At 72.2% G+C, this 57671-nt stretch carries 57 protein-coding genes (1 of these 57 running past the window's edge); 54 read left to right on the top strand and 3 right to left on the bottom strand.

All coding sequences use genetic code 11. The features are described 5' to 3' along the window. From EDF20_RS02070 to EDF20_RS01990, 17 genes are all read left to right on the top strand, one after another. Positions 1-165 carry the 3' end of a SufS family cysteine desulfurase gene (locus EDF20_RS02070; RefSeq protein ID WP_243833336.1) on the top strand. 1176 nt of this gene lie to the left of the window's left edge, so 165 of the gene's 1341 nt are visible here — the last part of the coding sequence; the start codon falls outside the window, past its left edge; the stop codon is at positions 163-165. Continuing rightward, entirely contained in the window at positions 162-611 is a 450-nt protein-coding gene (gene sufU, locus EDF20_RS02065; RefSeq protein ID WP_133737559.1) for a Fe-S cluster assembly sulfur transfer protein SufU, read from the top strand. The genes EDF20_RS02070 and sufU overlap by 4 nt, the downstream gene beginning before the upstream one ends. Positions 612-696: 85 nt before the next feature. Then, on the top strand, positions 697-1749 hold the full coding sequence (locus tag EDF20_RS02060) for a hypothetical protein (RefSeq protein WP_133737558.1): 1053 nt from the start codon (positions 697-699) through the stop codon (positions 1747-1749). Further along, a complete protein-coding gene (locus tag EDF20_RS02055; RefSeq protein WP_133737557.1) occupies positions 1746-3320 on the top strand; it encodes a CoF synthetase in 1575 nt (524 codons plus the stop codon). The genes EDF20_RS02060 and EDF20_RS02055 overlap by 4 nt, the downstream gene beginning before the upstream one ends. Before the next feature lie 179 nt (positions 3321-3499). Next, the gene (gene thrS / locus EDF20_RS02050) at positions 3500-5410 is read left to right on the top strand and encodes a threonine--tRNA ligase (RefSeq protein ID WP_243833399.1); all 1911 of its coding nucleotides are present in this window, start codon (positions 3500-3502) and stop codon (positions 5408-5410) included. A 2-nt stretch (positions 5411-5412) separates the two neighbouring features. Beyond that, complete coding sequence (locus tag EDF20_RS02045; RefSeq protein ID WP_233568943.1) at positions 5413-6021, top strand: HIT domain-containing protein; 609 nt, start codon at positions 5413-5415, stop codon at positions 6019-6021. 54 nt (positions 6022-6075) lie between these two features. Then, entirely contained in the window at positions 6076-6996 is a 921-nt protein-coding gene (gene pdxS, locus EDF20_RS02040) for a pyridoxal 5'-phosphate synthase lyase subunit PdxS (protein WP_123545943.1), read from the top strand. Further along, complete coding sequence (pdxT, locus tag EDF20_RS02035; RefSeq protein ID WP_123545941.1) at positions 6986-7624, top strand: pyridoxal 5'-phosphate synthase glutaminase subunit PdxT; 639 nt, start codon at positions 6986-6988, stop codon at positions 7622-7624. The genes pdxS and pdxT overlap by 11 nt, the downstream gene beginning before the upstream one ends. A 108-nt stretch (positions 7625-7732) precedes the next feature. Further along, a complete protein-coding gene (locus tag EDF20_RS02030) occupies positions 7733-8497 on the top strand; it encodes a YebC/PmpR family DNA-binding transcriptional regulator (protein ID WP_123545939.1) in 765 nt (254 codons plus the stop codon). 9 nt (positions 8498-8506) lie between these two features. After that, entirely contained in the window at positions 8507-9082 is a 576-nt protein-coding gene (gene ruvC, locus EDF20_RS02025; protein ID WP_123545937.1) for a crossover junction endodeoxyribonuclease RuvC, read from the top strand. Continuing rightward, a complete protein-coding gene (gene ruvA / locus EDF20_RS02020; RefSeq protein WP_123545935.1) occupies positions 9079-9693 on the top strand; it encodes a Holliday junction branch migration protein RuvA in 615 nt (204 codons plus the stop codon). Before ruvC ends, ruvA begins: the two co-directional genes overlap by 4 nt. Further along, positions 9690-10715, top strand: coding sequence for a Holliday junction branch migration DNA helicase RuvB (gene ruvB, locus EDF20_RS02015; RefSeq protein WP_133737555.1), 1026 nt, complete (start codon positions 9690-9692; stop codon positions 10713-10715). Before ruvA ends, ruvB begins: the two co-directional genes overlap by 4 nt. Before the next feature lie 82 nt (positions 10716-10797). Beyond that, a complete protein-coding gene (locus tag EDF20_RS02010) occupies positions 10798-11232 on the top strand; it encodes a preprotein translocase subunit YajC (protein ID WP_133737554.1) in 435 nt (144 codons plus the stop codon). A 93-nt stretch (positions 11233-11325) separates the two neighbouring features. After that, complete coding sequence (secD, locus tag EDF20_RS02005; RefSeq protein ID WP_123545930.1) at positions 11326-13086, top strand: protein translocase subunit SecD; 1761 nt, start codon at positions 11326-11328, stop codon at positions 13084-13086. Next, positions 13086-14099 carry a protein translocase subunit SecF gene (secF, locus tag EDF20_RS02000; protein ID WP_133737553.1) on the top strand — a complete coding sequence of 338 codons (1014 nt, stop codon included), beginning with the start codon at positions 13086-13088 and terminating at the stop codon, positions 14097-14099. The genes secD and secF overlap by 1 nt, the downstream gene beginning before the upstream one ends. Further along, positions 14096-14461, top strand: coding sequence for a rhodanese-like domain-containing protein (locus EDF20_RS01995; protein ID WP_243833335.1), 366 nt, complete (start codon positions 14096-14098; stop codon positions 14459-14461). The genes secF and EDF20_RS01995 overlap by 4 nt, the downstream gene beginning before the upstream one ends. A 96-nt stretch (positions 14462-14557) precedes the next feature. Next, complete coding sequence (locus EDF20_RS01990) at positions 14558-16840, top strand: bifunctional (p)ppGpp synthetase/guanosine-3',5'-bis(diphosphate) 3'-pyrophosphohydrolase (RefSeq protein ID WP_223269375.1); 2283 nt, start codon at positions 14558-14560, stop codon at positions 16838-16840. A 27-nt stretch (positions 16841-16867) separates the two neighbouring features. Here EDF20_RS01990 and EDF20_RS01985 read toward each other — a convergent pair whose 3' ends face one another. The 3 genes from EDF20_RS01985 to EDF20_RS01975 form a co-directional block, all read right to left on the bottom strand. After that, on the bottom strand, positions 16868-17422 hold the full coding sequence (locus EDF20_RS01985) for a type IV toxin-antitoxin system AbiEi family antitoxin (RefSeq protein WP_166644742.1): 555 nt from the start codon (positions 17420-17422) through the stop codon (positions 16868-16870). A 93-nt stretch (positions 17423-17515) separates the two neighbouring features. Then, positions 17516-18754: a DUF349 domain-containing protein gene (locus tag EDF20_RS01980; protein WP_133737551.1), complete on the bottom strand. Its 1239-nt coding sequence runs from the start codon at positions 18752-18754 to the stop codon at positions 17516-17518. Between the two features lie 117 nt (positions 18755-18871). Then, positions 18872-19657 (bottom strand): peptidylprolyl isomerase, encoded by a 786-nt coding sequence (locus EDF20_RS01975; RefSeq protein WP_133737550.1) that lies wholly within the window; start codon positions 19655-19657, stop codon positions 18872-18874. A gap of 83 nt (positions 19658-19740) precedes the next feature. On the opposite strand from EDF20_RS01975, the gene EDF20_RS01970 reads away from it, so the two are divergent. The 37 genes from EDF20_RS01970 to lgt all read left to right on the top strand — a co-directional run bounded on the left by EDF20_RS01970 (position 19741) and on the right by lgt (position 57573). Then, positions 19741-21150, top strand: coding sequence for a replication-associated recombination protein A (locus EDF20_RS01970; RefSeq protein ID WP_133737549.1), 1410 nt, complete (start codon positions 19741-19743; stop codon positions 21148-21150). Positions 21151-21405: 255 nt separating this feature from the next. Further along, positions 21406-22035, top strand: coding sequence for a 30S ribosomal protein S4 (gene rpsD / locus EDF20_RS01965; RefSeq protein WP_123545916.1), 630 nt, complete (start codon positions 21406-21408; stop codon positions 22033-22035). 193 nt (positions 22036-22228) lie between these two features. Then, complete coding sequence (locus EDF20_RS01960; protein WP_123545914.1) at positions 22229-22465, top strand: hypothetical protein; 237 nt, start codon at positions 22229-22231, stop codon at positions 22463-22465. Between the two features lie 67 nt (positions 22466-22532). Continuing rightward, the gene (gene alaS / locus EDF20_RS01955) at positions 22533-25205 is read left to right on the top strand and encodes an alanine--tRNA ligase (protein ID WP_133737548.1); all 2673 of its coding nucleotides are present in this window, start codon (positions 22533-22535) and stop codon (positions 25203-25205) included. A 7-nt stretch (positions 25206-25212) separates the two neighbouring features. Continuing rightward, positions 25213-25722 carry a Holliday junction resolvase RuvX gene (gene ruvX, locus EDF20_RS01950; RefSeq protein WP_199732303.1) on the top strand — a complete coding sequence of 170 codons (510 nt, stop codon included), beginning with the start codon at positions 25213-25215 and terminating at the stop codon, positions 25720-25722. Between the two features lie 3 nt (positions 25723-25725). Continuing rightward, the gene (mltG, locus tag EDF20_RS01945; protein WP_133737547.1) at positions 25726-26973 is read left to right on the top strand and encodes an endolytic transglycosylase MltG; all 1248 of its coding nucleotides are present in this window, start codon (positions 25726-25728) and stop codon (positions 26971-26973) included. Continuing rightward, a complete protein-coding gene (locus tag EDF20_RS01940; protein WP_347876483.1) occupies positions 26970-27557 on the top strand; it encodes a shikimate kinase in 588 nt (195 codons plus the stop codon). The genes mltG and EDF20_RS01940 overlap by 4 nt, the downstream gene beginning before the upstream one ends. After that, a complete protein-coding gene (aroB, locus tag EDF20_RS01935) occupies positions 27554-28645 on the top strand; it encodes a 3-dehydroquinate synthase (protein WP_133737546.1) in 1092 nt (363 codons plus the stop codon). The genes EDF20_RS01940 and aroB overlap by 4 nt, the downstream gene beginning before the upstream one ends. A gap of 27 nt (positions 28646-28672) precedes the next feature. Further along, entirely contained in the window at positions 28673-29935 is a 1263-nt protein-coding gene (locus EDF20_RS01930) for an ATP-binding protein (RefSeq protein WP_133737545.1), read from the top strand. Next, on the top strand, positions 29932-31071 hold the full coding sequence (locus EDF20_RS01925; RefSeq protein WP_166644741.1) for a tetratricopeptide repeat protein: 1140 nt from the start codon (positions 29932-29934) through the stop codon (positions 31069-31071). Before EDF20_RS01930 ends, EDF20_RS01925 begins: the two co-directional genes overlap by 4 nt. A gap of 110 nt (positions 31072-31181) precedes the next feature. Beyond that, positions 31182-31745: an elongation factor P gene (efp, locus tag EDF20_RS01920; protein WP_123545904.1), complete on the top strand. Its 564-nt coding sequence runs from the start codon at positions 31182-31184 to the stop codon at positions 31743-31745. Between the two features lie 18 nt (positions 31746-31763). Further along, positions 31764-32174: a transcription antitermination factor NusB gene (nusB, locus tag EDF20_RS01915; protein ID WP_123545902.1), complete on the top strand. Its 411-nt coding sequence runs from the start codon at positions 31764-31766 to the stop codon at positions 32172-32174. Positions 32175-32275: 101 nt separating this feature from the next. Continuing rightward, a complete protein-coding gene (gene pyrR, locus EDF20_RS01910; RefSeq protein WP_133737543.1) occupies positions 32276-32818 on the top strand; it encodes a bifunctional pyr operon transcriptional regulator/uracil phosphoribosyltransferase PyrR in 543 nt (180 codons plus the stop codon). Then, on the top strand, positions 32815-33771 hold the full coding sequence (locus EDF20_RS01905) for an aspartate carbamoyltransferase catalytic subunit (RefSeq protein ID WP_133737542.1): 957 nt from the start codon (positions 32815-32817) through the stop codon (positions 33769-33771). The genes pyrR and EDF20_RS01905 overlap by 4 nt, the downstream gene beginning before the upstream one ends. Next, positions 33768-35138 carry a dihydroorotase gene (locus EDF20_RS01900; protein ID WP_133737541.1) on the top strand — a complete coding sequence of 457 codons (1371 nt, stop codon included), beginning with the start codon at positions 33768-33770 and terminating at the stop codon, positions 35136-35138. The genes EDF20_RS01905 and EDF20_RS01900 overlap by 4 nt, the downstream gene beginning before the upstream one ends. Next, on the top strand, positions 35135-35659 hold the full coding sequence (locus tag EDF20_RS01895) for a hypothetical protein (protein ID WP_133737540.1): 525 nt from the start codon (positions 35135-35137) through the stop codon (positions 35657-35659). The genes EDF20_RS01900 and EDF20_RS01895 overlap by 4 nt, the downstream gene beginning before the upstream one ends. After that, positions 35652-36836, top strand: a complete 1185-nt coding sequence (gene carA, locus EDF20_RS01890; protein WP_133737539.1) for a glutamine-hydrolyzing carbamoyl-phosphate synthase small subunit — start codon at positions 35652-35654, stop codon at positions 36834-36836. The genes EDF20_RS01895 and carA overlap by 8 nt, the downstream gene beginning before the upstream one ends. After that, positions 36836-40111, top strand: coding sequence for a carbamoyl-phosphate synthase large subunit (gene carB / locus EDF20_RS01885; RefSeq protein ID WP_133737538.1), 3276 nt, complete (start codon positions 36836-36838; stop codon positions 40109-40111). Before carA ends, carB begins: the two co-directional genes overlap by 1 nt. After that, a complete protein-coding gene (gene pyrF / locus EDF20_RS01880) occupies positions 40108-41004 on the top strand; it encodes an orotidine-5'-phosphate decarboxylase (protein ID WP_133737537.1) in 897 nt (298 codons plus the stop codon). Before carB ends, pyrF begins: the two co-directional genes overlap by 4 nt. After that, positions 41001-41906, top strand: a complete 906-nt coding sequence (gmk, locus tag EDF20_RS01875) for a guanylate kinase (RefSeq protein ID WP_133738076.1) — start codon at positions 41001-41003, stop codon at positions 41904-41906. Before pyrF ends, gmk begins: the two co-directional genes overlap by 4 nt. A 60-nt stretch (positions 41907-41966) precedes the next feature. After that, positions 41967-42233: a DNA-directed RNA polymerase subunit omega gene (rpoZ, locus tag EDF20_RS01870; protein ID WP_123545886.1), complete on the top strand. Its 267-nt coding sequence runs from the start codon at positions 41967-41969 to the stop codon at positions 42231-42233. A gap of 177 nt (positions 42234-42410) precedes the next feature. Beyond that, the gene (gene metK, locus EDF20_RS01865; RefSeq protein ID WP_133738075.1) at positions 42411-43631 is read left to right on the top strand and encodes a methionine adenosyltransferase; all 1221 of its coding nucleotides are present in this window, start codon (positions 42411-42413) and stop codon (positions 43629-43631) included. Between the two features lie 10 nt (positions 43632-43641). Further along, positions 43642-45657, top strand: a complete 2016-nt coding sequence (locus tag EDF20_RS01860; protein WP_243833334.1) for a primosomal protein N' — start codon at positions 43642-43644, stop codon at positions 45655-45657. A gap of 14 nt (positions 45658-45671) precedes the next feature. Further along, positions 45672-46676 carry a methionyl-tRNA formyltransferase gene (locus EDF20_RS01855; RefSeq protein WP_133737536.1) on the top strand — a complete coding sequence of 335 codons (1005 nt, stop codon included), beginning with the start codon at positions 45672-45674 and terminating at the stop codon, positions 46674-46676. Then, the gene (locus EDF20_RS01850; protein WP_133737535.1) at positions 46673-48034 is read left to right on the top strand and encodes a transcription antitermination factor NusB; all 1362 of its coding nucleotides are present in this window, start codon (positions 46673-46675) and stop codon (positions 48032-48034) included. The genes EDF20_RS01855 and EDF20_RS01850 overlap by 4 nt, the downstream gene beginning before the upstream one ends. An 85-nt stretch (positions 48035-48119) precedes the next feature. Beyond that, positions 48120-48785, top strand: a complete 666-nt coding sequence (gene rpe, locus EDF20_RS01845; protein WP_133737534.1) for a ribulose-phosphate 3-epimerase — start codon at positions 48120-48122, stop codon at positions 48783-48785. Beyond that, positions 48782-49045 (top strand): phosphoribosyl-ATP diphosphatase, encoded by a 264-nt coding sequence (locus tag EDF20_RS01840; RefSeq protein ID WP_123354635.1) that lies wholly within the window; start codon positions 48782-48784, stop codon positions 49043-49045. Before rpe ends, EDF20_RS01840 begins: the two co-directional genes overlap by 4 nt. Before the next feature lie 67 nt (positions 49046-49112). Beyond that, the gene (hisG, locus tag EDF20_RS01835; RefSeq protein WP_133737533.1) at positions 49113-49952 is read left to right on the top strand and encodes an ATP phosphoribosyltransferase; all 840 of its coding nucleotides are present in this window, start codon (positions 49113-49115) and stop codon (positions 49950-49952) included. Positions 49953-49954: 2 nt separating this feature from the next. Beyond that, positions 49955-50731, top strand: a complete 777-nt coding sequence (hisF, locus tag EDF20_RS01830) for an imidazole glycerol phosphate synthase subunit HisF (RefSeq protein ID WP_133737532.1) — start codon at positions 49955-49957, stop codon at positions 50729-50731. Between the two features lie 14 nt (positions 50732-50745). Next, positions 50746-51192 carry a phosphoribosyl-AMP cyclohydrolase gene (gene hisI, locus EDF20_RS01825; RefSeq protein WP_133737531.1) on the top strand — a complete coding sequence of 149 codons (447 nt, stop codon included), beginning with the start codon at positions 50746-50748 and terminating at the stop codon, positions 51190-51192. Then, positions 51185-52708, top strand: coding sequence for an anthranilate synthase component I (locus EDF20_RS01820; protein ID WP_123545873.1), 1524 nt, complete (start codon positions 51185-51187; stop codon positions 52706-52708). The genes hisI and EDF20_RS01820 overlap by 8 nt, the downstream gene beginning before the upstream one ends. After that, positions 52708-53391, top strand: a complete 684-nt coding sequence (locus tag EDF20_RS01815; protein ID WP_133737530.1) for a Trp biosynthesis-associated membrane protein — start codon at positions 52708-52710, stop codon at positions 53389-53391. The genes EDF20_RS01820 and EDF20_RS01815 overlap by 1 nt, the downstream gene beginning before the upstream one ends. 46 nt (positions 53392-53437) lie before the next feature. Beyond that, positions 53438-53686 carry a DUF6704 family protein gene (locus EDF20_RS01810; protein ID WP_123547220.1) on the top strand — a complete coding sequence of 83 codons (249 nt, stop codon included), beginning with the start codon at positions 53438-53440 and terminating at the stop codon, positions 53684-53686. Further along, complete coding sequence (trpC, locus tag EDF20_RS01805; protein ID WP_133737529.1) at positions 53687-54460, top strand: indole-3-glycerol phosphate synthase TrpC; 774 nt, start codon at positions 53687-53689, stop codon at positions 54458-54460. A 2-nt stretch (positions 54461-54462) separates the two neighbouring features. Continuing rightward, on the top strand, positions 54463-55671 hold the full coding sequence (gene trpB, locus EDF20_RS01800) for a tryptophan synthase subunit beta (protein WP_133737528.1): 1209 nt from the start codon (positions 54463-54465) through the stop codon (positions 55669-55671). Between the two features lie 47 nt (positions 55672-55718). Next, entirely contained in the window at positions 55719-56486 is a 768-nt protein-coding gene (gene trpA, locus EDF20_RS01795; protein WP_243833398.1) for a tryptophan synthase subunit alpha, read from the top strand. 88 nt (positions 56487-56574) lie between these two features. Then, complete coding sequence (gene lgt, locus EDF20_RS01790) at positions 56575-57573, top strand: prolipoprotein diacylglyceryl transferase (protein WP_243833333.1); 999 nt, start codon at positions 56575-56577, stop codon at positions 57571-57573. Positions 57574-57671: the final 98 nt, after the last annotated feature.

The following is a 57671-nucleotide window of genomic DNA, read 5'->3' as shown; positions in this document are numbered from 1 at the left end:
GTGCGCGTCGGCCACCACTGCGCGCAGCCGCTGCACCGGCGGCTGGGCGTGACCGCGACCACGCGGGCGAGCACCTACCTGTACACGACCGTCGCCGAGGTCGACCGTCTGGTCGCCGGCGTCGCCGGGGTCCGCAGCTACTTCGGGGCGGGGGACGCCCGATGAGCGCCACCCTCGACTCGCTCTACCAGCTTGTGATCCTCGACCACGCGAAGGCGCGGCACGGCGACGGCGAGCTCCCCGGCGCCGACGCCGAGCACTTCGAGCGGAACCCGACCTGCGGCGACGAGATCACGGTGCGGGTCCGGCTCGAGCCGGGCACCGACCGCGTGGCCGACCTGCGCTGGCAGGGCGCGGGCTGCAGCATCTCGATGGCGTCGGCGTCGGTCCTCTCCGGCCTCGCACCGGGCCGGTCGCTGTCCGAGCTGGTGGCGCTCGTCGGAGAGTTCCGCACGATGATGCGGTCGCGGGGTGCGGGGGAGCCCGACGACGAGGTCCTCGGCGACGCCGTCGCGCTCCACGGCGTCTCGAAGTTCGTCATGCGGGTGAAGTGCGGCATGCTCGCCTGGGTCGCCGCCGAGGCCTGCGGCGCGGAGCTCTCGGCTCGTTGACCCTCGAGGGCACCCCGGCGCGGCGGTCCAGGGTTCATCCCTGAGGTGCAGGTGCCCGGGCGAGTCGCCGCACTAGTGTCGGCCCATGGAACCTCGGGGGAGCGACCGGCCGACGACGCCCTGGCCGGCACTGATCGACCAGGCGCGGCACTACCCGTCGCCGCACAACTCGCAGCCGATCGTCGTGCAGCCGACCTCCGCGACGACCGCGACCGTCTGGTACGACCTCGACCGGGGCCTCCCGGCCGAGTCGTTCGGCATCCCGTTCGCCCACGTCTGCGCAGGGGTGTTCCTCGCCGGCCTCGCGATCGTCGCCCACGCCCAGGGCTTCGTCGTCCGCGAGACGCTCGACCTCTCACCGATGGACTTCGGCGGGGACGCCCGGCTGCACCGCCTGGCCGAGGTCGTGATCGAGCCGCATGAGGCGACCGACGCCGACCGCGCCGCCCGTGACGCCTTCCTCGCCCGGCAGACGTCGCGCCGCCCCTACGACGCGACGACCGTGGACGAGGAGGTGTTGGCCGGCGCCCGCGCCATCGCCGCCTCCCACGGGCACCTGCTCCGCAGCACGACCGACGCCGCGACGGTCGACGACGTGGTCCGCATCAACCAGGAGACGCTCTTCGACGACCTGCAGGACGACGACGTGCACGCCGAGATCATGACCTGGCTGCGCTTCTCGGCGAAGCAGGCCGCGGAGACCGGCGACGGCCTGAGCGCCGAGACCATGTTGATGCCGGGGCCGGTGCTCCGGTTCGCCATGGGCCACCGGGGCCTCTGGACGGCGCCCGTCGTCGGCGACGCCGTCAGGCGGGTCTACCTCGGCACCATGAAGGGCGTGCGCCAGCTCGCCTGGCTGGAGGGCCCGTTCGCGGGCCCCGCCGACCACGTCGAGGCGGGCCGGGCGTTCCTCGAGGTGTGGCTCGAGCTGTCGCGGCACGGCGTCGCCCTGCACCCGTTCGGCACCGTCGTCACCAACCCGCGGTCGCACGCCGCGTTCGTCCGCGCCGTCGACGTCGACGAGCAGGACGGGCGGATGGCCTGGATGCTGTTCCGGCTGGGGCGGAGCGCTCCGCCGCCCGTGGCCCACCGACGCCCGGCCGCCGCGATGACGATCGGGGCGGGGGAGGGACGATGAAGCGGCTCGTGGTCTTCACGCTCCTCCGGGTCGTCGACGGCCTCGTGAAGCTCGCGATGCCCCGGGTCGAGACGCACCGCCTCCTGCTCGTCCCCGGCATCGAGCCGCTGCGCTGGCGGCTCGGGCGCTGGCGTGCCTGGCGCACCATGGAGCGAGCGGCGCGGTCGGTCCCCGCCTACCGGGCGTTCCTCCGCGAGCACGGGCAGGGCCGTCGACTCGACACGCGGAACGGCGTCGAGGCGGCTTTCGCCCGACTGCCCGAGATGGACAAGGAGTCGTACGTCAAGCGCTGGAGCATCGCCGAGCGCTGCCTCGGCGGCCGCCTCCCGCGCCGAGGCGTGGTCGTCGACGAGTCGTCGGGCAGCTCGGGCGTACCGACGAGCTGGGTGCGCGGCCCCGACGAGCGCCAGGCCACGAGACAGCTGCTGCAGCTCGGGTTCGCCCGCACGTCGGCCGAGCTGCCGCACCCGCCGTTCGTGCTCAACGCGTTCTCGCTCGGGGCCTGGGCCACCGGCATGAACGTCACCGCGTCGCTCACCGAGTCGACGATGATCAAGTCGATCGGGCCGGACCCGGACAAGATCATCCAGACGATGCGCGAGTTCGGCACCGGGTTCACCTACGTCATCCTCAGCTACCCGCCGTTCCTCAAGGGCCTCTTCGAGGACGACCGGCTCGACTGGTCGCAGTACACGATCGTCGCCGCGTTCGGGGGCGAGGGCATCAGCGAGAACATGCGCGGGCACATCCTCGAGTACGCCCGCGCGGTCCTCGGCTCGTACGGCGCGAGCGACCTCGAGATCAACCTCGGCATCGAGACCGAGTTCACAGTGGCCCTCCGCCGCGCGATCGCGGACGACCCCGACCTCGCGGCCCGGCTCACCCGGCAGCAGGAGTACGGCGTGCTGCCGATGATCTTCCAGTTCAACCCGTTCGGGTACCTGATCGAGACGAACGAGGCCGGCGAGCTCGTCGTCACGATCGCCCGCGCCGAGAACATCAGCCCCCGCATCCGCTACAACATCCATGACCGGGGCCACGTCACCCGGATGCGCGACGTCCTGCCGGTGCTGCGCGAGAAGGGGCTGTCGGCGGTCGTCGCCGAGAAGTTCCTCGACCTGCCGCTGCTCTTCCACTACGGCCGGAGCGACCTCTCGGTCGACTACAACGGCGCCGTCGTCGCGCCCGACGCCCTCCGCGACGTGCTCCAGGGCGACCCTGCCCTGCTGCAGGCCGTCGAGAACCACCGGCTCATCGCCTTCGAGGACGCGGCGAGCGACCGTCAGCTGCACATCGCGCTGCAGCTCTCGGCCCACGCCGGAGACGTGGACACCGGCCCGTGGCGCGACGTCGTCGTGAGCGGCCTGAGGCGCCTGAACCTCGACTTCTCGAACGCGATCCGCACCGCGGCGCCCGCGACCCTCCCCACCGTCGCCTTCTACGCGCACCGGACAGGCCCCTTCGCCCGCGACGGCGCGAAGCTGAAGAACGAGTACGTCTGGCAGCTCGGTCCCGGCGAGGTCGACCAGCACGACCTCGACCTGGGCTGGACGGCGCCGAGGGAGGCCTGACCGGCGGAGGCTGCCCCTGCGGGCGGCACTAAACTGGCGCGCGTCCCCTCGATCGTCAGGAGCCCTCCACCGTGTCAGACCAGCCTGCCCCCGCCGCCCTCTCCGCCGCGCCTGAGACCGTCGAGGCGACCGAGACCACGACGGGGCTCGAGCTGTTCACGGACAAGGGCGTCGTCGCCATGCGCGTCGCCGGCGAGCTGCGCGACCTCGCGTCCGAGCTGCACGCGGGCGACGTCGCCGAGGCCGTCACCATCGGCTCGCCCGACGGCCTGGCCGTGCTCCGCCACTCGGCCGCGCACGTCATGGCGCAGGCCGTGCAGGGCATCAACCCGGAGGCGAAGCTCGGCATCGGCCCGCCCGTCACCGACGGCTTCTACTACGACTTCGACGTCGCCGAGCCCTTCACCCCCGACGACCTCAAGGCGATCGAGAAGGGCATGGAGCGGATCATCCGCCAGGGCCAGCGCTTCCGCCGCCGCGTCGTCACCGAGGCCGAGGCCCGTGCCGAGCTCGCCGGCGAGCCCTACAAGCTCGAGCTGATCGGCCTCAAGGGCGGCTCGGCCGACGAGATCGGCGACGACGGCGAGTCCGTCGAGGTCGGCGGCGCCGAGCTGACCATCTACGACAACGTCGACCCGAAGTCCGGCGACGTGCTCTGGTCCGACCTCTGCCGCGGCCCGCACGTGCCGAGCACCCGCGTCCTCGGCAACGCCACGAAGCTGATGCGCGTCGCCGCCGCCTACTGGCGCGGCTCGGAGAAGAACCCGCAGCTGCAGCGCATCTACGGCACCGCCTGGCCCACGAAGGACGAACTGCGCGAGTACCAGGCCCGCCTCGAGGAGGCGGCGAAGCGCGACCACCGCAAGCTCGGCGTCGAGCTCGACCTCTTCTCGTTCCCGGACGAGATCGGCTCGGGCCTCGCGATCTTCCACCCGAAGGGCGGCATCATCCGTCGCGAGATGGAGGACTACTCCCGTCGTCGCCACGAAGCCGCCGGCTACGACTTCGTGTACACGCCGCACATCACCAAGGCGAGCCTGTTCGAGACCTCGGGCCACCTCGGCTGGTACAAGGACGGCATGTTCCCGGCCATGAAGCTCGACGAGGCCCGGAACGACGAGGGCGAGGTCACCCGCCAGGGCGCCGACTACTACCTCAAGCCGATGAACTGCCCGATGCACATCCTCGCGTACCGCTCGCAGCCGCGGTCGTACCGCGACCTGCCGATGCGCCTCTTCGAGTTCGGCACCGTCTACCGCAACGAGAAGTCGGGCGTCATCCACGGGCTCACCCGGGTGCGGGGCATGACCCAGGACGACGCGCACATCTTCACCACGCGCGAGAAGATGAAGGAGGAGCTGACCGGCACCCTGAACTTCGTCCTGTCCCTGCTCCGTGACTACGGCCTGACCGACTTCTACCTCGAGCTCTCGACGAAGGACCCGGTCAAGTACGTCGGCGACGACGACATCTGGGACACCGCGACGCAGACCCTCCGCGAGGTCGCGGAGGAGTCCGGCCTCGAGCTCGTCCCCGACCCGGGCGGAGCCGCGTTCTACGGCCCCAAGATCTCGGTGCAGGCCCGCGACGCCATCGGCCGCACCTGGCAGATGTCGACCGTCCAGCTCGACTTCAACCTGCCCGAGCGCTTCGAGCTCGAGTACGCGGCCGCGGACGGCACCCGGCAGCGTCCGGTGATGATCCACCGCGCGCTGTTCGGCACCATCGAGCGCTTCTTCGGCGTCCTCACCGAGCACTACGCCGGGGCCTTCCCCGTGTGGCTGTCCCCGGTCCAGGTCGTGGCGATCCCCGTGGCCGACGAGTACGGCGACTACCTCGACGACGTCGTCCGCCAGCTGCGGGAGAAGGGTGTCCGCGCTCAGGTCGACCACGGCGACGACCGGTTCCCCAAGAAGATCCGCACGCACACGAAGTCGAAGGTGCCCTTCCAGCTCATCGCGGGCGAAGAAGATCGCGCCGCCGGCGCCGTGAGCTTCCGCTACCGCGACGGCTCCCAGGAGAACGGCGTGCCCGTCGCCGACGCCGTGGCGAAGATCCTCGAGGCGATCGAGACGAAGGCCCAGGTCTGACCGTGGGGGCAGGCGCCGACGAGCTGCCGGCCGACGTCGACCCGGCCGACCACGGGTCGGCCCGCGTCGAGTCGTCGGACGACTTCGCGTCGGCGCCCGACGCGTTCCAGCGCCTCTGGACGCCGCACCGTGCCGTGTACGTCAGCCGCGGCCAGGGCGCCCACGACGACGCGTGCCCGTTCTGCGCCGCTCCCTCTCGGAGCGACGACGACGCGCTGATCGTCGCCCGGGGACAGCACGCGTTCGTGCTGCTGAACCTGTACCCGTACAACCCCGGCCATCTGCTGGTCTGCCCCTACCGGCACATCTCGACCTACGACCTGGCCACGCCCGACGAGGTCGCCGAGATCGGTGCCCTGACCCAGACCGCCATGCGCGTCGTCCGCGAGGTCTCGCACGCCCAAGGGTTCAACATGGGCATGAACCAGGGGTCGGTCGGCGGTGCCGGCATCGCCGAGCACCTGCACCAGCACGTCGTGCCGCGCTACGGCGGCGACTCGAACTTCTTCCCGATCATCGCCCAGACCAAGGCCGTCACCCAGCTGCTCGGCGACGTCCGCGAGGCGCTGGCGGCCGCGTGGCCCGCCGGGGGAGACCAGGCCACTCGGTGACGAGCGGCACATCGGCGACGCACGCCCCCGGGCAGCGCCTAAACTGAGGCCATCATGAGCGACAGCACCCCCACCTCCGTCCCGTCCGCCGGCAGCACGACCGGATCGGACCGCGTCAAGCGCGGTCTCGCCGAGATGCTGAAGGGCGGCGTCATCATGGACGTCGTCAACGTCGAGCAGGCGAAGATCGCCGAAGAGGCGGGCGCCGTCGCCGTCATGGCCCTCGAGCGCGTGCCCGCCGACATCCGCTCGCAGGGCGGCGTCGCCCGCATGAGCGACCCCGACATGATCGACGAGATCATCGCAGCCGTCTCGATCCCCGTCATGGCGAAGGCGCGCATCGGCCACTTCGTCGAGGCACAGATCCTCCAGACGCTCGGCGTCGACTACATCGACGAGTCCGAGGTGCTGAGCCCCGCCGACTACGTCAACCACATCGACAAGTGGAACTTCACGGTCCCCTTCGTCTGCGGTGCGACGAACCTCGGCGAGGCGCTCCGTCGCGTCACCGAGGGTGCCGCGATGATCCGGTCCAAGGGCGAGGCCGGCACCGGCGACGTGTCCGAGGCGACCAAGCACATCCGCACCATCTCGAGAGAGATCGCGCAGCTGCAGGGGCTCAAGACCGACGAGCTGTACGTGGCCGCGAAAGAACTGCAGGCGCCGTACGAGCTCGTCAGGGAGGTGGCGGAGACCGGCAAGCTGCCCGTCGTCCTCTTCACCGCCGGCGGCGTCGCGACGCCCGCCGACGCGGCGCTGATGATGCAGCTGGGCGCCGACGGCGTCTTCGTGGGTTCCGGCATCTTCAAGTCGGGCAACCCCGCCGAGCGAGCCGCCGCGATCGTCAAGGCCACGACGTTCTTCGACGACCCCCAGGTCGTCGCCGACGCGTCGCGCGGCCTCGGCGAGGCCATGGTCGGCATCAACGTGCCCGACTTGCCCGCGCCGCACCGCCTCGCCGAGCGTGGCTGGTAGCCGACACGAGGAGGCGGCGGCCCCGCGGGTCGGGGTCCTCGCCCTCCAGGGCGACTTCCGTGAGCACCTCGCGGTCCTGACCTCGCTCGGGGCGGTCGCCGTCCCGGTACGCAGGCCCGACGAGCTCGCGTCGGTGTCGGGTCTCGTGATCCCCGGCGGCGAGTCCACGGTGATGGACAAGCTCAGCCGCACCTTCGGCATGGCCGAGCCGCTGCGCGCGGCCGTCGACGCGGGCCTGCCCCTCTACGGCACCTGCGCCGGGCTGATCATGCTGGCCGACCGCGTCGTGGACGGGCCGGCGAGCCGACACCTGACGGGGCAGCGCACGATCGGCGGGCTCGACGTCGCCGTGCGCCGCAACGCCTTCGGCGGCCAGAACGAGTCCTTCGAGACCGATCTCCTCGTGCCCGTCGTGGGCGACGACCCCGTGCACGCCGTCTTCATCCGGGCGCCCGTGGTCGCCGAGGTCGGCCCGCTCGCCACCGCGATCGGCGTGCTCGACGACGGCCGCGTCGTCGCCGTCGAGCAGGACAACCTGCTCGGCACGTCGTTCCACCCCGAGGTGACCGGTGAGCTCCGGTTCCACGCGCGGTTCCTCGACAAGGCTCGCGCCTGGTCCTCGCGCTGACGCGCCTCCTCATCCTGCGCCCTGCCCGGTCCTGACCCGTCGCTGCCGCCCCGGCGGCGGGCCTGCCGGTAGGATGGTCCGGATCGTCAACCGGAAGTGAGGAGCACCGTGTCCGGGCATTCCAAGTGGGCCACGACCAAGCACAAGAAGGCCGTCATCGACAGCCGTCGCGCCAAGTCGTTCGCCAAGCTCATCAAGAACATCGAGGTCGCGGCCAAGCAGGGCGGGGCCGACATGTCCGGCAACCCGACGCTCGTCGACGCCGTCCAGAAGGCCAAGAAGACCTCGGTCCCCAACGACAACATCGACCGCGCCGTCAAGCGCGGCGCGGGCCTCAGCGGCGAGTCCGTCGACTACCAGACCATCGTCTACGAGGGCTACGGCCCCAACGGTGTCGCCCTGCTGATCGAGTGCCTGACCGACAACAAGAACCGCGCGGCGGCGAACGTCCGCACGGTCATGTCGCGCAACGGCGGCACCATGGCCGACCCGGGCAGCGTCGCCTACAACTTCAGCCGCAAGGGCGTCATCGCCGTCATGAAGACCGGCGAGCTCAGCGAGGACGACGTGCTGGCCGCCGTGCTCGACGCCGGCGCCGAAGAGGTCACCGACCGCGGCGAGGGCTTCGAGATCGTGACCGAGCCGTCCGACCTGGTGCCCGCGCGCACGGCGCTCCAGGAGGCGGGCATCGACTACGACTCCGCCGACGTCGAGTTCGTCCCCGGCCTCAAGATCGAGGTCGACCTCGAGACCGCCCGCAAGGTGTTCCGCCTCGTCGACGCGCTCGACGACGACGACGACGTGCAGAACGTCTACGCCAACTACGACGTCCCCGCCGACGTGCAGGCCGCGCTCGACGACGACGACGACTGAGCCGCCGAGGTGACCCTGCGGGTGCTCGGCATCGACCCCGGCCTGACCCGCTGCGGGGTCGGCGTCGTCGAGGTCGACGCGACCCGCCGGGCCACCCTCGTGGCGGTGACCGTCATCCGGTCGCCGGCCGACATGCCGCTCGAGCAGCGCCTCCTCACGATCGGGCGTGGCATCGAGCAGCTGGTCGACGAGCACCGCCCCGACGCGATGGCCATCGAGCGTGTCTTCGCGCAGAACAACCTGTCGACCGTGATGGGCACCGCCCAGGTGAGCGGTCTGGCGCTGCGCGCCGCCGCCGAGCGCTCCGTCCCCGTGGCCATGCACACGCCGTCCGAGGTCAAGGCGGCCGTGACCGGCTACGGCTCGGCGGACAAGGCCCAGGTCGGTGCCATGGTCGCCCGCCTGCTCGGCCTCGCCGAAGCGCCGAAGCCGGCCGACGCCGCCGACGCCCTGGCGCTGGCGATCTGCCATGCGTGGCGTCGTGGCGGCCTCCCCTCGGCACCGGCCGGCGGCGGTCTCACGGCCGCGCAGAAGGCGTGGCGCGAGGCGGAGAAGTCGGCGCGGACTCCTAGGCTGGGCAGATGATCTCGAGCGTCCGCGGCACCGTGCTGTCCGCCTCCGGAACCAGCGTCGTCGTCGAGGTCGGGGGAGTCGGCCTCCGGGTCGGAGTGACGCCCCAGCTCGCCCTCACGGCGACGGTCGGCACGACGCTCCAGCTGTTCACGACGCTGATCGTGCGAGAAGACGACCTCTCGCTCTTCGGCTTCGCCGAGCTCGAAGAACTCGAGGTGTTCGACCTGTTGCGGAGCGTCACCGGCGTCGGCCCGAAGTCGGCGCAGGGCGTGCTCGCCACGCTCAGCCCGTCGCAGGTCGCGCACGCGGTCGCCGACGACGACGACGCGCCCTTCCGACGCGTGTCCGGCATCGGGCCCAAGACCGCGAAGCTGATCGTCCTCTCGTTGGCGGGCAAGCTCGACGTCCGGGTAGCCGCGCCCTCCGTGACCGCCGCCTCCTCGACCTCGGCCGACGTCCTCACGGCGCTCGTCGGGCTGGGCTGGTCCGAGAGGGAGGCGCAGGCCGCCGTCGACTCGGTGGTCGCCGACCGCGGGCCCGACGTCGCCGTCTCCGTGCCCTCCCTCCTGCGTGCTGCACTCGGCCACCTCGGCCCGCAGAAGTCGCTGGGCGCCCGAGCGTGACCGACGCCGACCTCACGCGACCCGTCGTCGAGTCCGAAGCGGAGCTCGCCTTCGAGGGGGCGCTCCGCCCCACCTCGCTCGACGAGTTCGTCGGCCAGAAGAAGGTGCGCGGACAGCTCGAGCTGCTGCTCAAGGCGGCGTCGATGCAGGGGCGGACCCCCGACCACATCCTCATGGCGGGTCCTCCCGGGCTCGGCAAGACCACCCTCGCGATGATCGTGGCGCACGAGAGCGGCCGGCCGCTCCGCATGTCGTCCGGACCAGCGATCCAGCACGCAGGCGACCTCGCCGCCGTGCTCTCGGCCCTCGTCCCCGGCGAGGTGCTCTTCATCGACGAGATCCATCGCATGGCGCGCTCGGCGGAGGAGATGCTGTACCTCGCCATGGAGGACTACCGGATCGACATCATGGTCGGCAAGGGCGCCGGCGCGACGAGCATCCCGCTCGAGCTGTCGCCGTTCACGCTCGTCGGCGCCACCACGCGGAGCGGCATGCTGCCGAACCCCCTGCGCGATCGGTTCGGCTTCACGGCCAACCTCGAGTTCTACGACGCCGCCGAGCTCACCGAGGTGCTCCGCCGCGCCGCGACCCTGCTCGGCATCCCCGTCGACGGCGACGCCCTGGCCGAGATCGCCGGTCGGTGCCGCGGCACGCCGCGCATCGCGAACCGCCTGCTCCGTCGGGTCCGCGACTACTCGCTCGTCCACGGACGGGACGCCGACCTGGAGACGGTGCGGGACGCCCTGGCCCTCTACGACGTCGACGACCTGGGCCTCGACCGGCTCGACCGCGAGGTCCTGTCGACCGTGCTCACGAGATTCGGCGGCGGGCCCGTCGGGCTCGGCACGCTCGCTGTGTCGGTCGGAGAAGAGGCGGACACCATCGAGTCCGTCGTCGAGCCGTTCCTCGTCCGCATCGGACTGCTGATCCGCACCCCCCGGGGCCGCGTGGCCACGCCGGAGGCCTGGCGGCACTTCGGGCTGCCGCGCCCGTCAGGGGCGCTGTTCGGCGATGAACTATGATCGCCGCTAGGCCTGTCGGCGCGAGGCACCCTCACCACCGCCCGCGCCGCCCATCCCCACGAGCTTCGAAAGGCAGTTCCTCATGGACGCCACAACAATCATCATGGTCCTCCTCCTGGTGGTCCTCGTCTTCTTCATGTTCCGCAACAAGCGCAAGCGCGACGCCCAGCAGGCGACGCTGCAGTCGAAGATGGTCCCCGGCGTCGAGGTGATGCTGAGCTTCGGCGTCTACGGCACGCTCGTGTCGATCGACGACGAGGCCAACATCGCCGAGGTCGAGGTCTCGCCCGGCACCGTCCTGCGCGTGCACCGCCAGACCCTGGGCCGCGTCGTCGAGCCCGTCGTCGCCGACGACGCCGTGGTCTCCGACGCGGACGAGCTCGACGCCCGCCCGGCCGACGACCTGATCGTCGACGACACCACGACCGCCGACCGCACGTCGCCCGCCTACGGCGAGCGGGTCGACGAGACGCGCCTCGACTCCACCACCGACACGGACAAGCCGAACAAGGCCTGACCCGCCGACAGCCGGGGCCCACTCGTGGGCCCCGGCCCAGACGACGACGCGCGCCCCTCGGGGCGCGCGCTCCCATGAGAAAGCAGAACCTCCGTGGCACGTTCGACGCCGGTCAAGAAGGCAATTCGTTCCCTGACGTGGTTGCTCGTCATCATCGCCGGCCTCGCCGCGCTGAACGGCACCGCCACCGCCCTCAACGACTCGGGCCGTGACGGCTGGTGGGACGGTGCGAGCTGGGTCCCCGAGCTGGCGCTCGACCTGCAGGGCGGCACGCAGATCACCCTCGCCGCACAGCTCGACAACGGCCAGTCCGTGTCCAGCCAGCAGCTCGACCAGGCCGTCACGATCATCCGCCAGCGCATCGACAGCGCCGGCGTCTCCGAGTCGGAGATCACCCGCCAGGGCGCGCAGAACATCGTCGTGTCGATCCCCGGTCGGCCCGACAACGAGACGCTCGAGCGCATCGAGGCCTCGGCCAAGCTGACCTTCCGGCCCGTGCTCTACACCGAGGCAGTGAGCAACGCCGCGGTCGGCGGCGACGCCGACGCCACGGCGAGCCCCTCGGCGACGCCCTACACGCCGAACCCCGACCTCAACTCGACTCCGACGGCCTCGCCGACGAACGCCTCCGACCTGAACTGGATCACGGAGCAGCTCGCGGACGAGTACACGAACTACCAGTGCGCCGCCGACAACGACCTGTCGACCGCTCGCGACGACGAGCCGCTCGTCACCTGCTCGACCGACGGCACCGCCAAGTTCATCCTCGGCCCGGTCGAGGTGCAGGGCAGCGACATCAGCGACGCCACCAACGGCCTCGCCACCGACTCGCAGGGCAACTCGACGAACACGTGGGCCGTCAACCTCGAGTTCGACCGCCAGGGCACCGACCGGTTCAGCGACGTCACGTCACGATTGGTCGCCCTCCAGGCCCCTCAGAACCAGTTCGCGGTGACGCTCGACAACCAGGTCATCACGGCCCCGTCCGCGAACGCCGCGATCACCGACGGCAAGGCCCAGATCACGGGCACGTTCACGCAGGACACCTCGAAGACCCTCGCCGACCAGCTCAAGTTCGGCGCCCTGCCGATCAGCTTCTCCGTGCAGAGCAACGAGAACATCACTGCGACCCTCGGCCAGACCCAGCTGGTGAGCGGCCTGATCGCCGGCCTCATCGGCCTGATCCTCGTTGTGATCTACTCGCTGATCCAGTACCGCGCGCTCGCCTTCGTCACCGTCCTGTCGCTGATGATCGCCGCGCTTCTCACGTACCTCGTGATCGCGATCCTGTCCTGGCGAGAGGGCTACCGGCTCTCCCTCGCCGGCGTGACGGGGTTGATCGTCGCGATCGGCATCACGGCCGACTCGTTCATCGTCTACTTCGAGCGCATCCGCGACGAGCTGCGCGACGGCCGCATCCTCGAGAGCGCCGTCGAGTCCGGCTGGAAGCGCGCGATCCGCACGATCGTCGCCTCCGACACCGTGAACTTCCTCGCCGCCATCACCCTGTTCATCCTCGCGGTGGGCAACGTGAAGGGCTTCGCCCTCACGCTCGGCATCACGACGGTGATCGACCTGATCGTCGTCGCGCTCTTCACGCACCCGATGCTGCAGCTGATCGCCCGCACGCGGTTCTTCGGCGAGGGCCACGCGTTCAGCGGGCTGAACCCGAAGGCGCTCGGCGCCGTGTACCGCGGTCGGGCCCAGTTCCGCACCCCCGTCCCCACGGGGGCCCGAAAGGGCGCGGGCGGACGAGAGGCGGCCAAGCGCCAGACCATCGCCGAACGCAAGGCGGCAGAGAGCACGAGCACCCGGGTCGACGACTCAGCGCGCGGTGAAGGGAAGGACAGCTGATGGCCAGCTTCTCCAAGTTCGGCAACGACCTCTACACGGGGGCTCGTTCCTACGACATCGTGGGCCGCCGGCGCACGTGGTACATCATCGCCGCGGTCGTCATCGTGATCTGCGCGACGGTGCCGTTCCTCCGGGGCGGCTACCACTTCGGAATCGAGTTCACCGGCGGCTCCGAGTTCCAGGTGGCCCAGCCCGCCGAGCTCGACCAGGACCTCGCGACGCGGACGGTCGACGACGTCGCCCCGGGCGCGAACCCCCGGGTCACCCAGGTCGGCAGCGACACCATCCGCGTCCAGACCTCGCAGCTCGAGGCGACACAGACCAACGACGTGGCCGACGCCCTCGCGACGGCCTACGACGTGCCCGCCGAGCGGGTGACCTCCTCGTTCATCGGCGCCTCCTGGGGTGCCGACATCACGGGCCAGGCCATCAAGGGCCTCGTGATCTTCCTGATCCTCGCGGCCATCGGCATGACGCTCTACTTCCGCACCTGGAAGATGTCGCTCGCCGCCATGACGGCGCTGCTGCACGACCTCGTGCTCACCGCCGGCATCTACGGCATCGTCGGTTTCGAGGTCACGCCCGCCGCGGTCATCGGGTTCCTCACCATCCTCGGCTACTCCCTCTACGACACTGTCGTGGTGTTCGACAAGATCCGGGAGAACACGGCAGAGGACGGCGAGGGCTCCAGGCGCACCTTCGGCCAGTCGATCAACCTCGCGATCAACCAGACGCTGGTCCGGTCGATCAACACCTCGGTCGTCGCCCTGCTGCCCGTCGCCGCGATCCTCTTCATCGGCGCGTTCGTCCTCGGTGCCGGCACGCTCCGTGACATCTCGCTCGCCCTCTTCATCGGCATCCTGGTGGGCACCTACTCGACGATCTTCATCGCGTCCCCGCTCTACGCGACGCTCCGGATCGGCGAGCCCGACATCAAGAAGCGCGACGACCGCAAGCGCGACGATCGTGCGCGGGACGCCGACGCCGCCGCGGCCTCGGTGATCGCGTCGTGAGTGCGCCCCTGGGCGGAGGCCCCGCCTCCTCGATGCCCGAGGTGACCGCGCAGGAGGCGGTGGCCTTGGTGGGCGACGGCGCCTACCTCCTCGACGTGCGCGAGCAGTCGGAGTGGGACGAGGGCCACGCCTCGCGGGCCGTGCTCCTCCCGCTCTCCGAGCTGGCCGAGCGGGTCGACGAGGTCCCCTCGGACCGCGACGTGCTCGTCGTCTGCCACTCGGGCATGCGCTCGATGCGGGCCACGGCCGCGCTCCGGCGCGCGGGCCTGCGGGCCGTGAACGTCGAGGGCGGCATGCTCGCCTGGCGAGACGCGGACGGCGACGTCGTCAGCGAGGGCGACGCCCGCCCGACGGTCGACTGACCGGGAGCGAGTAACGTTGTCCCGACTCGTGCACGACCCGACGCCCGTTCCCGGAGGCGCGTCACCGTGCACGAGCGACGACGAGGAGGCGCGCTCGTGACCGAGATCACCACGAGGGAGACCCCCGCGGGTCCCGAGCAGGGCGGCACGGCCTCCCTCCGCACCCTGCTGCCGAGGTTGTTCTCCCGCAGCCAGCCCGCCGGTGCCGTCGACCGCCTCGTCAAGACGGTCCGCATGCACCACCCGAAGGCCGACCTCGTGGTCATCGAGCGGGCCTACACGGTCGCCGAGAAGGCGCACCGCGGCCAGCTGCGCAAGAGCGGCGAGCCCTACATCACGCACCCGGTGGCCGTCGCGCAGATCCTCGCCGACCTCGGCATCGGCTCGAAGACGATCGCCGCCGCGCTGCTCCACGACACCGTGGAGGACACCGACTACACGCTCGACATGCTGCAGCGCGACTTCGGCGACGAGATCGCCATGCTCGTCGACGGGGTGACGAAGCTCGACAAGCTGAAGTACGGCGACAGCGCCCAGGCCGAGACCGTCCGCAAGATGGTCGTCGCGATGTCGAAAGACATCAGGGTGCTCGTGATCAAGCTCGCCGACCGGCTGCACAACGCGCGCACGTGGGGCTTCGTCGAGTCGTCGTCGGCGACGCGCAAGGCGACCGAGACGCTCGAGATCTACGCCCCCCTCGCTCACCGGCTGGGCATCCAGGCCATCAAGTGGGAGCTGGAGGACCTCAGCTTCGCCGTCCTCCACCCGAAGCTCTACGTCGAGATCGACAACCTGGTCAAGCAGCGCACCCCGCAGCGCGAGCAGTTCGTCCAGAACGTCATCAACGCGGTCAAGTCCGACCTCAAATCGACGAAGATCCGCGGCGAGGTGGTCGGTCGGCCGAAGCAGTACTACTCGATCTACCAGAAGATGATCGTGCGGGGTCGCGAGTTCGACGAGATCTACGACCTCGTCGGCATCCGCGTGCTCGTCACGTCGCTGCGCGACTGCTACGCCGTGCTCGGCTCGATCCACGCCCGCTGGAACCCGATCCCCGGTCGCTTCAAGGACTACATCGCGACGCCCAAGTTCAACCTCTACCAGTCGCTCCACACGACGGTCATCGGCCCCAAGGGGCGACCGGTCGAGATCCAGATCCGCACGCACGAGATGCACCAGCGGGCCGAGTTCGGCGTCGCGGCCCACTGGAAGTACAAGCAGAGGATGAACGGCGGTCGCGACGACACGGCCACCGGTGCCCGCACCGAGACCGACATGGCGTGGCTGGCGCACATCTCCGACTGGCAGGCCGAGACGGCCGACCCGGGGGAGTTCCTCGACAGCCTCCGCTTCGAGATCGGCGCGAAGGAGGTCTACGTCTTCACGCCCCAGGGCAAGGTCATCGGCCTCCCGTCGGGAGCGACGCCCGTCGACTTCGCCTACGCGGTCCACACCGAGGTCGGGCACCGCACGATGGGCGCCAAGGTCAACGGCCGTCTCATCCCGCTCGAGAGCGTGCTCAACAGCGGCGACGTCGTCGAGGTCTTCACCTCGAAGAACCCCGACTCCGGTCCCAGCCAGGACTGGCTCGGCTTCGTCAAGAGCCCCCGTGCCCGGAACAAGATCCGGCAGTGGTTCACGAAGGAGCGCCGCGACGAGGCGATCGAGCAGGGCAAGGACGCGATCGCCCGCGCGATGCGGAAGCAGAACCTGCCGCTGCAGAAGCTGATGAACCAGGACAGCATCACCGAGGTGGCGTCCCAGCTGCGCTACGACGACGTCTCGAGCCTCTACGCCGCCGTCGGCGAGGGCCACCTGTCGACACAGTCGGTCATCGAGAAGGTGCTCGCCTCGGTCCAGCAGCAGACCGAGGTCGAGGGGGAGTACGAGTTCCCGAGCAAGGGCGTGTCACGGCCTCTCCGCAACAGCGACTCAGGCGTCCTCGTCCGCGGTGCGCCCGACATCCTCGTCAAGCTCGCGAAGTGCTGCACGCCCGTCCCCGGCGACCAGGTCGTCGGCTTCGTGACGCGCGGGCAGGGCGTCAGCGTGCACCAGGCCACCTGCCACAACGTGCAGGGCCTCATGCAGGAGCCCGAGCGGATGATCGAGGTCGAGTGGGCCCCGTCGTCGAAGAGCGTCTTCCTGGTCCAGATCCAGATCGAGGCCCTCGACCGCGCAGGCTTGCTGTCCGACGTCACGCGGGTGCTGTCCGAGCACCACGTCAACATCCTCTCGGCGAACGTGTCCACCTCGGACGAGCGCCTAGCGATCAGCCGCTTCGTCTTCGAGATGGGCGACACGACGCACCTCGACCGTGTGCTCAACGCCGTGCGTCGGATCGACGCCGTCTACGACGTCTACCGGGTCAGCGCCGGCTGAGTCGGGGCGGACACCTCACGCCGGGGATCAGACGACCAAGGGGTCGACGAGCGTCCGCAGCCGAGTCGCCGCTCGCCGTCGGCCCGGCAGCCGACCGTGTCGTCGCACGAGGCCGGTGACCCGACGCGGATCGACGTGGTGCTCGACGAGCAGGGTGCGCACGAGGCGCTCCGCGTCGGCCGACCAGTCGTCGGCCCGGAGCAGGTCGAGGACGGTGCGGGTCGGGGTCGTCACCCGGACGCGTCCGACCTGCGAGATCTCGCCGGCGTCGATGAGGACCTCGCCCACCATGACGTCGGACCGATCGTCGCGGTGCCGTGCCCACGACGGCACCACCGCCTCCAGCCGGCGAGGGGCAGCGGCGCGCGCGCCCCAGATCCAGGCGGCCGTGCCCCGCGCTGCCACGACCACCGTGCCGAGGCGGTCGGCCAGCGCCTCCGCCCGCCGCCACGCGTCGTCGGGATCGGCGATCGACGCCCAGCTGTCGGCCACCCGGCAGACCTCGCCGTCGAGCGCCGCAGCCTGCAGCTCGACCTCGGGCAGGTCTCGAGCGGTCAGGAGTCTCGGCAGGGTAGGGGTCACCGCCCCAGCATGACCGCCGAGGCACAGGACGACGAACCGCCCGCCGCCTCCTGTGGAGAACGGCGGGCGGTCAGGGCCCGGGGGAGGCGCGGGTCAGGACCCGAGGGCGTCCAGCCAGACGCGACGAGCGTCGAGGGCCTCGCGCGCCTCCTTCACCTTGCGGGCGTCGCCGCCGGCCTCGGCCGCGGCGAGCTCGTCCTCGAGCTTGGTGATCGCGTCCTGCAGCTGGCTGGCCAGACCCTCGGACCGCGCCCTGCGCTCGGGGTTGTTCTTCTCCCAGTACGACTCGTCGAGCTGACGGACGTGCGACTCGACCTTGCGCAGCCTGTCCTCGACGGGGCGCACCTGGTCGCGCGGCACGCGGCCGATCTCGTCCCAGCGGAGCTGGATCGTGGTCAGGGCCTCCCGTGCCGACACGCGGTCGTCGTTCGTGAGGATCTTCTCGGCGTCGTCGAGCAGGGCGAGCTTGGCCGTGAGGTTGTCGGCGTACTCGGCGTCGTCCTGTGCGACGATCTCGCCCTTGGCGGCGTAGAGCACGTCGCCGGCGCGCTTGAAGCGGGCCCAGAGCGCGTCGTCGTACTTCTTGCCCGCACGACCGGCGCGCTTCCAGTCGTCGAGCAGACGCCGGTACTCGGGGATGCCGTCGGCGCCCTTGCCCGCGAGGGTGTCGGCCGACTCGACGAGCGCCTGCTTGCGCTGGCGAGCCTCGCGGTGCGTGGCGTCGAGGTCGGCGTAGAACGCCTTGCGGTGCTGGTCGATGGTCGACCGGGCCGCGCGGAAGCGCTTCCAGAGGTCGTTGCCCTCGCCCTTGGGGATCCGGGGGCCCTCGGTCTGGTGCTTCTGCCAGCGGGCGAAGATGTCGTCGACGGAGGCGGTGACCTGCTTCCACTGCACGCGGGCGGGGTCCTGCGCGGCGAGGGCCTCGGCCTCCGCGACCAGGGAGGTGCGGTAGGCGACGGCCGCGACCAGCGCCTCCTGTGCCTCGGCGCTCTGCTTCTCGGTCAGCTCGCCCACCGTGCTGTCGAGGGCGTCGACGCGCGTGCGGAGCGCGGCGACGTCGCCGACGGCGTTCGGCTCGACGAGCAGCTGCTTCAGGTGCGCGACCGTCTTGGTCACGTCCGACGCCGAGGCGCCCCGCTTGACCCGCTGCTCGAGCAGGGTGACCTGCCCGTTCAGCTCGGTGTACTTGCGCTCGTAGTAGGCGAGGGCCTCGGCGGGCGTGGCGTCGGGGTACTGCCCCACAGCCCGCTCGCCGTCGCCCTCGCGCACGTAGACGGTTCCGTCGTCGTCGACGCGGCCCCAGGGTGCCTGATCGTCAGTAGCCACTGTCATCCCTTGCTGGAGGTGCTCGTCGCGGAGCCCAGGACGGGCCCCGGCGATGGGTGCCCAGCCTATTGCACGAGCAGGGACGCCCGCCTACTCCGTGGTCGGGCCGCTCCTGCGTCGGGTCTACTCGAGCGTCAGGGACGTGATCGTGGTCGGCACGACCGGGGCGCCGTCGTTGGGGACCTCGGCGGTCGACGGGGTAAGGCCCGCGTCCGTGATGTTCGCCGTGAGCTGGTCGAGGCCGCTCGTCACCCGGCCGACGACGGTGTAGCCGCCCGTCGACGTGTCGAGGTAGGTGTCCCCGTAGGTGACGAAGAACTGGGTCGACTGCGAGTCCGCCGCCTCGCCCCGCGCCATCGCGATGGTGCCGGTCGGGTAGAGGCCGTCGGCCGGCACGTTCTCGAGGGGCCCGAAGGTGAAGCCCGCGTCGCCCGTGCCGTCCCCGTTCGCCGAGCCGCACTGGATGAACTTCGCCGTCTCGGCGTCGCTCATCCGGTGGCAGGTCGTGTCGGTGTAGAAGCCCTGCTGAGCGAGGTCGATGATCACCGAGGCGGCCTGGGGCGCCGTGGCCCCGTCGAGCTCGACCCCGAGCTGGACGTCGTCGTTGAGGTCGAGCTGCCCCGTCCAGGTGCGTCCCTCGGCGATGTCGGCGCTCGGGACGTCCCCGGTCGCCGACGCCGTCTCCGAGGGGGAGGGGCTGGCGGAGGCGGCGGCCTCGTCAGCGCTGTCGTCCGTGTTCCACACGACCTGGGTGACGACCGCCAGGCCGACCACGACCACGACGCCGACGGCGGCGAGGAGGTTGTCCCGGCGGCGGCGGCGCACCTGCGTCTCGTGCACCCGCTGGCGGGCCGTGTACGCCCTCAGCCGGTCGCGTGCCTCACGGTCCTGGTTCCTGCTCGGTGCCACGTGTCCTCCATGCCGGTGATGTCCCGGACGACTGTATCCGAGCCGCCGGTCGGTGTCGGCGGCCCGGTCTACCATTGACCCCCATGAGCCCTCTCCCGCAGAGCTCGACCCCCCTCGCGGTCCGCATGCGCCCCACCAGCCTCGACGAGGTCGCCGGTCAGCGACACCTCCTCCGGCCCGGCTCCCCGCTCGTCACCCTGGCGAGCGACACCACCGGCGAGCAGGGCGCCGTCTCCGTCATCCTCTGGGGCCCGCCAGGCACCGGCAAGACGACGCTCGCGCAGGCGATCGCCCACACGTCGGGGCGGCAGTTCATCGAGCTCTCGGCGGTGACGGCCGGCGTGAAGGACGTCCGGCAGGTGATGGAGAAGGCGCTGACGAACCGCGACCTGTACGGCACGACGACGGTCCTGTTCCTCGACGAGATCCACCGCTTCACGAAGGCCCAGCAGGACGCGCTGCTGCCGGGAGTCGAGAACGGCTGGGTGATCCTCATCGCGGCGACGACCGAGAACCCGTCCTTCTCCGTCATCACGCCGTTGCTCTCCCGGTCGCTGCTGCTCACGCTCGAGCAGCTGAGCGACGACGACCTCGGCGACCTCGTCCGGCGGGCGGTCGTCGACCCCCGCGGCCTGGCCGACCGGGTCGTGCTGGACGACGAGGCGCTGGCGACGATCGTCCGCCTCGCGTCCGGCGACGCTCGTCGGGCGCTGACCGCCCTCGAGGCCTCGGCCCACTCCGCCGCCGCGACCGCCGAGGAGGCGCGCGGAGCCCGTCCGGACGACCCGTCCGCCGACGCGGACGCCGACTACGACCCCGACGCCGAGTACGACGACCCGGACGACGCCGACGACCGGCCCGTGATCACCGCCGAGACGGTCGCCCAGTCGGTCGACCGCGCGCTCCTCCGCTACGACCGCAACGGCGACGAGCACTACGACGTCATCAGCGCGTTCATCAAGTCGGTCCGCGGGTCAGACGTCGACGCCGCGCTGCACTACCTCGCCCGGATGATCGAGGCCGGCGAGGATCCCCGCTTCATCTGCCGGCGCATCATCGTGTCCGCCGGCGAGGACATCGGCATGGCCGACCCGAACGCCCTCACGGTCGCCGTCTCGGCGGCCACCGCCGTGCAGATGGTCGGCATGCCGGAGGGGCGCATCCCGATGGCCGAGGCCGTCGTCTACCTGGCCACCGCACCGAAGTCGAACCGTTCCTACAGCGCCCTCGACGCCGCGATCGCCGACGTCCGCGCCGGCGCGGCCGGCCCGGTGCCCAAGCACCTCCGCGACGCGCACTACCCAGGCGCGAAGCGCCTCGGCCACGGCAAGGGCTACAAGTACTCGCACGACTCCGAGTTCGGGGTCGTCGAGCAGCAGTACCTGCCTGACGAGCTCGTCGGCCGCACGTACTACGACCCGACGGCCAACGGCAACGAGCGCGACGTCGCCGCCCGGCTCGAGAAGCTGCGTCGGATCACCCGCGGCGGCTGATGCGGGGCGAGAGGCCGTCGGCTGGTCGACGACACGCGCCCAGGTCGGGGTCGCCCACCAGACCGTGCTCCTGTATGCTCGGGGGGTTGCCTGCACTCGGGCGTCGACGCGCGGCTGCTGATGACGACCCGACCAAGGCGGTCCGACCTGTAGCCGGTCTCCGCCGCGGCGATCATCCCTCTTGTTAGGCCCGTCGGCGCTCACGCGCCTGGCTGGCGGAACATCACCACCGACAAGATCTCGATAGGAACACGCATGTCCACCAAGTCCCGCACCCGGAGCAAGACGCGTCTCTCGCGTGCTCTCGGCATCGCCCTCACCCCGAAGGCCGCCCGCTACCTCGAGAAGCGTCCCTACGCTCCCGGCGAGCACGGCCGCACCAAGCGCAAGACCGACAGCGACTACGCCGTCCGTCTCCGCGAGAAGCAGCGCCTGCGCGCCCAGTACGGCATCCGCGAGGCCCAGCTCAAGATCGTCTTCAACGAGGCCCGTAAGGCCTCGGGCCTGACCGGTGAGAACCTGGTCGAGCTGCTCGAGACCCGTCTCGACGCCCTCGTCCTGCGTGCCGGCTTCGCCCGCACCACGGCGCAGGCTCGCCAGATGGTCGTGCACCGTCACATCCTCGTCGACGGCAAGCTCGTCGACCGCCCCTCGTTCCGCGTCAAGCCCGGCCAGATGATCCACGTCAAGGCCAAGAGCGAGACGACCGAGCCCTTCCAGGTCGCCGCGGCCGGCGGTCACGTCGACCTGCTGCCCAAGACCCCGAGCTACCTCGAGGTCGAGATCGACAAGCTGCAGGCCCGCCTCGTGCGTCGCCCGAAGCGCGCCGAGGTCCCCGTGACCTGCGAGGTCCAGCTGGTCGTCGAGTACTACGCAGCCCGCTAGCACCACCCGCACCACTTCCGAGGGAGCGCTCCACGTCGCGTGGGGCGCTCCCTCAGTCGTTCCCCGCGGAGCTCCTCCCTGTGCCGTTCCCGGCGTAGCTCCTCCCTCCGCAGTTCCCGACGGGCGACGGCGACGAAGTAGGCTGACGTGTCGTCCCGTGTGCTCGTCACGGGACACGTCGTGAGGAGCACCCGTGAAGAACCTGGTCCTGCTGTCCGTCGGAGTCGCGCTCGGCCTCGTCGGTGCGCACCTCCTCAACTCGACCCCGCGTGGCCGCCGCTTCTTCGGCGAGCTCGACGGCGGACTCGACCACTTCCGCGCCGCGGTGGTCGACGGGTACCGCTCCCGTGACGCCGAGCTCCGCGCCACCGACCCGAGCGACGACGGCGGCCCCACGACAGGGCCGGCCGGCACCACCAGCGCGAGCTGACCGCGCGAGGCGCCCGGCGCCTCCTCGTCAGCAGCCCCACCGACCGACCCCCTCCCTCAGGAGAACCATGCAGACCGCCGAGATCCGCCGCCGTTGGCTCGACTACTTCGGGGAGCGCGGGCACACCGTCGTCCCGTCCGCCTCGCTGGTCAGCGACGACCCGTCGCTGCTCTTCACCGTGGCCGGCATGGTGCCGTTCATCCCGTACCTGACCGGTCTCGTCCCGACCCCGTACGCGCGGGCGACGAGCGTGCAGAAGTGCATCCGCACCAACGACATCGAAGAGGTCGGGAAGACCCCCCGGCACGGCACGTTCTTCCAGATGAACGGCAACTTCTCGTTCGGCGACTACTTCAAGGAGGAGGCGATCGGCTACGCCTGGGAGCTGCTGACCTCGAGCGAGGCCGACGGCGGCCTCGCGTTCTCGCCCGACGACCTCTGGGTCACCGTCTACGAGGAGGACGACGAGGCGATCGCCCTCTGGAAGAAGGTGGCGGGCCTCCCCGACGAGCGCATCCAGCGCCTCGGCAAGGACACCAACTACTGGCACACCGGCCAGCCCGGCCCGGCGGGCCCGTGCTCCGAGATCTTCTTCGACCGCGGCCCGGCCTACGGCGCCGACGGCGGCCCCGCCACGGACGACGACCGCTACGTCGAGATCTGGAACCTCGTGTTCATGCAGTACCAGATCGAGAACGTCCGGTCGAAGGTCGACTTCGACATCGTCCGCGAGCTGCCGAACAAGAACATCGACACCGGCATGGGCCTCGAGCGGGTCGCGTTCCTCAAGCAGGGCGTCGACAACATGTACGAGATCGACCAGGTCCGTCCCGTGCTCGACGCCGCCTCCGAGCTGTCGGGGCGCCGCTACGGCGCCGTCCACGACGACGACGTGCGCATGCGCGTCATCGCCGACCACGTCCGCAGCGCCCTCATGCTCATGAGCGACGGCGTCCGGCCGTCGAACGAGGGCCGCGGCTACATCCTGCGCCGCCTGCTGCGACGCTCGGTCCGCTCGATGCGCCTCCTGGGCGTCGAGGGCACCACCTTCCCGGTCCTGTTCGCGGCGTCCCGCGACGCGATGAAGTCGGCCTACCCCGAGGTCGAGCGCGACTGGGACAGGATCTCGGGCCTCGCCTTCGCCGAGGAGGAGACGTTCCTCCGCACGCTGGCGGCCGGCACGAGCATCCTCGACATCGCCGTGGAGGACACCAAGGACAAGGCAGGCGCCGGCACCGCACCTCGCCTGGCCGGCGACACGGCCTTCCTGCTGCACGACACCTTCGGGTTCCCGATCGACCTCACCCTCGAGATCGCCGAGGAGAGCGGCCTCACGGTCGACCGCGAGGCGTTCGACCGGCTGATGAGCGAGCAGCGCGCCCGCGCCAAGGCCGACGCCAAGTCGCGCAAGGTGGCCCTCGCCGACCTGAGCGTCTACAGCGCCTTCCGCGCGCAGGGCGAGACGGTGTTCACCGGGTACGACGTGCTCGACACCGAGACGCGCGTGCTCGGCCTCATCGTCGACGGCGCCAGCGTCGACCGCGCCGTCGCGGGCGACATCGCCGAGGTGGTCCTCGCCGAGACGTCGCTGTACGCCGAGTCGGGCGGCCAGGACGCCGACGCCGGCAGCATCGTCGGAACGGGCTTCGACCTCGAGGTCCTCGACGTCCAGAAGCCGGTCAAGGGCCTGGTCAGCCACCGTGTCCAGGTGCGCTCGGGCGAGGTCGGCGTCGGCGACGCCGCCACCAGCGTCGTCGACCCTTCCTACCGCCGCGGCGCCACGCAGGCGCACTCGGCGACGCACCTCGTGCACGCCGCGCTCCGGGAGGTGCTCGGCCCGGAGGCGCACCAGGCCGGCTCGTACAACAAGGCCGGCTACCTCCGCCTCGACTTCAACTGGAGCCAGGCGCTCAGCCCGGCCACCCGCAGCGAGGTCGAGGAGGTCGCGAACGCGGCCGTCCGAGAGGACCTCGCCGTCACCACCCGCGTGCTGCCCCTCGACGAGGCCCGGTCGATGGGCGCGATGGCGCTCTTCGGCGAGAAGTACGGCGAGACGGTCCGGATGGTCGACATCGGCGGCCCGTGGTCGCGCGAGCTCTGCGCGGGCACCCACGTCGCCACGAGCGCACAGATCGGCCTCATCAACCTCGTCAGCGAGACCTCCGTCGGCTCCACGAACCGTCGGGTGGAGTCGCTCGTCGGCCTCGACGCGTTCCGCGACTTCGCCGCGGAGCGGGCCATCGTCTCGCAGCTGACGTCCTCGCTCCGCACGCCGCGCGAGCAGCTCCCGGAACGGATCGGCGACCTGGTCTCCAGCCTGCGCGCGGCCGAGAAGAAGATCGCGGAGTTCGAGTCGGCGCAGCTGTCGCTGCGCGTCCCCGCGCTCGTCGAGCAGGCGGCTGCCGTCGGGTCCCTCACCGTCGTCGCCGAGTCGGTGGGCACGGTCAAGACGACCGACGAGCTGCGGTCGCTCGTCCTGTCGGTGCGCGAGCGCCTCGGCAGCGACTCGGCCTCGGTGGTCGCGCTTGCCGCCGACGTCGCCGGCAAGCCCGCCGTCATCGTCGCCACGACGGCGCCCGCCCGCTCGGCCGGCGTCAAGGCGGGTCAGCTCGCCCGTACGGCGGCAGGGATCCTCGGCGGGGGCGGCGGCGGCAAGGACGACCTGGCGCAGGGCGGCGGATCCGACGTCACCGCGATCACGACGGCGCTCACGGGCATCGTCGCCGCGCTGCGGTCCTGAGCGCCGCGTGAGGACGGGAGTGCGCCTCGGCGTCGACGTGGGGAAGGCCCGCATCGGCGTCGCCCGCACCGATCCGTCGGGCATGATCGCGACGCCCGTCGAGACGGTGCCGCGGGCGGCGTCGGGGTCGGCCGACGTCGACGCCATCCTCGGCCACGTGTCGGAGCTCGACGCCGTGGAGGTGGTGGTCGGCCTCCCGCTGTCGCTGTCGGGAGGCGACACTGCGTCCACCGGCGACGCCCGCGACTTCGCGGCGGCCATCGCGGCCCGGTGTCCCGTGCCCGTGCGCCTGGTGGACGAACGACTGTCGACGGTGAGCGCGCAGACTGCACTTCGCGCTTCAGGGCGCAAGGGCAAGAGACAACGATCCGTCATCGATCAAGTCGCCGCTGTTATCATCGTCCAGCACGCGCTCGAGCTCGAGCGGTCGAGCGGTCTCCCGCCCGGTCAGCTCGTGAGCGCCCCGGTCGTCGACGACGGCGCCGGAGACCGACCCGACACCGACGAAAGACGATGACGCGTGGCCGACGATCCGAACTGGGACGACATCTTCTCCTCTCAGCCCCCCACCGAGGCGAAGGACGACGCCGGTCGCCCTCCCGCTGCAGCACCGACCACCCGCAAGTCGACGCGCGAGCAGGAGAAGGCCCCTCGACGCCTTGAGCGCCGTGCCGCCCGCGACGACGGCGGCCACCGGCCCCGTCGCAGCCGCAAGGGCGGCATCGTCCTCCTCGTCATCGCCCTCGTCGTGGTGGGAGGCGGCACCGCCGGCGTCGTAGCCGCGTGGGGCGCGGTCGCGCCCCTCGTCGCGAAGCTCGGCGGGAACGACGCGCCAGAGGACTACCCGGGCACCGGCAACGGGACCGAGGTGTCGTTCGCGATCACGAGCGGCGAGAACGGCTCGGACATCGCCACGAACCTCTTCGACAGCGGCGTCACGGCCAGCTTCGAGTCGGTCTACGCGATGCTCGTCGCCGACGCCGCCCTCACCTTCCAGCCCGGCACGTACACGCTCCAGCAGGAGATGAGCGCGACGTCGGCGGTCAGCGCCCTTCAGGACAGCGCCAACCGGGTGACCGACAAGCTGGTGATCCCCGAGGGCACCGCCGCAGTCGACGTCTACAGCCTCATCTCGTCGGCGACCGAGATCCCCGAGGCCGACGTCCAGGCCGCGGCGGCCGACGTGGCCTCCTTCGGCCTCCCTGCCGAGGCCACGTCCCTCGAGGGCTGGTTGTTCCCCGCGACGTACGAGCTCGATCCCGGGCTCGACGCGCACGGCTACCTGCAGCTCCTCGTCGACACGATGAAGCAGCGCCTGGTCGACGCCGGCGTCGCGCCGGCCGACCAGCAGCACGTCATCGTCTTCGCCTCGCTGATCCAGCGCGAGGCCGGTCTCGCGGACGACTACCCGAAGGTCGCGCGCGTGTTCCAGAACCGCCTGGACGACGGGATGCTCCTCCAGTCAGACGCGACCGTCGCCTACGGCACCGGCAACACCCACCGGGTCACGACGACCGACGAGGAGCGCGGTGACGAGTCGAACCCGTACAACACCTACCAGCACCTCGGCCTGCCGGTCGGGCCCATCTCCAACCCGGGCGACCTCGCGATCAACGCGGCGATCGCGCCCGCGGACGGCACGTGGCTGTACTTCGTGACGACGAACCTCGACACGGGCGAGACGACGTTCTCGACGACGTTGGCCGAGCACGAGGCCGCCGTGAAGGTGTGGCAGGCGTGGATGCGGGAGCACCCCGAGTACCAGTGACCCCCTCGACCGACCCGAACGCCGCGGGCGCGGCACCGCTCGACCGCCCCGTGGCGATGATCGGCCCGATGGGCGCGGGCAAGTCCAGCATCGGCAAGAAGCTCTCCCGGCGTCTCGGCGTGGGGTTCCTCGACACCGATCGCCTGCTCGTGCAGCGGCACGGCCCCGTGGCCGAGATCTTCTCCCGTGACGGCGAACCACGCTTCCGGGAGCTGGAGCGCGAGGTCGTCGCCGAGGCGCTCGCCTCGACCGGCGTGGTGTCGCTCGGAGGAGGCGCGGTGCTCGACCCGCTCACCCGGTGGCGCCTCCGGGGCGCCTCCGTGGTCCTCCTCACGGTGACGCCCGAGGCGGTGGCGGACCGGCTCGCGGGGTCGACTCGCCCCCTGCTCGCCCAGGGCGGCATGGACGCCTGGCGGGCCATCGCGCTCGAGCGCGAGCCCGTCTACCGCAGCCTGGCCGACCTGGTCGTCGACACCTCGAGGCGCCCTGTCTCCCACGTCGTCGACGACGTGGTCGCCTGGCTGGCCGCCGCCGCTGCCGGCTCACCCGACCTCCCGCACCACCGACAGGAAGACGACGCATGACCGACGAGACGACCGACGTCACCACCATCCGCGTCGAGGGCGAGGCCCCCTACGACGTCCTCGTCGGCCACGGGGTCCGCTCGCGCATCCCCGCGCTGCTCGGCCCGCAGACGAAGAAGGTCCTGATCGTGCACGCGCCGACGCTCGGGCGCAAGGCGAACGAGCTCCGCGACGCGCTGGTCGAGGCCGGTCTCGAGGCCCTCATCGCCGAGGTCCCCGACTCGGAGGACGCCAAGCGCGTCGAGGTGGCGGCGTTCTGCTGGCAGGTGCTCGGCCAGGCCGACTTCACCCGGACCGACGCGGTGATCGGGCTCGGCGGGGGAGCCGTGACCGACCTCGCCGGCTTCGTCGCCGCCACCTGGCTCCGGGGCGTGCAGCTCGTCCAGGTGCCGACGACCGTGCTCGGCATGGTCGACGCCAGCGTCGGCGGCAAGACCGGCATCAACACCGCCGAGGGCAAGAACCTCGTGGGCGCCTTCTGGGCCCCGACAGCCGTGGTGGCCGACCTCGACATGCTGGACACGCTGAGCCGCAACGAGATCCTCGCGGGCTTCGCCGAGGTCGTGAAGGCCGGCTTCATCGCCGAGCCCGAGATCCTCGACATCGTGGAGGCAGACGTCGACCGTGCCGTCGACCCGACGACCCCCGAGTTCCGACGGGTCGTCGAGCTGTCGATCGCCCTCAAGGCACGGGTCGTCGGCCAGGACTTCACCGAGCAGGGCCTCCGCGAGATCCTCAACTACGGGCACACGCTCGGCCACGCCGTCGAGCACGCCGAGCGCTACCAGTGGCGGCACGGGGCCGCGGTGTCGGTCGGGATGGTCTTCGCCGCCGAGCTCGGCAGGCTGACGGGGCGGCTGTCGGACGAGGCCGTCGACCGCCACCGGCGGATCCTCGAGTCGTTGACCCTGCCGACGAGCTACCCGCTCGGCCGCTGGAACACGCTCCTCGCCACGATGCAGCGCGACAAGAAGGCCCGAGCCGGCATGCTCCGGTTCATCGTGCTCGACGACATCGGCAAGCCGACGGTCGTCACCGGCCCCGACTCGAGCCTGCTCTTCGCGGCGTACCAGGAGATCGGCTCCTGAGGGCTCGCGGGTCACTATGATCCGTCCGTGCGCGAATCCCTGATCCGGTCGCTGCGGCTCGCCGTCGAGCAGGCCCCGGACGACGTCCCCCTGCGGGTCCACCTCGGCGTCCTGCTCCTCGAGGACGGCGACGTCGACGCCGCCGTCGCGTCGCTCGCCTCGGCCCTCGTGCTCGAGCCGGGTCACGAGGAGGCGCGGGCCGGGATGGCGCGCGCCCTCGCGGACCCTGCCACGGCAGCGGTGTCGCCAGCCCTCGAGCCGTCCTCCGGCGAGGTCGAGCGCGCTGACGCGCCCCTCGACGACGAGCCCCGCGACGACGACCCGGAGTCGTGGCCCCGTGCACTCCACGGGATGCCGGGCGAGGCCGGCTCCTTCGACTGGGAGACGGCCGAGGACGACCTCCGGACCGCCTCCTTCCGGATCGACCGCCCCGACCTGCGGTTGTCCGACGTGGGCGGGATGACGCAGGTCAAGGCCGCGCTCGAGCAGGCGTTCCTCGCCCCGCTCCGCAACCCGGAGCTCCGGGAGGCCTACGGCGCGAGCCTGCGGGGCGGGCTGCTGCTCTACGGGCCTCCCGGCTGCGGCAAGACGCACCTCGCGAGGGCCCTCGCGGGCGAGCTGGGCGCCTCCTTCCTGAGTGTCTCGCAGGCCGACCTCCTCGACCACGAGAGCGGCTCGCCCGCCCGTGCCGTCGCCGACGTCTTCGAGGCCGCGAGGCGCGCGGCGCCCTGCGTCCTGTTCCTCGACGAGGTCGACGCGGTCGCCCCGCGACGGTCGTCCCGCGACAGCGCCTGGGCGCGGGCGGTGGTGAACCAGGTGCTCGTCGAGCTCGACGGCGTCGACTCGCGCAACGACGGGCTGTTCGTGCTCGCGGCGACCAACCGGCCGTGGGAGGTCGACCCGGCCGCCCGGCGCCCCGGCCGACTCGACCGCACCCTCCTGGTGCTCCCGCCCGACGAGCCTGCCCGTCGGGAGATCGCCCGCAGGCGGCTGGAGGGCCGACCGGTCGGCGACGTCGACCTGGACGCTCTCGCGCGTGCCACCTCCGGGATGTCGGGGGCCGACGTCGGCTACGTCTGCGACCTGGCGCTCCAGCGCGCCCTCGCCGACAGCGTCGCGACGGGCACGCCGCGCACGGTCACCGACAAGGACCTGCGCCGGGCGCGCTCGTCCGTGACCCCGTCGGTGGGGGAGTGGGCGGCCAGTGCCCGGAGCGTCGTGACCTACGGCGTCGACGACGGCACGTTCGCCGAGCTCAGGGAGTTCCTCGGGATGCGGCGCGGCCGGTGAGCGACGACGACCTCCTGGCTGCGTCCGCGCACCTGGCCGGCGGGCGGCCCGGGGAAGCGGCGGCGGCGCTCAGGCGGCACCTCGCGACCCAGCCCGATGACGCGTGGGCCCTGCAGCACCTCGCCTTCGCGCAGCTAAGGACGGGGCGTCGCATGGCGGCCAGGGACACCGCCCTCCGGGCCCGCGCCCTCGACCCCGGTGCCGAGTGGGCGTGGCGGCTCTGGGCAGAGGCGTCGCTGCGCATGGGAGACGTCGACGACGCCAGGGCCGGGATGACGGAGTCGCTCCGTCTCGCCCCGGACGACTGGCACGTCCACGCGGACGCCGTCCGCCTCGGGCTGTTCCCGCCCGACGAGACGAGACGGCACGCGGCGGAGTGCCTGCGGCTGGCGCCCGACGACCCGGACGCGTACCTGGTGGCCGCCGCCGTCGCCGTGCACGACGGGCGCCTGTCCCAGGCGCGGACGGCCTACCGTGCCGCGCTGGCACTCGATCCCGGTCACGTCGCGGCGCGCCGGGGCATCGACGATCTCGACATCACGGCCGGCCGGCCGGACAAGGCGGCCGTGGGCGCGATGGCCCAGCTGGCCGACGCCCCGACGTCGACCACGGCCCTGGTGCACCTGCGATCCGTCGTCCACGAGGCCGTCACCGGCCTCGGCGCGCTCCCCGCACTTCTGCCGTGGGGGCTCGGCGTCGTCCTGCTCGGCCTCTCCTTCGCCTCGGAGGAGGGCTCGTCGGGGCTCGTGCCCTTCGGCCTGCGCTTCCTGCTCCTCGTGGCGGCCCTCGCGGGCGCCGGCTGGTGGGCGGCCCTCGTCCTGCGGTTCGCCCGGCGGTCAGGGCTCGCGCCCTCCGCGCTGCTCGACCGGCTGCGGGACATCAGCCCCGTGCATCTCGCCTGGCTCGGGCTCCACGCGACGATCCTCGTCCTGCTCGTCCTGGCGAGCGCGGTGCAGCCCTGGACGGGACTGTGGTCGTCCGGGGCGGACGCCGCCCCCACCAGTCCCTCGGACGTCGTCGCGGCCGTCGCCGCCGCCACGGCCTTCGGCCTCTCGCTGATCTCGTGGCTCGGGCTGCCGGTGCTCGGCGGTCTCGTGTCCCGGCCGGCGCGCCGCGGCGCACGCGGGCGCCGCTGAGCGCTCCGGATCCGCGCTCGACGCTCCTGAGGGCTCGCGGCCCGTCCGCTACACTCGGACCCGGCCAGATCCGGCCCCACCCACCTCACTCCCGATCGGACCTCGCACGCATGGCGACCACCAACGACATCAAGAACGGCGCCGTCCTCGACCTGGACGGCCAGCTGTGGAACGTGATCGAGTTCCAGCACGTGAAGCCGGGCAAGGGCGGCGCCTTCGTCCGCACCAAGATGAAGAACGTGCGCTCGGGCAAGGTCGTCGACAAGACCTTCAACGCCGGCACCAAGATCGAGTTCGCCAACGTCGACCGCCGCGAGTACACGTACCTCTACGCCGAGGCCGACGGCTACGTCTTCATGGACACGACCGACTACGACCAGATCAACGTGCCCGCCACCATCGTCGGCGACGCGAAGAACTTCATGCTCGAGAACCAGAACGTCCAGATGGCGCTGCACGACGGCAACCCGCTCTACATCGAGCTGCCCGCCTCCGTCGTCCTCGAGGTCACCTACACCGAGCCCGGCCTGCAGGGCGACCGCTCCACCGGCGGCACGAAGGCGGCCACCGTCGAGACCGGCTACGAGATCCAGGTCCCGCTGTTCCTCGAGACCGGCACGAAGGTCAAGGTCGACACGCGCGACGGCGGCTACCTCGGCCGCGTCAACGAGTAGTCGGCGGCCACCCGCACAGTGAGCGCACGCACCAAGGCGCGCAAGCGCGCCCTCGACGTCCTGTACGTCGCCGACATCCGCCAGATCAGCATGACCGACGCCCTGGCCGCCGAGACGGCGCGGGCCCGTCAGGAGCCCGAGCGGAACTCCAGCTGGGGCTACGCCCGCGACCTCGTCCAGGGCGTCATCGACCACCAGGCCGAGATCGACGAGCTGATCGAGACGTACGCCCAGGGCTGGACGATGGCCCGCATGCCGACGCTCGACCGGGGCATCCTCCGGATCGGCGTCTTCGAGCTGCTGCACAACGACGAGGTCCCCGACCACGTCGCGATCAGCGAGGCGGTCGAGCTGGCCCAGTCGCTCAGCACCGACGACTCGGCTCCCTTCGTGAACGGGCTGCTCGGGCGCATCGCCACGAGCGGCTAGGCTCGGTGCCGGCGACGGGCACCCTCGACGGGGGCGACCGAGCCGGCACCACCACCGACGTCCTTTAAGTTCCGTCCTGAGAGGCGGGGAAGGAGGTCCGATTGAGCACACGCACCGTGCTGAGTCAGGCTGACATCACGCGCGCCCTGACGCGCATCTCCCACGAGGTCCTCGAGTCGAACCGGGGCCCCGACGGCCTCGTCGTGCTGGGCATCCCCACGCGAGGCGTCGTCCTCGCCGAGCGGATCGGCGCCCAGCTCTCGTCGATCTCCGGCGTCGCCGTCCCGACCGGCTCCGTCGACGTGACCATGTACCGCGACGACCTGCGGCGCAACCCGACGCGGGCCAGCCAGCCCACCCGCCTGCCCGACGGCGGCATCGACGGCGCGACCGTCGTCCTCGTCGACGACGTGCTCTACTCCGGCCGCACCATCCGCGCCGCCCTCGACGCCCTCAGCGCCCTCGGACGCCCCCGGGCCGTCCGCCTCGCCGTGCTCGTGGACCGGGGCCACCGCGAGCTCCCGATCCGCGCCGACTTCGTGGGCAAGAACCTGCCCACGTCGGCGGCCGAGCGCATCTTCGTGCGGCTGCGCGGCGTCGACGACGACGAGCTCGTCGCCATCGAGGGCGGTGCCGACTCGTGAAGCACCTCCTCAGCACCGCCGACCTCGGTCGAGACGACGCCCTGCGGATCCTCGACGTCGCGGAGGACATGGCCGACGTCTCGACCCGTCAGGTCAAGAAGCTGCCGACCCTGCGCGGCACGACCGTCGTGAACCTCTTCTACGAGGACAGCACCCGCACCCGCATCTCGTTCGAGGCGGCGGCGAAGCGCCTCAGCGCCGACGTCATCAACTTCGCCGCCAAGGGATCGAGCGTCTCGAAGGGCGAGTCCCTCAAGGACACGGCACAGACGCTGGCCGCGATGGGCGCCGACGGCATCGTCATCCGGCACCCGGCGTCCGGGGCGCCCCGCGTCCTCGCGGACAGCGGCTGGGTCGACGCCGGGATCGTCAACGCGGGCGACGGCACGCACGAGCACCCGACGCAGGCCCTGCTCGACGCCTTCACGATGCGCCGTCGGGTCCACGGCGACGCGAGCCGCGGCCGGGACCTCGACGGCCTGGAGGTGCTGATCGTCGGCGACATCCTGCATTCGCGGGTCGCGCGGTCGAACGCGTGGCTGCTGCGGACCCTCGGGGCCCACGTGACGGTGGTGGCGCCTCCCACGCTCCTGCCGGTCGACGTCAGCCGCCTGGGCGTCGACGTGCACTACGACCTCGACGAGGCGATCGCCCGGGTGCAGCCCGACGTGGTCATGATGCTGCGCATCCAGCAGGAGCGCATGGCCGAGGCGTTCTTCCCCAACGCCCGCGAGTACGGGCGTTCCTGGGGCCTCGGGGCGGCGCGCTTCCGGTCACTGCCGCCCGCGGCGCTCGTCATGCACCCCGGCCCGATGAACCGCGGCCTCGAGATCGGCGACGACGCCGCCGATTCGCCCCGCTCGACCGTGCGGGAGCAGGTCGGCAACGGCGTGGCCGTCCGGATGGCCGTGCTCTACCTCACACTCGCCGGCGACCGGGAGGACTCCCTGTGACCACCACCCACCTGATCCGCGCCGTCGAGACCGTCGACGGCACCCGTACCGACGTCCTCGTCCGCGACGGCGTCGTCGTCGAGCTCGGCTCCGGCCTCAGCGCCACGGGGGCCGAGGTGATCGACGCCGACGGCCTGCTCGCGCTGCCCGGCCTCGTCGACCTGCACACGCACCTCCGCGAGCCGGGCGGCGAGGGCGCCGAGACCGTCCTCACCGGGTCCCGCGCGGCCGCCGCCGGCGGCTTCACCGCGGTCAACGCCATGGCGAACTCCTCGCCGGTCGCCGACACCGCGGGCGTCGTCGAGCAGGTGCAGGCCCGCGGCGAGCGCGCGGGCTACGTCACGGTCCGACCGATCGGCGCCGTCACCCAGGGCCTCGAGGGCCGCCGGCTCTCCGAGATCGGCGCCATGGCCCGGTCCCGTGCGGCCGTCCGCGTCTTCTCCGACGACGGCCACTGCGTCTCCGACCCCCTGCTCATGCGCCGCGCGCTCGAGTACGTCAAGGGCTTCGGGGGAGTCGTGGCCCAGCACGCGCAAGAACCTCGCCTCACCGAGGGGGCCCAGATGAACGAGGGCGCCCTGTCGGCCGAGCTCGGGCTCGGCGGCTGGCCCGCCGTCGCGGAGGAGTCGATCATCGCCCGCGACGTCCTGCTCGCCGACCACGTCGGCGCCCGCCTGCACGTGTGCCACGTCTCGACGGCAGGCAGCGTCGAGGTCGTCCGCTGGGCCAAGGCACGGGGCATCGACGTGACCGCCGAGGTCACGCCGCACCACCTCCTCCTCACCGAGGACCTGGTCTCGAGCTACGACTCGCGCTACAAGGTCAACCCGCCGCTCCGCCGGGCGGAGGACGTGGAGGCGCTCCGGGCGGCCCTGGCCGACGGCACGATCGACATCGTCGCCACCGACCACGCCCCGCACACCTCGGAGGCGAAGCACTGCGAGTGGGACGCCGCCGCGAACGGCATGGTCGGCCTCGAGAGCGCCCTCTCCGTCGTGCACCGGACGATGGTCGAGACGGGCCTGATCGGCTGGGCGGACGTGGCCCGCGTGCTGTCGGTCGCACCGGCGCGCATCGGGCAGGTCGAGGGGCACGGACGACCGCTGGCCGTCGGGGAGCCCGCCGAGCTGACCCTCTACGATCGAGGGGTGAGCAGGACCTTCGGCACCGAGCACCTCGCGGGCCGCAGCCGCAACTCGCCCTTCCTCGGGCACACGTTGCCCGGGCAGGTCGTCGCGACGCTGCACCAGGGCTACGCCACCGTCCGTGACGGCCTCGTCGTCGACGAGCGCGAGATCGCCGACCGCGCCGCACGCGTGGCCGCGGCGGCCGTGCTGGCCGCCCCCGAGCCGGCGGGCGCCCCGTGAACCGCTGGGTGATCGGCGCGGGCATCCTCGTCCTGCTCGTGTTCGTCGTCCTCCTCATGGTCCGCTCCTGGCGGGCGCGAGGTCGACGACAGGCGGACATCGCCCTGCCCGAGACGGCTCCCGACGCCCTGTCGACGGCCCTCGTCGAGCACGACGGCTTCTACGTCGCGACGACCCGGGCCGGCGACCCGCTCGACCGGATCGTGGTCGGCGGGCTGGGCTTCCGGGGCAGGGCCGTCATCTCGGTGCACCGGGAGGGCGTCCGCCTCGAGATCGCGGGCGAGCCCGCGAAGCTGATCCGCGCCTCCTCGATCCGCGACGTCGGCCGCGCGACCTGGACCATCGACCGCGTGGTCGAGACCGACGGGCTCGTGCTCGTCGCCTGGAGCCTCGGCGACACCGACGTCGACACCTACCTGCGCGTCACGGACGACCCCCGCCCGCTCGTCGACGCCGTCCGCACCATCACGACCTCGGCCCCCACGGCCGGCACCACCACAGGAGAGCAGACCATTGACTGACGCGTCCACCACCACCCGGGCCGTCCTGGTGCTCGAAGACGGGACCCGCTACGCCGGCCGCGCCTACGGCGCCGTCGGGCGGACGCTCGGGGAGACCGTCTTCGCCACCGGCATGACCGGCTACCAGGAGACCCTCACCGACCCGTCCTACGCGGGCCAGATCGTCGTCATGACGGCCCCGCACATCGGAAACACGGGCGTCAACGACGAAGACCCCGAGTCGCGTCGCATCTGGGTCTCGGGCTTCGTCGTCCGCGACGCCAGCCGCGTCGTCTCCAACCACCGAGCCCAGGGCAGCCTCGACGACCAGCTCGTGGCCGACGGCGTCGTGGGCATCCGCGGCATCGACACCCGCGCGCTGACCCGTCGCCTCCGCGACGTCGGCTCGATGCGCGGCGGGGTCTTCAGCGGACCCGACTCCGAGCTCGGCGACGACGAGCAGCTCGCCCTCGTGCGCGGCTCGGCCGACATGCGCGGCCTCAGCCTCTCGAGCCAGGTCTCGACGGTCGAGCCCTACGTGCTCGAGGCCGAGGGCGAGCTCGTCGGCTCGGTCGCGGTGCTCGACCTGGGGGTCAAGACCTCGACGCTGCGCTACCTCGCCCAGCGCGGCTTCCGGGTGCACGTCCTCCCGCAGGACACGACGTCCGAGCAGCTCCGCGCCCTCGCGCCCGACGCCCTCTTCTTCTCGAACGGTCCCGGCGACCCCGCGGCCAGCGACGCCCAGGTCGAGCTGCTGCGCGGCGCCCTCCGTGACGGCCTGCCCTACTTCGGCATCTGCTTCGGCAACCAGCTGTTCGGCCGGGCCCTCGGCTTCGACACGTACAAGCTGCCCTTCGGCCACCGGGGCATCAACCAGCCGGTGCTCGACAAGACCACGGGCAAGGTCGAGATCACGAGCCAGAACCACGGCTTCGCGGTCGACGCGCCCGTCGAGGGCGTGCTCGACTCGCCCGCCGGCTTCGGCCGCGTCGAGGTCAGCCACTTCAGCCTCAACGACAACGTCGTCGAGGGCCTCCGCGCCCTCGACATCCCGGCCTTCTCGGTGCAGTACCACCCCGAGGCGGCAGCCGGGCCCCACGACAGCAACCACCTCTTCGACCGCTTCCGCGAGGCGGTCGTGGCGCGCAAGTCCGGCCAGCCCGTCGACTTCGGCTCCGACCTCGAAAGCAGCAACTGATGCCCAAGCGCGCAGACATCAACTCGGTCCTCGTCATCGGCTCCGGGCCGATCGTCATCGGCCAGGCGGCCGAGTTCGACTACTCGGGCACCCAGGCGTGCCGCGTCCTCCGCGAGGAGGGCGTGCGCGTCATCCTCGTGAACCCGAACCCGGCCACGATCATGACCGACCCCGACTTCGCCGACGCCACCTACGTCGAGCCCATCACGTCCGAGGTCCTCGAGGCGATCATCGTCAAGGAGAAGCCCGACGCGATCCTGCCCACCCTCGGCGGCCAGACGGCGCTCAACGCCGCCATCGCGCTCGACGAGGAGGGCATCCTCGCCAAGCACGGCGTCGAGCTGATCGGCGCCAAGGTCGAGGCGATCCAGAAGGGCGAAGACAGGCAGCTCTTCAAGGAGCTGGTGCTCGAGTCGGGCGCCGACGTCGCGAAGTCGTACATCGCGCACACCGTCGAGGAGGCGGTCGACTTCGCCGAGGACCTCGGCTACCCGCTCGTCATCCGTCCGTCGTTCACGATGGGCGGCCTCGGCTCGGGCTTCGCGTACACCCGCGACGAGCTCGTCCGCATGGTCACCGACGGCCTGCACCAGAGCCCGACCACCGAGGTCCTGCTCGAGGAGAGCATCCTCGGCTGGAAGGAGTACGAGCTCGAGATGATGCGCGACACCGCCGACAACACGGTCGTCGTCTGCTCGATCGAGAACGTCGACCCGGTCGGCGTGCACACGGGCGACTCGATCACGGTGGCCCCTGCGCTCACCCTCACCGATCGCGAGTACCAGAACCTCCGCGACATCTCGATCGACATCATCCGTCGCGTGGGCGTCGACACGGGCGGCTGCAACATCCAGTTCGCGATCGACCCCGCCGACGGCCGCGTCATCGTCATCGAGATGAACCCGCGCGTCTCGCGCTCCAGTGCGCTCGCGTCGAAGGCGACGGGCTTCCCGATCGCCAAGATCGCCGCGAAGCTGGCGCTCGGGTACCGCCTCGACGAGATCCCGAACGACATCACCAAGGTGACGCCCGCCTCCTTCGAACCGACCCTCGACTACGTGGTCGTCAAGGTGCCACGGTTCGCCTTCGAGAAGTTCCCGGCGGCCGACACGACCCTCAGCACGACCATGAAGAGCGTCGGCGAGGCGATGGCCATCGGCCGCAACTTCACGCAGGCGCTGCAGAAGTCGCTGCGCTCGCTCGAGAAGCGCGGATCGAGCTTCCACTGGGAGGGCGAGCCCGGCGACGTGGAGGCGCTCCTCACGTTGGCGCACACGCCCACCGACGGCCGCATCGTCACCGTGCAGCAGGCCCTCCGTGCCGGCGCCACGGCCGAGCAAGTCTTCGACTCGACCGCGATCGACCCCTGGTTCATCGACCAGGTCGTGCTGATCAACGAGGTCGCCGACGAGATCGCCGCCGCGGCGGAGCTCGACGCCGACCTGTTCGCGCACGCCAAGGACCACGGCTTCAGTGACGTGCAGATCGGCCAGCTGCGCGGCCTCGGCGAGCAGGAGGTGCGCGAGCTGCGCTGGTCGCTCGGCGTGCGCCCCGTCTTCAAGACGGTCGACACCTGCGCCGGCGAGTTCCCCGCCCTGACCCCGTACCACTACTCGAGCTACGACCTCGAGACCGAGGTCGCGCCGAGCGACCGCCGCAAGGTGATCATCCTCGGCTCGGGCCCGAACCGGATCGGCCAGGGCGTCGAGTTCGACTACTCGTGCGTGCACGCCAGCTTCGCGCTGAGCAACGCGGGCTACGAGACGATCATGGTCAACTGCAACCCCGAGACGGTCTCGACCGACTACGACACGAGCGACCGGCTCTACTTCGAGCCGCTCACCCTCGAGGACGTCCTCGAGGTCGTGCACGCCGAGTCCGCCAGCGGCGAGCTCGTCGGCGTCGTCGTCCAGCTGGGCGGCCAGACGGCCCTCGGCCTGTCGAAGGGCCTCGAGGCCGCCGGCGTCCCGATCCTCGGCACCTCGCCCGACGCCATCGACTCGGCCGAGGAGAGGGGGCTGTTCTCCGCGATCCTCGACGAGGCGGGCCTGCTGGCCCCCCGCAACGGCACCGCGACCGACTACGAGAGCGCCGTCGACGTCGCAGAAGAGATCGGCTACCCCGTCCTCGTGCGTCCGTCGTACGTGCTCGGCGGCCGCGGCATGGAGATCGTCTACGACAGCCCGTCGCTCGCCGACTACTTCGTCCGGGTCAGCGACCAGGCGATCATCGGCCCGGACGCGCCGCTGCTCGTCGACCGGTTCCTGGACGACGCCGTCGAGATCGACGTCGACGCCCTCTACGACGGCACCGAGCTCTACGTCGGCGGCGTCATGGAGCACATCGAGGAGGCGGGCATCCACTCGGGCGACTCGAGCTGCACCCTGCCCCCGGTCACGCTCGGCAAGGGCGAGATCGACCGCGTCCGCGAGGCCACCCTGGCCATCGCCGAGGGCGTCGGCGTCCGCGGCCTGCTCAACGTCCAGTTCGCGATCGCGGCCGGCGTCCTCTACGTGATCGAGGCCAACCCCCGGGCGAGCCGCACGGTGCCGTTCGTCTCGAAGGCGCTCGGCATCCCGCTCGCCAAGGCGGCGTCGCTCGTCATGGTCGGCCAGAGCATCCGCGAGCTCGTCGAGAGCGGGCTGCTGCCCGCCCAGGACGGCTCGGACGTCCCGCTCGACTCCCCGATCTCGGTCAAGGAGGCGGTGCTCCCGTTCAAGCGGTTCCGCACGAAGGAGGGGCAGGTCGTCGACAGCGTCCTCAGCCCCGAGATGCGCTCGACCGGCGAGGTCATGGGCATCGACCGCGACTTCCCCCGCGCCTTCGCGAAGAGCCAGACGGCGGCGTACGGCGGGCTGCCCACGACGGGCACCGTCTTCGTCAGCGTGGCCGACCGCGACAAGCGGGCGATCGTGCTGCCCGTCCTGCGCCTCCAGCAGCTCGGCTTCCGCGTGCTCGCGACCGAGGGCACGGCCACCGTCCTCATCCGCAACGGCATCGCTGCTGAGATCGTGGGCAAGTTCAGCGCCGGCGGCGAGAGCGTCGTCGACCTGATCAACCGCGACGAGGTCGACATCGTGATCAACACGCCGAGCGGCTCGAGCGCCCGCGCCGACGGCTACGAGATCCGCGCCGCGACCGTCGCGGCCGACAAGGCCCTCTTCACGACCATCGCACAGCTCGGCGCGGCGGTGGCGTCGATCGAGGCGATCCACACGCCGTTCGAGGTCACGAGCCTGCAGGACTACGGTCTGGCGCGGGCGGCACGGCGGTGACGGCCGACCCTGCTGCCCCCGCCGTCGCGGTCGGCGGGGCGGCCGCCTCCTTCGGCGCCCGCCTGGCGGACGTGCTCGAGACGACCGGCGGGCTCTGCGTCGGCATCGACCCGCACCCCTGGCTCCTCGACGAGTGGGGGCTGCCGACCAGCGCCTCCGGCGTCCGCGAGCTCGGCTTGCGCGCGGTCGAGGCGACCGTGGGGTCGGCCGGGGTGGTCAAGCCCCAGGTCGCCTTCTACGAGCGCTGGGGGTCGGCGGGCTTCGCGGCCCTCGAGGACGTCCTCGCGGCAGCTCGCGACGCCGGTCTCCTCGTGATCGGGGACGCCAAGCGCGGCGACGTCGGGAGCACCATGGACGGCTACGCCGACGCGTGGTTCTCGCCCGACTCGCCCCTGCGCGTCGACGCCCTGACGGTGTCGCCGTACCTCGGCTTCGGCTCGCTCCGGGGCACGATCGACCGGGCCCGGCGGGTCGGCGCGGGCGTGTTCGTCCTCGCGGCCACCTCCAACCCGGAGGCGCGGGCCGGCCAGACGGCACTGGTCACCGGCCCCGTCGGCACGTCGCGCACCCTGGCGGCAGGTATCGTCGACCAGGTGCGAGACGACGACCAGGCAGCGGGGGAGACCCGACTCGGCTCCGTGGGCCTCGTGCTCGGGGCGACCGTCGACCTCGCGTCGTATGGCATCGACACGGCGGCGCTGACCGGTGTACCCGTCCTCGCCCCCGGCTTCGGCCACCAGGGGGCTCGCGTCTCCGACCTGACGGCCCTCTACGGCGCGGCAGCACGCACCGTCCTCGTCTCGACCTCCCGCGGCGTCCTCGCAGCGGGCCCCGACGGGATGGCCGCTGCCGTCCGCGACGCCGCGGAGGAGGTGCGCTCGTGCCTCGCATGACCCCGCCGCCGGTCGACCGTGCCGCCGCCGCCCGGGCCGCGGTCGCCGCCCGTCGTGCCCGCGCCGCCGTCAAGGCATCGGTCGCCGAGCGCCGGCGCACCGCGCTCGACGTCGCCGATGCCGCCTGGGCCGGCGAGCCGACGGCCCCCGAGGCGACGCTGCGCGTCCGCGAGCTCCTCACGAGCATCCCCGGCATCGGGCCCACCCGGGTCGCCCGCATCATGACCGACCTCGGCATCGCCGAGTCCAAGCGCGTCGGCGGCCTCGGCGTCCGGCAGCGCCGCATCCTCGGCGACTGGCTCGCCGTGCGCGAGGCCCGGGGGCGCGTGCGCTCGCGGCTCGTCGTCCTCGCCGGCCCGACGGCCGTCGGCAAGGGCACGGTCTCGACCCACATCCGCGAGAACTACCCCGACGTGCACCTCTCCATCTCCGCGACCACCCGGGCGCCGCGACCGGGCGAGGTCGACGGCGTGCACTACTACTTCGTCGACGACGCCGAGTTCGACCGGATGATCCGCGAGCGCGAGCTGCTCGAGTGGGCCACCGTGCACAACTCGTACCGCTACGGCACGCCGCGGCCCCCGATCGACGCCGCCCTGCAGGCCGGGCGGAGCGTCCTGCTCGAGATCGACCTGCAAGGTGCGCGCCTCGTCCGCACGGCCATGCCCGAGGCCGTCCTCGTCTTCCTCCTGCCGCCCACGTGGGACGAGCTCGTCCGCCGGCTGATCGGCCGGGGCACGGAGGACGCGGCCGAGCAGCAGCGCCGACTCGAGACCGCGAAGGTCGAGCTGGCGGCCCAGGACGAGTTCGACGTGAAGGTCGTGAACCACGACGTGCCCGAAGCGGCCCGCGAGGTCGTAGAATTGATGACTGCGCCCGAGGACGCACGCCCGCGGGCGTGACTCGCGCCCCGATCTCCGCACCTGCCGGTGCCTGACAGAACCCCACAACGAGGAGTACCCATGGCCGACAAGAACAAGGGCATCATCGATCCGCCCATCGACGAGCTGCTCTCGAAGGTCGAGTCGAAGTACGCGCTCGTCATCTTCGCGTCGAAGCGCGCACGTCAGATCAACGACTACTACGCCGACCTGCACGAGGGCAGCCTCTTCGACAACGTCGGCCCGCTCGTCGACAGCACCATCGACGACAAGCCGCTCTCGGTCGCCATGCACGAGATCAACGAGGACAAGCTCGAGGCCAAGCCCCTGCCCGCCGCCGCGGAGTAGTCCCCCCGCGATCGCCCACGGTCCCCGTCGTCCAGCGACAGTGACGGTGGGCGGCCGTAGCATCGAACGAGGCCCCCTGGGAGACCGTCCCGCGGGGCCTCGCCGCGTCCGACGGCGCCTGACGCCGTCGACCCTGCCCTCGCCCTCGACCCCGGAGCACCTGTGACCTCGACCGACGTGACACCCGCCAGCAGCACGACCGCCTCGACGAGCCTCCGGCTCTTCACGTCCGAGTCGGTCACCGAGGGCCACCCCGACAAGATCTGCGACCAGATCTCCGACGGCATCCTCGACGCGCTGCTCGCGGTCGACCCGCAGAGCCGGGTCGCCGTCGAGACGATGGTCACGACCGGGCTGGTGCACGTGGCCGGCGAGGTGACCACCAAGGGCTACGTCGACATCCCCACGATCGTCCGCGACCTCATCGTCGGCATCGGCTACGACTCCTCGGCCGTCAGCTTCGACGGCCGCACCTGCGGCGTCGAGGTCTCCATCGGCGCCCAGTCGCCCGACATCGCCCAGGGCGTCGACACGGCGCTGGAGGCGCGGGGCGGCACCTCCGACGACGCTCTCGACCGCCAGGGCGCCGGCGACCAGGGCATCATGTTCGGCTACGCCACCAACGAGACGCCGCAGTACATGCCCCTGCCCGTCTGGCTGGCCCACCGGCTGGCCGAGCGCCTGGCGCACGTCCGCAAGAGCGGCGAACTCGACTACCTGCGGCCCGACGGCAAGACCCAGGTCACCGTCGGCTACGACGGCGTCGTCCCGCGGACGGTCGACACGGTCGTCGTCTCCACCCAGCACTCGCCGCGCGTCTCCACCGAGCAGCTCGAGGCCGACGTGATCGCCCACGTCGTGCGCCCGGTGCTCGACGAGGCCGGGCTCGACTCGACCGACACGCGCTTCATCATCAACCCGACGGGTCGGTTCGAGATCGGCGGCCCGCAGGGCGACGCCGGCCTCACCGGCCGCAAGATCATCGTCGACACGTACGGCGGCGCGAGCCGCCACGGGGGCGGCGCGTTCTCGGGCAAGGACCCGTCGAAGGTCGACCGCTCGGCTGCCTACGCCATGCGCTGGGTCGCCAAGAACGCCGTCGCGGCGGGCCTGGCCGACCGCATCGAGTTGCAGATCGCCTACGCCATCGGCCGGGCGGCCCCCGTCGGGCTCTACGTCGAGACGTTCGGCACCGGCCACGTAGCCGACGACGTCATCATCGAGGCAGTCAAGGCGGTCTTCGACCTGAGGCCGGCGGCGATCATCCGTGACCTCGACCTGTTGCGGCCGATCTACGCGACGACGTCGACCTATGGCCACTTCGGCCGCGAGCTGCCCGAGTTCACCTGGGAGGCCCTCGACCGCGTCGACGCGCTCCGGGCCGCCGCCGGTCTCTGACCCGTCGCCCGTGACCGTGCCCGTCGCGAGCGAGCGGCCGTCACCGCGCGCCGTGGCGCGGGTGCTGGTCGAGTCGCCGCTGCCGCAGCTCGACCGGCTCTTCGACTACGCCGTCCCGTCGCACCTGCGCGACGACGTCGTGCCCGGCATCCGCGTCAAGGTCCCGCTCCGGTCAGCCGGGCGCATCGCGGACGGGTTCGTCGTCGAGGTCGTCGAGTCGTCGGCGCACGGGGGCGAGCTGAGCGAGGTCGAGGCGATCGTCTCGACCGCTTCCGTCCTCGCGCCCGAGGTGTACGCCCTGGCCAGGGCCGTGGCCGACCGGGCGGGCGGCTCCGCGAGCGACGTGCTGCGCCTGGCCGTGCCGCCCCGCCAGGCGAGGGTCGAGAAGCAGGTGCTCGCGGCCGCGACGGCTTCCGCCGAGCTGGGCGAGACGGTCTCGCACCCCGTCGTCGTCGCCTCCGACGTGACCGGCTACGGCGCCGACCAGCTCGCGGGCATCGTCGCGGCCCGCGGCCGCGCCGCAGTCGACGCCGTGCCGCTGCTCGACGAGCTGCCCGACGGCTCGTGGGTCGGCCGGTGGGCCGTCACCGTCGCCCAGCTCGCGACGGTGGCCCTGGCCGCCGGCGAGAACGCGGTCGTCGCCGTGCCCGACCACCGGGACGAGGACCAGGTGCTGCGGGCCCTGGCCGCGCTGCTGCCCGCGGAGAGCGTGGTGCGGCTCGACTCGAAGCAGTCGAACGCCGACCGCTACCGCTCGGTGCTGCGGGCGAGGGGCGACCAGCCGCTCGTGCTCGTCGGCAACCGGTCCGTGCTCCTCGCGCCGTCGGCGCGCCTCGGCCTGATCGTCGTCTTCGACGACGGCGACCCCCTGATGGGCGAGCCGTTGAGCCCGTACGTGCACGCGCGGGACACCGCGCTGGTGCGGCAGTCCCAGCAGCAGACCGCGCTCGTGTTCCTCGGCCACGCGCGGAGCACCGACGTGCAGCGACTCGTCGAGATCGGCTTCCTGGCCGAGGTCCGCCCCGACCCCCGCTACCAGCCCCACGTCGTGCCCACATCCCAGCAGGCGGCCCAGGACGGCTTCGCCGCCCAGGCGCGGATCCCCTCGACGGCCTGGACGGAGGCGCGGGCCGCGGTCGAGCACGGGCCGGTGCTGGTGCAGGTTGCCCACCCCGGCTACTCGCCGCGCCTGGCCTGCACCGAGTGCGGAGACACAGCCCGGTGCACGCGCTGCGGCGGGCCGCTCGTCCAGCGGGCGCAGGGCGCCCAGCCGGCCTGCTCGTGGTGCGGCGCCCTCGCCGTCGGCTGGCGCTGCTCGACCTGCGAGGGCACGGCGATGAAGTCGGTCGGCACGGGCGCGTCCCGCACGGCCGACGAGCTCGGCAAGGCCTTCCCGGGGGTGCGCGTCATCGTGTCCGACGGCTCCCGCCTGGTGACGCACGTCGACTCCGAGCCCGCGATCGTCGTCGCGACGCGGGGGGCCGAGCCGATCGCGCCCGGCGGCTACCGCGCCGTCCTGCTGCTCGACGGCGAGAGGATGCTCGCGCGGGAGAGCCTCCGGGTCGCCGAGGACTGCCTCCGCTGGTGGGCCAACGCGGCCGCACTGGCGGCGCGCCGTGCGCCGATCGTGCTGGTCGGGGTCGGCGGGGTCATCGCCTCCTCGCTCGCGACGTGGGAACTCGCCCGGTACGCGTCCGGCGAGCTGGCCGACCGGCGGGAGCTGCGGTTCCCGCCGGCCGTCCGCGTCGCGACCGTCACGGGCGGCGTCGAGACCGTCGCCCGCGCCCTCGACGAGCTGCCCGAGGGCGTCCGCAAGGAGACCCTGGGGCCGGTCGACGTGCCCGACGCCGGCGTCCGCGCGATCGTGCGCTTCGACTACGCCAGCGGGCACGACGTCGCGCAGGTGCTGCGGTCCCAGGTGATCCGCGCCGCGACGGAGCGCCGCAAGGCGATCGGCTCCCGGCGCGGCCGGGGGCTGCCTACACTCAGGGTGCGGTTCGACGACGTCGAGCCGTTCACCGACTGACCTCCAGGAATCCCTTGCGCCTCGTCTTCGCCGGCAGCCCGTCGGCCGCCGTCCCGTCCCTGACCGCCCTCGCCGCGAGCGAGCACGAGGTGGTCGCCGTCGTCACCCGTGACGACACGCCCCAGGGCCGTCGCCGTGTCCTCACCGCGACCCCTGTCGCCCTCGAGGCCGAGCGCCTCGGGCTGCCGGTCGTCAAGACGCGGCGGATCACGGAGGAGGTGGCCGAGCGGATCACCGCCCTGGACGCCGACCTCGGGGTGGTGGTCGCCTTCGGCGCCCTGCTGCGCGAGCCCGTGCTGTCCGCGCCCCGGCTCGGCTGGGTCAACCTGCACTTCTCCCTGCTCCCGCGCTGGCGCGGGGCCGCCCCGGTGCAGCGCGCGCTGATGGCCGGCGACGAGAGCACGGGCGCCGTGGTGTTCCAGCTCGTGCCGGAGCTCGACGCCGGCGACCTGCTCGGCGCCCTCGAGCGACCCCTCGACGGCACCGAGACGGCCGGGGCGCTGCTCGACGAGCTCGCGGCGAGCGGCGCCGACCTCCTCGGCGACGTCGTCGACCGGCTCGCCGCGGGCACGGCCGAGCCTCTCGTCCAGGTGGGCGAGGTGACCCTCGCCCCCAAGCTCGTCCTCGACGACGGCGCGCTCGACCTCTCGCTCCCCGCCGGTCGCGTGCTCGACCGCTGGCGGGGCACGACGCCCGAGCCGGGCGCGCACCTGCCGCTCGGCGACGCCCGGCTCAAGGTGCTCGAGCTCCGTGCCGTGGACGCAGGCGCGGGCGCAGACGTCGACGCCGCGACAGCGGACGGTGAGCCTCTCGCACCGGGGCGGATCGCGCTCCGGGGCCGCCGCCTCCACGTGGGCACGGGCACCTCACCGCTCGAGCTGGTCCGCGTCCAGCCGCCCGGCAAGAAGCCGATGGCCGGGGCCGACTGGAGCCGCGGGCTGCCGTCGACCGACGACGTGCTGCTGACCACGAGCCCCGTGACGAGCACCACCACGACCGACGAGGAGGCCCCCGCGTGAGCCGCGTCCAGCCCGCCCGCCAGGTCGCCCTCGACGTGCTGCGTGCCGTCGCCGACGACGACGCCTACGCCAACCTGCTCCTGCCCGCTCGCATCGTCCGCGCCGGCCTCGACGCGCAGGACGCCGCCCTCGCGACCGAGCTGACCTACGGCACGCTCCGCATGTCGGGCTACTACGACCGCGTCGTCGCCCTCGCCGCCCGGCGCCCGGCCGATGCGATCGACCCGGCCCTGCTCGACGTGCTCCGACTCGGCGTGCACCAGCTGCTGTCGACGCGGGTGGCCGCGCACGCGGCGGTCGACGAGTCGGTCGAGCTCGCGCGCCAGGTCGGCAGCCGCGCCGGCACGGGCTTCGTCAACGGCGTCCTCCGGACGGTCGGCCGCTCGACCTCCGACGAGTGGCGCGAGCGCGTGCTCGCCGCCGCGACGAGCGACGACGACCGGCTCGCCGCCGAGTGGTCGCACCCGGTGTGGGTCATCCGAGCCCTGCGCCGCTCGCTCGCGGCGGAGGGCCGACAGGACGAGCTCGTCGACCTGCTCGCCGCGGACAACGTGCCGCCGCGGGTCAGCCTCGTCGCGCTGCCGGGGCTCGCCGAGCCGTCCGAGCTCGGCGGCGACGACGCCCTGCTCTCCCCCCTCGCGCGGGTCAGCGCCGGGGGAGACCCTGCCCAGCAGCCCGTCGTCCGGACGGGCCGGGCCCGTGTCCAGGACGAGGGCTCGCAGCTCGCCGCCCTGTTGCTGAGCCGGCACCACGACGCCTCGCCCGGCGAGCGCTGGCTCGACATGTGCGCGGGCCCCGGCGGCAAGGCCGCGCTGCTCGCCACCGAGGCGGCCAGGGTCGGTGCGCACCTCGTCGCCAACGAGCTCGTGCCGGCCCGCGTGGGGCTGGTCCGCCAGGCACTCGCGGCCGTCCCCGGAGACGTCGACGTCCGGGAGGGCGACGCCGTCCGCTTCGGCGTCGACGAGCCCGGCGGCTACCAGCGCATCCTGCTCGACGCGCCGTGCACCGGCCTCGGGGCCCTCCGCCGTCGTCCGGAGGCGCGCTGGCGCAAGCAGCCCGGCGACGTGGGCGAGCTCACCCGCCTCCAGGCCGACCTCCTCGCCAGCGCCCTCGACGCGCTCGCGCCGGGCGGCCTGCTCGCCTACGTCACCTGCTCGCCGCACCTCGCCGAGACCCGGGCGATCGTCGAGTCCGGGCTTCGTCGCCGCGACGACGTCGAGCTGCTCGACGGCCCCGAGGCCGTCGCCCGGGTCGCCGTGGGCGAGGTCGACCTCGCCTCCGGGCCCTACGTCCAGCTGTGGCCCCACCGCCAGGGCACGGACGCCATGTTCGTCGCCCTCGTGCAGAAGAAGGCCTGACGCAGGAGAGGGCCCGAGGCACGAGAGGGCCTGGGGCACGAGACGGCCTGGGGCCGAGGAGGCGCGTCGCCGGTAAGATCGTCCGGTGTCCGTTCGCATCAGCCCCAGCATCCTCTCGGCCGACTTCGCCAACCTCGAGCGCGACCTCGCCCGCATCTCCGACGCGGACCTCGTCCACGTCGACGTGATGGACGGGCACTTCGTGCCCAACCTGACACTCGGCCTGCCGGTCGTCGAGCGACTCCAGCAGGTCAGCCCGGTGCCGCTCGACGTTCACCTCATGGTCGAGGACGCCGATCGTTGGGCGCCGCGCTACGCGGAGCTCGGCGCCTTCTCGGTGACGTTCTCCGCCGAGGCCGCCGCCGACCCGGTGGCGACCGCGCGGGCGATCCGCAGCACCGGGGCGCGTGCGTCCGTCGCCGTCAAGCCCGGCACCGACCTCGAGCCCTACCTGCAGACCCTCGACGAGTGGGACATGATCCTGGTGATGACGGTCGAGCCGGGCTTCGGCGGGCAGTCGTTCATGCCCGAGACGATGCCCAAGCTGGCTCGCGCGCGCGAGGCGGTCCGCGCCTCCGGCCTGGACGTCTGGCTCGAGGTCGACGGCGGCATCGGGCTCGACACGATCGTGACGGCCGTCGAGAACGGCGCCGACACGGTCGTCGCCGGGTCGGCCGTCTACGGCGGCGAGCCCGCCGAGCGCATCGCCGCGCTGAGGGCGGCCGCGGCGACGGTAGCCTTGTCGTCGTGAAGTCCTTCGACCAGCTGTTCTCCGAGCTCAGCGACAAGGCCCGTGACCGTCCCGAGGGCAGCGGCACCGTCGCCGAGCTCGACGCCGGGGTCCACCAGATCGGCAAGAAGATCGTCGAGGAGGCGGCCGAGGTGTGGATGGCCGCCGAGTACGAAGGCGACGTCGCCACGGCTGAGGAGATCTCGCAGCTGATCTACCACGTGCAGGTGCTCATGATCGCCAAGGGCCTGACCCCCGACGACGTGTGGCGACATCTCTGAGCCCGTCCCCACCACCTCACGACGTGACGCCGCCGACCGGCGGCCCCAGAACGGACAGCTCACCACCATGCTCCGCGTAGCAGTGCCCAACAAGGGCTCCCTCAGCGAGACCGCCAGCCAGATGCTCCACGAGGCGGGCTACCAGGGTCGCCGCGACCCGAAGTCGCTCTACCAGGCCGACGAGCGCAACGGCGTCGAGTTCTTCTACCTCCGGCCCCGCGACATCGCGACCTACGTCGGCCAGGGTGCGCTCGACGTCGGCATCACCGGCCGCGACCTGCTGCTCGACTCCGGCTCGACCGCCGGCGAGATCGCGCCCCTCGACTTCGCCTCCTCGACCTTCCGCTTCGCCGGCCCGGCCGGTCGCTTCCGCGAGCTGGCCGACCTCGAGGGCCTCCGGGTCGCGACGAGCTACGTCGGCCTGGTCGGCGCGTTCCTCCGCGACGCCGGCGTCAAGGCCCAGCTCGTGGGCCTCGACGGGGCCGTCGAGAGCGCCGTCAAGCTCGGCGTGGCCGACGCGATCGCCGACGTCGTCGAGACGGGCACGACCCTCCGCGCCGCCGGACTCGAGGTCTTCGGGCCGGTCATCCTGCAGTCGACCGCCGTGCTGATCGCCTCCGACGCGCAGGCCGCGGGCATCGACGTGCTGCACCGCCGCCTCCAGGGCGTCCTCGTCGCGCGACGCTACGTGATGATGGACTACGACGTGCCGGTGTCGGCCCTCGACGCGGCGACCGCGGTGACGCCGGGCATGGAGTCGCCGACGGTGGCGCCCCTGCACGACGCCGACTGGGCCGCCGTCCGCGTGATGGTGCCGCGCGGCGACACCAACCAGGTGATGGACGCCCTGTACGACCTGGGCGCCCGGGCCATCCTCGTGAGCCCGATCCACGCCGCGAGGCTCTGACCGTGACGACCGCCGATCCGTCCCTCGCGGTCCGCGTGGTCCCCTGCCTCGACGTCGCCGCGGGGCGCGTCGTGAAGGGCGTCAACTTCCTCGACCTGCGCGACGCGGGCGACCCCGTCGAGCTCGCCCGCACCTACTACGAGCAGGGCGCCGACGAGATCACGTTCCTCGACGTCACCGCCACGGTCGACGACCGGGCCACCACCTACGACGTCGTGCGCGCGACGGCCGAGCAGGTCTTCATCCCGCTGACCGTCGGCGGGGGAGTCCGCTCGACCGACGACGTCGCGCGCCTCCAGGCGGCGGGCGCGGACAAGATCGGCGTCAACAGCGCGGCGATCGCCCGCCCGGCGCTCGTCGGCGAGATCGCCGACCGCTTCGGCGCGCAGTGCGTCGTGCTCTCCCTCGACGTCAAGCGATCGGCCCGCATGCCCTCCGGCTTCGTCGTGACGACGCATGGCGGCCGCACCGAGACCGACATCGACGCCGTGGCCTGGGCACGCGAGGCCATCGAGCGCGGCGCGGGCGAGCTGCTCGTCAACAGCATCGACGCCGACGGCACGAAGCAGGGCTTCGACCTCGAGCTCGTGGCCCTGATGCGGTCGAACAGCCGCGTCCCGGTCATCGCCTCCGGCGGGGCCGGTGCCCTCGAGCACTTCGCGCCCGCGGTGGCCGCCGGCGCCGACGCCGTCCTCGCCGCCTCCGTGTTCCACAACCGCGAGCTGACCGTCGGCGACGTGAAGCGCGAGCTGGCGGCCTCCGGCGCCGTCGTCCGATGACACCGGGAGTCCCCATGACCGACCAGACAGCGCCCGACCAGCCCCTCACCCGCGAGACCGTCGAGCCGGTCGTGGCGCGCGCCCGGTTCGACGCGAGCGGGCTGCTGCCCGCGATCATCCAGGACGCCGACTCGCGCGACGTGCTGATGATGGGCTGGATGGACGAGGAGGCGCTGCGCCGCACCCTGACCGAGGGCCGAGTGACCTTCTGGTCACGCTCGAGGCAGGAGTACTGGCGCAAGGGCGACACCTCGGGCCACGCCCAGTTCGTCCGGGCCGCCGCGCTCGACTGCGACGACGACGCCCTGCTCGTGACCGTCGAGCAGATCGGGGCCGCCTGCCACACGGGCGCTCACTCGTGCTTCGACGTCGACCCGCTCAGCCCGGCCACCGCCTCCTCGACCGACGCGGGCCCGGGCGGCGCGGACTCCGACTCCGCAGCGGAGGCCGACCGTGGCTGACCGCTCGTCCACCACGCGTGCGGGCTTCGACGCCTTGCTCGACGGCCACCGGGTGATCCCGGTGGTGCGCGACCTCTTCGCCGACGGCGAGACGCCGGTGGGCATCTACCGCAAGCTCGCCGCCGGCCGTCCCGGCACGTTCCTCCTCGAGTCCGCCGGACAGGGCGGCATCTGGTCGCGCTGGTCGTTCGTCGGCGTCTCGTCGTTCGGCGTCCTCACGACGCACGACGGCGAGGTGCGCTGGCTGGGCCACGGACTCGACACCGACCGTGCCCTCGGCGGTGCGACCGGTCGTCCGCTCGAGGTCCTCTCCGCCCTGCACGAGCGCTGGGCGACGCCGCGCATCCCCGACCTCCCGCCCCTCACGGGCGGCCTGGTCGGCTTCGTCGGCTGGGAGGCGGTCCGTGAGCTGGAGCACCTCCCCGACGTGCCCCCCGCCGACTTCACGGTCCCGTCGCAGGCGCTCAGCTTCGTCTCCGAGCTCGTCGCGCTCGACCACCGCACCGGCGCCGTGATGCTGATCGCGACGGTCCTCAACGACGGTGTGGACGACGCCGACGCGCTCTGGGCCGACGCCCAGGCGCGCCTCGACCGGCTGCAGACGGGCCTGGCGGCACCGAGCGACGCCTTCCTCTCCGACGTCGACCTGGGCGTCCAGCCCGCACCGGTCGACCGGACGCCGCGGGCGGACTACGCGGAGGCGATCGAGCGCTCGAAGCAGTTCATCGTCGACGGCGACGTGTTCCAGGTCGTCGTCTCGCAGCGCTTCGACCACGAGCTGTCCGCCGACGCCCTCGACGTCTACCGCGTGCTGCGCACCCTCAACCCGAGCCCGTACATGTACCTCGTCAGCCTCGAGGACGCCACGGGCGAGCCCTACCAGATCGTCGGCTCGTCGCCGGAGGCGCTGGTCAAGGTCGACGGACGACGCGCCTTCACCCACCCCATCGCCGGGTCGGCCCCCCGCGGAGCGACGCCGGAGGAGGACGGCGCGCACGCCGAGCGCCTGCTCGGCGACGAGAAGGAGCGGGCCGAGCACCTCATGCTAGTCGACCTTGCCCGCAACGACCTGCTCAAGGTCTGCACGCCCGGCACCGTCGAGGTGACCGAGTTCATGCAGGTCGAGCGCTTCAGCCACATCATGCACCTCGTCTCGAGCGTCGAGGGCGACCTCGCGCCCGGGCGGAACGCCATCGACGCCTTCCGCGCGACGTTCCCCGCCGGCACGCTCTCGGGCGCGCCGAAGCCGCGCGCCCTCGAGATCATCGACGAGCTCGAGCCGGCCCAGCGCGGCGTGTACGGCGGCGTGGTCGGCTACTTCGACTTCGCCGGCTCGGCAGACGTCGCGATCGCGATCCGCACGGTCCTCCTGCAGGGCGGCATCGCCCGCGTCCAGGCCGGTGCCGGCCTCGTCGCCGACAGCGACCCCGACGCCGAGGCACAGGAGGCGCGCAACAAGGCCGCGGCCCCCCTCCGTGCCGTCGCCGTGGCCAACGCCATGACGAGGCTCGGCTGATGGCGCCGCGACGGCTCAAGCTCGTCACGATCCTCGTCGGGGTCCTCCTCGCCGGCGTCGGCCTACTCACCTGGACGCAGCCGTGGTTCGGCGTCGTGGTCGAGTCGCCGCAAGGCGGGCAGCTCGACCTGACCGCGGCCGGCGACGTCGCCGGGTCGCCCGTGTCCGCGCTCTCCCTGGCCGCCCTGGCCCTCGTGGGCGCCCTCACGATCGCGGGGCGCGTCTTCCGGGTCGTCCTCGGGCTGCTGCAGGTCGCGCTCGGAGCCAGCATCGCCGTGACGGCGGGCACCGCGCTCTCCGACCCGGTCCGCGCCTCCGGCAGCGTCGTCACCGACGCGACCGGCGTCGACGGGCAGGACAGCCTGCGCGCGCTCGTCTCGTCGACATCGGCCACCCCGTGGCCCTGGCTCGCGCTCGTCGTCGGCGTACTCGCCGCGCTGCTCGGCGTGGCGATCGTCGTCACCTCGGGTGCCTGGCCGCAGGCCGGGCGCAAGTACACGGCCACCCGGCTCGTGCCCGCCGACCCCGCGAGCGACCCGAGCGCGACGTGGGACAGCCTCTCCGTCGGCGACGACCCCACCGACCCCGACGACCCGACCGACCTCGTCGCCCCCGACGAGCCGGCCGCGCCGGTCGACGACGCCGGGGCCCGTCCGGGCGCCGACGACCGACCTAGCCGGTAGACTCGCCCCGTACCGCACTGATCCGAGGAGCACCGTGAGCCAGCAGATGACGAAAGCCGCCGAGACCGAGACCGCCGACGACCTCGGCCACGGGAACTCCCCGGCGGCCTGGACGGCCGTCGTGATCATGCTGGTCGCCTTCTCGATCGGCACGGTCGCCTTCTTCTTCGCCGTCGTCTGGGTCGTCTGGGCCTCGGCCGCGCTGCTGCTCGTCGGTCTCGTCGTCGGCCTCGTGCTCAAACGCGCCGGCTACGGCGTCGGCGGCCACCGCTACGTGCCGAAGGCGCACAACTAGGTGCTCGACGACCTGTACGCGGGCGCTCTGGCCGATGCCGACGCCCGCCGCGAGTCCCTGCCCTTCGCCGCCGTCGAGGCCGCCGCGCTCGACCGTGCCCCCGCGCTCGACGCCCGGGCCGCCCTCGCTCCCGCAGCCGGGGTCAAGATCATCGCCGAGGTCAAGCGCGCGAGCCCCTCACGGGGCGACCTGCACGCGATCCCGGATCCCGCCTCCCTGGCCCTGTCGTACGCGACCGGGGGAGCGAGCGCCATCAGCGTCCTCACCGAGGGCCGCAAGTTCAAGGGGAGCCTGGCCGACCTCGAGGCCGTCCGCGCCGTCGTCGACGTGCCCGTGCTCCGCAAGGACTTCATCGCCGACCCGTACCAGGTGTTCGAGGCCCGCGCGGCCGGCGCCGACCTGGTGCTGCTCATCGTGGCCGGACTCGAGCAGGGCCGCCTGGTCGAGCTGCACGACCTCGTGCGCGAGCTCGGCATGACCGCCCTCGTCGAGACGCACTCGGCCGACGAGGTCGCTCGCGGCCTCGACGCCGGGGCCGAGGTGCTGGGCGTCAACGCGCGCGACCTCTCGACGTTCGAGCTCGACCCCGACCTGTTCGGCCGCCTGGCCGACTCCATCCCCGCCGGCGTCACCCGCGTCGCCGAGTCCGCCGTCATGTCGCCCGCCGGCGTGGCGCACTACCGTCGCGCCGGCGCCGACGTCGTGCTCGTGGGCGAGGCCCTCGTCACGCACGGCGACCCCGTCGACGCGCTCACCCGCTTCCTGGAGGTCTGACCGTGGCACTGCGAGACGAGACCGGGCCGTACTTCGGCTCCTTCGGCGGGCGCTTCGTCCCCGAGTCGCTGGTCGCGGCGCTGGACGAGCTCGACGCCGCCTACAAGGCCGCCGCCGTCGACCCCGAGTTCCAGGCCGAGCTGGCCGCGCTGCACGCGACGTACACCGGCCGCCCGTCCATCGTGACCGAGGTGCCCCGCTTCGCCGAGCATGCCGGGGGAGCGCGCATCCTCCTCAAGCGCGAAGACCTCAACCACACGGGCTCGCACAAGATCAACAACGTGCTCGGCCAGGCGCTCCTCGCCCGCAAGCTCGGCAAGACCCGCCTCATCGCCGAGACCGGGGCGGGCCAGCACGGCGTCGCCACGGCGACCGCCGCCGCCCTCTTCGGCATGTCCTGCGTCGTCTACATGGGCCAGGTCGACACCGAGCGCCAGGCGCTGAACGTCGCGCGCATGCGCCTGCTCGGCGCCGAGGTGGTCTCGGTCACGACGGGCTCGCGCACCCTGAAGGACGCGATCAACGACGCCATGCGCGACTGGGTCGCCAGCGTCGACACCACGCACTACGTCCTCGGCACGGTGGCGGGCCCGCACCCGTTCCCCGCCATGGTGCGCGACTTCCACAAGATCATCGGCGAAGAGGCCCGCGAGCAGGTGCTCGCCCTCACCGGCCGGCTGCCCGACGCCGTCACGGCGTGCGTCGGCGGCGGCTCCAACGCCATGGGCATCTTCCACGCGTTCCTCGACGACCCGTCGGTCGAGCTCTGGGGCTACGAGGCGGGCGGCGACGGCGTCGAGACGGGTCGCCACGCGGCCTCGATCACGCTGGGCCGCATCGGCAACCTCCAGGGCACGAAGTCGTACCTCATGCAGGACGAGGACGGCCAGACCCTCGAGAGCCACTCCATCTCGGCCGGCCTCGACTACCCGAGCGTCGGGCCGGAGCACGCCTGGCTCGCCGAGAGCGGTCGCGCGCACTACGAGCCCGTCACCGACGCCGAGGCGATGGCCGCGTTCAAGCTGCTCACGCAGACCGAGGGCATCCTCCCCGCCATCGAGACGGCGCACGCCCTCGCCGGCACCATCAAGCTCGGCCAGCGCCACCCCGACTGGACGATCCTGGTCTCGATGAGCGGCCGCGGCGACAAGGACGTCGCGACCGCGAGCCGCTACTTCGGCGTCCTCGACGAGGAGGCGCAGCAGCTGTGACCGACACCACCTCCGCCCCGCAGGCCGGCAGCAAGGTCGCGACGGCCATCCGTGCCCGCCGCGACGCGGGCACCGGCGCCCTGATCGGCTACCTGCCCGTCGGCTTCCCCGACCTCGCCACGAGCATCGAGGCCGCCGTCACCCTCGCCGAGAACGGCGTCGACGTCATCGAGCTGGGCCTGCCCTACTCCGATCCGGTCATGGACGGGCCCGTGATCCAGGCGGCGACGCAGCGGGCCCTGGCCGAGGGCTTCCGGGTCCGCGACGTGTTCACCGCCGTCCGCGAGATCACGTCGCGCACCGCCGCACCGGTGGTCGTCATGACCTACTGGAACCCGGTCGAGCAGTACGGCGTCCGGCGCTTCGCCGACGACCTGGCCGCCGCCGGGGGAGCAGGGCTCATCACGCCCGACCTCATCCCCGACGAGGCAACCGCCTGGCTCGAGGCCTCCGAGGCCACGGGCCTCGACCGCGTGTTCCTCGCCGCTCCGTCCTCGAGCGACGATCGCCTCCGCCAGTCGGTCGAGCGCAGCCGCGGCTTCGTCTACACGGTCTCGACGATGGGCATCACCGGCGCACGGACCGACGTCGACTCCGCGGCCCACACGCTCGTCGACCGGCTGCGCGCCGTGGGCGTCGAGCACGCCTGCGTCGGCCTCGGCATCTCGACCGCGCAGCAGGTCCGCGAGGTGCTCGAGTACGCCGACGGGGCCATCGTCGGCTCCGCGTTCGTCCGGGCCCTCGCCGACGGCGGCCTGCCCCGCCTCGCCGAGGTCGCCGCCGACCTGTCGTCCGGCGCCGCCGTCCGTCGCTGACGTCCGACGCCGACGACGGCCCGCGCTAGAGTCGTCCTCGCGTCGGCCCGCCGTCGTCCCGTAGTCCCCCCTGAAAGGCGCCCCGAACGTGTTCGTTCCCCTGAGCATCCCGAGCCCCTCCGTCGACTGGCAGTACTTCGACCTGACGAGCTGGATCAACTCGACGTTCGGCGCCGCCCTGCCCGGGTCCCTCCGCATCCACGCGTACGCGATCTGCATCCTCGTGGGCATCGTCGCAGCGGTCCTCCTCACGAACAAGCGCCTCACCGATCGTGGTGCCGAACGCTGGGTCGTCATCGACGTCGCGATCTTCGCCGTGCCGCTGGGGATCATCGGCGGTCGGTTCTTCCACGTCGTCACGCACCCCGCCGACTACTTCGCCGGTCAGGAGTGGTGGCGCGCCCTCGCCGTGTGGGAGGGCGGGCTCGCGATCTACGGCGCCCTGCTCTTCGGCGCCGTGGGCGTCTGGCTGGGCTGCCGCGCCTCCGGCCTGCGCTTCTCCGTCTTCGCGGACGCACTCGCACCCGGGCTGCTCGTCGCGCAGGCCTTCGGCCGCCTCGGCAACTGGTTCAACCACGAGCTCTTCGGCCTGCCGACCGACCTGCCCTGGGGCCTCGAGATCGAGTCGACCAACCCCGCCTACCCGGTGGGCCTGCCCGAGGGCACGCTGTTCCACCCGACCTTCCTCTACGAGATCATCTGGATGCTGGCCGGCGTCGCCGTCCTCCTGCTCATCGAGCGGAAGACGCCGATGCAGTGGGGCCGCGCCCTGGCGTTCTACCTCGTCTGGTACGGGATCGGCCGCTCGGTCTTCGAGTCCATCCGGACCGACCCGAGCCTCCTGTTCTTCGGCATCCGCACCAACGTCTGGATGTCCTTCGCCGCCATCGTCCTCGGCGTCGCCGTCTGGGTCGTCGCGAACCGTCGCCACGCCGGGCTGCTCCCCGGCCCGTACGTGCTCGGCCGCGCGCCGTCGGATCGTGCGGCTGAGGTAGACTCGCGCGACACGTACACGGAGGACGACGAACCCGAGTTGGTCACCGTGGCATCATCGGACGACAACACCGAGACCACGCCACGCTCCTGAGCCAGACGGGCACGGTCAGCACTCACGACCTGCCCCGCTCCCTCAGGGGCACCCTCCGCGACGAGCACCGCCTCACGGCTGCCACAAGCAGCCACGGG

It is taken from the genome of Frigoribacterium sp. PhB116, assembly GCF_004364285.1.
Classification (GTDB): Bacteria; Actinomycetota; Actinomycetes; order Actinomycetales; family Microbacteriaceae; genus Frigoribacterium.
This window is presented reverse-complemented; position numbering and strand designations above follow the sequence as displayed.

Coding starts and splice junctions, on each gene's coding strand:
- sufU (WP_133737559.1), top strand. CDS start 162: ATGAGCGCCACCCTCGACTCGCTCTACCAGCTTGTGATCCTCGACCAC.
- rpsD (WP_123545916.1), top strand. CDS start 21,406: ATGTCCACCAAGTCCCGCACCCGGAGCAAGACGCGTCTCTCGCGTGCT.
- EDF20_RS02060 (WP_133737558.1), top strand. CDS start 697: ATGGAACCTCGGGGGAGCGACCGGCCGACGACGCCCTGGCCGGCACTG.
- EDF20_RS01810 (WP_123547220.1), top strand. CDS start 53,438: ATGACGAAAGCCGCCGAGACCGAGACCGCCGACGACCTCGGCCACGGG.
- hisG (WP_133737533.1), top strand. CDS start 49,113: ATGCTCCGCGTAGCAGTGCCCAACAAGGGCTCCCTCAGCGAGACCGCC.
- secF (WP_133737553.1), top strand. CDS start 13,086: ATGGCCAGCTTCTCCAAGTTCGGCAACGACCTCTACACGGGGGCTCGT.
- EDF20_RS01970 (WP_133737549.1), top strand. CDS start 19,741: ATGAGCCCTCTCCCGCAGAGCTCGACCCCCCTCGCGGTCCGCATGCGC.
- ruvA (WP_123545935.1), top strand. CDS start 9,079: ATGATCTCGAGCGTCCGCGGCACCGTGCTGTCCGCCTCCGGAACCAGC.
- EDF20_RS02055 (WP_133737557.1), top strand. CDS start 1,746: ATGAAGCGGCTCGTGGTCTTCACGCTCCTCCGGGTCGTCGACGGCCTC.
- gmk (WP_133738076.1), top strand. CDS start 41,001: ATGACCCCGCCGCCGGTCGACCGTGCCGCCGCCGCCCGGGCCGCGGTC.
- carB (WP_133737538.1), top strand. CDS start 36,836: ATGCCCAAGCGCGCAGACATCAACTCGGTCCTCGTCATCGGCTCCGGG.
- alaS (WP_133737548.1), top strand. CDS start 22,533: ATGCAGACCGCCGAGATCCGCCGCCGTTGGCTCGACTACTTCGGGGAG.
- pdxS (WP_123545943.1), top strand. CDS start 6,076: ATGAGCGACAGCACCCCCACCTCCGTCCCGTCCGCCGGCAGCACGACC.
- aroB (WP_133737546.1), top strand. CDS start 27,554: ATGACCGACGAGACGACCGACGTCACCACCATCCGCGTCGAGGGCGAG.
- thrS (WP_243833399.1), top strand. CDS start 3,500: ATGCGCGTCGCCGGCGAGCTGCGCGACCTCGCGTCCGAGCTGCACGCG.
- hisI (WP_133737531.1), top strand. CDS start 50,746: ATGACCGACCAGACAGCGCCCGACCAGCCCCTCACCCGCGAGACCGTC.
- rpoZ (WP_123545886.1), top strand. CDS start 41,967: ATGGCCGACAAGAACAAGGGCATCATCGATCCGCCCATCGACGAGCTG.
- EDF20_RS01815 (WP_133737530.1), top strand. CDS start 52,708: ATGGCGCCGCGACGGCTCAAGCTCGTCACGATCCTCGTCGGGGTCCTC.
- EDF20_RS02010 (WP_133737554.1), top strand. CDS start 10,798: ATGGACGCCACAACAATCATCATGGTCCTCCTCCTGGTGGTCCTCGTC.
- efp (WP_123545904.1), top strand. CDS start 31,182: ATGGCGACCACCAACGACATCAAGAACGGCGCCGTCCTCGACCTGGAC.
- EDF20_RS01980 (WP_133737551.1), bottom strand. CDS start 18,754: ATGACAGTGGCTACTGACGATCAGGCACCCTGGGGCCGCGTCGACGAC.